We start from the raw sequence: 56,146 nt of genomic DNA on the forward strand, positions 1-56,146 counted from the left end.
GCTTCGCCATAGACGACCTCGACATCACGCTGGCTCGATTCGCGAGGGTTGGTGAGGATGCACGGGTCGTGCATGGCGTGCTGGGACAGGAACGGAATGTCCGCCACCCGCACGCCGTGCAGGCCGAGGGTTTCGTGGAAGCCGATGGCATGCTTCAGCGCGATCAGATGCTCGACCAGCCGCCCGCGGATCTGCGGATGAGTCAGGCCGCGGCAGTCGATGCCGAACGTCTCGGCAATCACCTTGAAGCGCTCCGGCGCCGAGTTGTAGTTGAACGCCACCACATGCTCCACCAGCACCGCGTTGCACAGGCCGTGAGGCAGGTCGAGGAAGCCGCCGAGGCTGTGGGACATGGCATGCACTGCGCCGAGGATCGCATTGGAGAACGCCAGCCCGGCCTGCATGCTGCCGAGCATGATTTTCTCGCGCAGGGCGATGTCCGTCGGGTTGGCGATCATCTGCACCAGGTTGCCATTGATCAGCCGCATGGCTTCCAGCGCGTGGGGGTCGGTCAGCGGGCCGTGGCCGGTGGAAACGAACGCCTCGATCGCATGCACCAGCGCATCGATGCCGGTACAGGCGGACAGGAACGGGTCCATGCTGGCGGTGGTTTCCGGGTCGATCAGCGACACATCCGGCACCACCGCCTTGCTGACGATGGAGAACTTCATGCGCTCTTGCTGGTTGGAAATGATCACGAACTGCGAGACATCCGCCGAGGTGCCGGCGGTGGTGGGGATCAGGATCAACGGCGGGCTGGGCACGCGAATGGTGTCCACGCCTTCGAATTCGAGGATGTTGCGCCCATGGGCGACCACAATACCGATGGCCTTGCCGCAATCCATCGGGCTACCGCCGCCGATGGCCACGATCACGTCGCAATGGTTGTCGCGGTACACCTCGGCGCCGAGCATGACTTCTTCGACACGGGGGTTGGGCGAGACGCTGCTGTACAGGCAGTAATCGATACCGAGGGCCTGCAGGCTGGCTTCCACATCGGCGACCCAGCCGGCGGCGATCACACCGGGGTCGCTGACCACCAGCACTTTGCGCGCACCAAAGGTCTTGGCGTAATTACCGACGTTGTGCCGGCAACCGGCACCAAAGATGATTTCAGGCGAGACGAATTTACGTAGGAGGCTCAGATTTGGGCTCATTGGTAAGCCTGTTTTTATTATTTTTGGGAAGATGCACTCCACACTAACCCATCCGCGCGCGAATGCAATCAGACCAAAGAGTCATTCCCCAAACGACCCCGGCCAGCGCAGGGCTGGCCGGGGGTGAATCAGCGGCTGGCGAAGTACATGGTCACTTCAAAGCCGATACGCAGGTCGGTAAACGCGGGTTTAGTCCACATGGGGCGATCCTCTTGTTGTGCCGGAAGATTCCGGTAATGGCATTAATGCATGGGGGGATGGGGGTGCGAATGCTACTTTCGAACGAGCCTGGAGCATGCCTTGGTAGCGGGTGTACGCCGAGCAAAACTGTGGGAGGGGGCTTGCCCCCGATAGTGGTGGGTCAGTGACATAAATCTTGACTGACCCACTGCAATCGGGGGCAAGCCCCCTCCCACACTGGATTGCATTTCAAGTCGGGGTTAGAAGAAGCCCAGTGGCTTGATGTGGTAGCTCACCAGCAGGTTCTTGGTCTGTTGGTAGTGATCCAACATCAGCTTGTTGCATGGGGGAAGTCTTCTTGTTGTACCTGAAGGGGTGTACGCCGATCAAAATGTGGGAGGGGGCTTGCCCCCGATAGCAGTGGGTCAGTGACATAAATCTTGACTGACCCACTGCTATCGGGGGCAAGCCCCCTCCCACATTGGATTGCATTTCAAGTCGAGGTTAGAAGAAGCCCAACGGGTTGATGTCGTAGCTCACCAGCAGGTTCTTGGTCTGCGGGTAGTGATCCAACATCAGCTTGTTGCATGGGGAAAGTCTTCTTGTTGTGCCTGAAGGGGGGTACGCCGATCAAAACTGTGGGAGGGGGCTTGCCCCCGATAGTGGTGGGTCAGTGACATAAATCTTCACTGACCCACTGCAATCGGGGGCAAGCCCCCTCCCACATTGGATTGCATTTCAAGTCGGGGTTAGAAGAAGCCCAACGGGTTGATGTCGTAGCTCACCAGCAGGTTCTTGGTCTGTTGGTAGTGATCGAGCATCATCTTGTGGTTCTCACGCCCCACACCCGATTTCTTGTAGCCGCCAAACGCGGCGTGCGCTGGGTACAGGTGGTAGCAGTTGGTCCACACGCGACCGGCCTTGATCGCCCGGCCCATGCGGTACGCACGGTTAATGTCGCGGGTCCACAGCCCGGCACCCAGGCCGAATTCGCTGTCGTTGGCAATGGCCAGGGCTTCGGCTTCGTCCTTGAAGGTGGTGATACCCACCACCGGGCCGAAGATTTCTTCCTGGAACACGCGCATTTTGTTATGACCCTTGAGCAGGGTCGGCTGGATGTAGTAACCGCTGGACAGGTCACCCTCCAAACGCTCGGCCGCGCCGCCAGTGAGCAGCTCGGCGCCCTCTTCCTGGGCGATTTTGAGGTAGGACAGGATCTTGTCGTATTGCTGCTCGGACGCCTGGGCGCCGACCATGGTTTCGGTGTCCAGCGGGTTGCCACGCTTGATCTTGGCGATCTTTTTCATCACCACTTTCATGAAGTCGTCGTAGATCGACTCCTGCACCAGCGCACGCGATGGGCAGGTACACACTTCGCCCTGGTTGAAGAACGCCAGTACCAGGCCTTCGGCGGCTTTTTCGATGAACTGTGGCTCGGCGTTCATGATGTCTTCGAAGAAGATGTTCGGCGACTTGCCGCCCAGTTCCACGGTCGACGGAATGATGTTCTCGGCCGCGCAATGCATGATATGCGCACCGATTGGCGTGGAGCCGGTAAAGGCGATCTTGGCGATGCGCTTGCTGGTGGCCAGCGCCTCACCGGCTTCACGGCCAAAGCCCTGCACGATGTTCAGCACGCCCGGTGGCAGCAGGTCATTGATCAGTTCGGCAAATACCATGATCGACAGCGGCGTCTGCTCGGCCGGCTTGAGCACGATGCAGTTACCGGCGGCCAGGGCCGGGGCAAGTTTCCAGGCGGCCATCAGCAGCGGGAAGTTCCACGGGATGATCTGCCCGACCACGCCCAACGGCTCGTGGAAGTGGTAAGCGGCGGTGTGTTCGTTGATTTCAGCGGCGCCGCCTTCCTGCGCGCGGATGCAACCGGCGAAGTAACGGAAGTGGTCGGCGGCCAACGGTACGTCGGCGTTGAGGGTTTCGCGCACGGCTTTGCCGTTGTCCCAGCTTTCGGTGACGGCCAGGACTTCGAGGTTCTGTTCGATACGGTCGGCGATTTTCAGCAGCACCAGGGCGCGATCCTGGACCGAAGTCTTGCCCCAGGCGTCGGCGGCGGCGTGGGCGGCGTCGAGGGCCTTGTCGATGTCGGCCGCGTTGGAACGCGGGAATTCGGCGATGACTTCACCAGTCACTGGCGAAGTGTTGGTGAAGTATTCACCGCTGACTGGCGCGACGAATTCGCCGCCGATGAAGTTACCGTAGCGTGGCTTGAAGCTGACGATGGCGCCAGGGGTGCCAGGTTGTGCGTAGATCATGTTGAAGCCTCTGTCTGGGTCCGGGCCTGTCGGTCAACAGGCGATGACCCGATAGTAAAGAGGCCCCGCTGCCGGGCGAATGCGCCGTTGGCAGGGGGATTCTTGTCATTTGGTCGTAGATTCAGCGTTTGCCGACCAGGTCTTTGGGCAGTTTGAAGGTCCAGAGCATGCCGCCCTGGTTGAAGTCCTTGATGCGCTTGGCCACTTCACCGCCCCACAACGGCACCGCGCCGCCCCAGCCGGAGAGCACCGAGACGTACTGTTCGCCGTCCATTTCCCAGGTCACAGGCGAGCCGAGTACGCCAGAACCGGTCTGGAATTCCCAGACCTTCTCGCCGGTCTTGGCGTTGAAGGCCTGCAGGAAGCCTTCCGGCGTACCGGTGAACACCAGGTTGCCCTTGGTGGTCAGGACCCCGCCCCACAGCGGCGCGAAGTTCTTGTGGCGCCAGACTTCCTTGCCGGAGACCGGGTCGATGGCGCGCAGCACGCCGATATAGTCTTCGTTCAGCGGCTTGATGGTGAAGCCCGCACCGAGGAACGCCGCACCTTTTTTGTAGGTGATGCCTTCGTTCCACATGTCCATGCCCCATTCGTTGGACGGCACGTAGAACAACCCGGTGTCGCGGTTATAGGCCATCGGCATCCAGTTTTTCGCGCCGAGGAACGCCGGCGCAACGAACACCGAGGTACCCTTGGCTTCGCTGCCTGGCGCACCGGGGCGGCTGGCGTCGTTGTAGATCGGCCGGCCATTTTTATCCAGGCCGGTGGCCCAGGTGATTTTGTCGACAAACGGGAAGCCACGGATGAACTTGCCGTTGGTGCGGTCGAGCACGTAGAAGAAGCCGTTACGGTCGGCGGTGGCCGCCGCTTTGATCTCTTTGCCGCCTTCGGTGTAGTTGAAGGAGACCAGTTCGTTCACGCCGTCGTAGTCCCAGCCGTCATGGGGCGTGGTCTGGAAGTGCCACTTGATGGTGCCGTCATCCGGGTTCAATGCCAGACGCGAGGACGAGTAGAGGTTGTCGCCAGGGCGCAGGTGCGAGTTCCACGGTGCCGGGTTGCCGGTGCCGAACAGCAGCAGGTTGGTTTCCGGGTCGTAGTAGCCGCCGAGCCACGGCGCCGCGCCGCCGGTTTTCCACAAGTCGCCAGGCCAGGTCTTGCCCGCCTCGCCACCGGAAATGCCGTTTTCCACGGCCTTACCGTCCTTGTAGACGTAACCCATGTGACCTTCGACAGTCGGACGGGTCCACAGCAGGTCACCGTTTTTCGGGTCGTAGGCTTCGATCTTGCCCACCACGCCGAATTCGCCACCGGCCACACCGGTAATCAGCTTGCCGTTGATCACCAGGGGCGCGGCGCTGATCGAGTAGCCTTCTTTGTGGTCGGCGACTTTTTTGCTCCACACTACTTTGCCGGTGTCTTTGTTCAGGGCCACCAGCTTGGCGTCGAGGGTGCCGAAGAACACCAGGTCGCCGTACAGCGCCACGCCCCGGTTGATCACGTCACAGCACGGGCGGATGTCATCGGGCAGACGCGCATCGTACTGCCAGAGCTTCTTGCCGGTGCGCGCGTCCACCGCGAACACCCGCGAGTAGGACCCGGTGAGGTACATCACCCCGTCCTTGATCATCGGCTGCGCCTGCTGGCCGCGCTGCTTCTCGCCGCCAAAGGAGAACGCCCAGACCGGGCGCAGGTCCTTGACGTTGTCCACGTTCAGGGTATCGAGCGGGCTGTAGCGCTGGCCCTGCACGCCCAGGCCGTTGGTGACGATCTGCCCGGGGTTTTTCGGGTCCTGGAGGATGTCCTGGTCGCTCACGGCGGCCATGGCCTGGCCGGATAACAGAATGGCACCGAGCAACACACTCAAGGCGAAGGGTTGGCGGCGTGCGGGTTGGGTCATGACGGCTACCTCTGCGGTTTTTTGTTATACCCGGGAAATTTTCCCGGTCTGGTACAGATTCTTGGGCGCAGGGGCGGTTGTCACAATTGACCGCAGTATCGAGATTGCTAGTTCCTTAGTAGCGGGTCGGGCCTGTCAGCGGGCGGAATCGACGCGCTGCATCTGCTCGCGCTCGTAACGCGGGTACAGGTGGCTGACGCTGCGGATCAGTTCATAGCGGCTCAGGTTGATCGCGGCGAAGCGCTCGGGAATGGGGCTGCGGATCATCTCGGCCATGTCGGTGCCCTGGGCGGCGCCGTCGCGCAGCAGTTGGTCGAGCCAGGTGAGGTAGTCGCGCATCTGCGCGAACGGCTGCGCATCGTTGGCCACCGGGCCATGGCCGGGCACGACCAGGGTCCAGGGCAATGCCTGCAGGGTGTCGATGTCCGCCAGCCACGCCGCCAGCCCGGGGCTGTTGGGGGTGGTGAGGGCACGTTGGTAGAACACCAGGTCGCCGGCAAACAGCACACCGGTGCTCTGGTCGAGGATGGCCAGGTCGGCGTCAGTGTGACCGGTCAGCGCGAGCAGGCGCAGGTCGTGGCGGCCAAAGCTGAGCACGCCGGGTTCGAGCACTTGCGTGGGCAATTGCACTTCAGTGCCGCGCATCCAGTCGCCGACCATGCGGTAGAGGTTTTCCGCCATGCCATTGCCCTGCTCATGCAGCAGGCGCGTGGTGCCGGCCAGGGCGCCGATGGGCACGTCCTTGAAGGCCTGGTTGCCCAGCGCATGGTCGGGGTGGTGGTGGGTCAGCAGCACCTGGATCACCGGCTTGGCGGTGACGCTGGCGATGGCCTTGCGCAGGGCTTCGCCGTAGCGCCGCGACGGCCCGGTGTCGATCACCACCACGCCAGCCTCGGTGACGATGAACGCGGTATTGACGATATTGCCGCCGTTGTCCTTGGCAAAATTGTCGGTACTGCCTTCCAGCAGCCAGGTGTCGTCGGCGATCAGCCGTGGCTTGAGGGCGTAGTCGAGGTCTGCCACGGCGGGCAGGCTCAGGCTCAGGCACAACAATAGAATCCAGCGCATGCCGCGCTCCTTCTGGTCAGGGAATGGCTGCGTCGAATTCATTGCCGCTGTTGTCACGCAGCACCAGGCGCGTCGGCCCGGGTGCGTCGATGTCAAAGGCCAGGTTGGGGTTTTCGCTGACCGCCGGGAACAGCTCCAGCTCGGCCAGCACCTGACCGTCCCGGCCACGCAGTTGCGCGTGGTTGAGATAGAACTCGGGGATGCCGCTGACCATGCCGTTATCCATCGGGTGCGCCACCTGCACGCGCACCCGGCTGAATTCACCGCGTGGATAACGCCCGCCGAGGACTTCGCCGATATGCTCTTCCCAACCCGGCTGGGTGCGGACCACGCTGGGCGCGGTGCAACCGCCGCCGGCCGCGTCGATCAGGGTCGAGCCGACGTGCCACAGCCCGTCATCGGTGAGCACCGCCGCACGCAGGGGCGTGGCCTGTTCGATGCGGATACGGATCGACAGCCAGGGCAGTACCCCGGCCTTGGGCTGAAAATCGACAATCTTCGGCAACGGGTTGAGCTCGGCCCAGGCGAGGATCTTCACCACATGGCCCTTGAATGCCCGCGCATCGATTTCCAGTGGCACCTGCCGCGCATCTTCGGCGAACGGCGGCGCCAAGAGCTTGACCCGCTCGTCGAACACGAACGGCGCATCGGCCAGCAACTGCTTGTGGTAGAACGCCCACATCACCGACGGCACCGGGTCCGGGCCCGGTTCGACCGCCGCAGCGTGGGCCGCCAACGGCAACCAGCAGGCCAACATGCAGTTCAGTCGCCAGTTCATCGCCTGCTCCTATTGGTACATTTCGGGCACTTCGTACTGCAGGCCGTAATGGCTGTAGATGGTTTGCACTGAGCCGTCGCGGATCAAGCCTTCCAGCGCTTCTTCCACCGCGTAGGCCAACTGGCGATTGCTTTCGTGTACCGCCATGCCGATCTCCCAGCGCTGCCGGCCCATGCTCGGGTAAGCGTTTTGCGCCAGGGCCAGTTGCGGGTCGTGCGCCTCATGCACCTGCCAGTCGATCTCGCCGCGCATCGCCATCACCGCGTCGACTTCACCGGCCTTCATCGCCGCAAACGCCTGGGGTACACCGGGGTAGTGATGGGTCTGGCGGGCGAGCATGCCGTTGAACACCGAGGTCAGGTAGAACGACGGCACGCTGTCGACTTCGACGCCGATCGGGTGTTCCTCGAACACCGCCACGCTGGCGACCTTGTCCAGGCGCCGGCGGTCGTAGGCCACCTGCCATTGTTCGTTCTGGTACGGCCCGAACATCACCACATGGCCGTTTTCCAGTTCGCCCTGATCGTTACGCCTTTGCGCGTAATCGTGGTCGTAGGGTGCGCGCATCATCAGGTCGGCCAGTTGCTGGTTATGCAACTGGCTGCCGCGCCAGATGTAGTCGCGCAGGTCGTCGTCGAGTTTTTCCCCGGCCGGCGCCCAGATCAATTTGAGCTGCACCCCCAGCGCTTTGGCCAGGGCCTGGGCCAGCTCCACGTCAACCCCGCGCGCGGTGGCACCGTCTTCGAAACTGTAGGGGGCAAAGTCTTTGTACACCGCCACTTTCAGCTCACCGGCGGCGATCATCTGGTCATAGCTGCGCACCTGCGCCTGTGCCGTCTGGCAACACAGCAGGGCCAGGCCGAGCACATAAGCGAACAGGCGCATGGCTTACTCCTCGACGTGAACGCTGTCCAGGTAGGTGCGTACCGCCCACAAGGCTTCCTGGCTCAGGTAATCGGCCATTTTCGGCATATACACCCGGCCGTCGCGCACCGCGCCGTGACGCACGCGCTGCACAAACCACTCATCACCGGCCTCGCCCACATCCAGCATGCGCAAGTCGGGGGCGATGCCGCCGGACTTGGCTTCCAGGCCGTGGCAGGCGGCGCAGTTCTGATTGTAGGCGGACGAACCGATTTCCAAGGCCCGGTCGTGTTCAGGCGAGGTGCGATAGGGGTTCACCGCCGCCCAGCCGTCCTCGTCAACCGGCACACCGGCGTCCTTGATCGAGGTCAGGCCTTTGGTTTCCACTGCTTGCGGGACCACGTTGCCGTGGGCCCAGGCTGGACCTGCACCGATCACACCGGCCAACAGCCCGGCGACGAGCAAGGCATTGAGTTTTGTTGTCATTATTTTTGCCCTCAGGATTGCACGCAAAACCTCACTGCAGAGGTTATGGCAACCATCTTAGAAACCCTGGGGCATGGGCCGTATGCTGCTTTGGTGGCCGGCTTATCCTCCCTTGGTAGTAGGGCTTGTGGGGCACGCCTAAAACAGCGGCGCGCCGGGAAGTCTTCCCGGCAACAGCGGGACTTTTTCCGTATCCGCCCAGCACCCTGGCGCTCCACCCTGTGCAGGCCAAAACCTCCACTGGGAACTGCAACCATGATAATAAGATCGCTACCCGCCCGTTCGCCGCTGAGCCTTGCCGTGCAGGCTTTCCTGCTGGTCGGCAGCCTGTCCTTGAGTGCGGCCAGCTTCGCCGCCGCCAACCCTGCCGCGCCGTCCACCGCAAAGGCGACGCGCAACGTCACCTGGGAAGACATCGCCAACGACCACCTGACCACCAAGGACGTGCTGCAATACGGCATGGGCACCAACGCCCAGCGCTGGAGCCCGTTGGCCCAGGTCAACGACAAGAACGTGTTCAAGCTCACCCCGGCCTGGTCCTACTCGTTCGGCGATGAGAAGCAGCGCGGCCAGGAATCCCAGGCCATCGTCAACGATGGCGTGGTCTACGTCACCGGCTCCTACTCCCGCGTGTTCGCCCTCGACGCGAAGACCGGCAAGCGCCTGTGGACCTACAACCATCGCCTACCCGAGAACATCCGCCCGTGCTGTGACGTGGTCAACCGCGGCGCGGCGATCTTCGGCGACAAGATCTACTTCGGCACCCTCGACGCGCGCCTGATCGCCCTCGACAAGAACACCGGTAAAGTGGTGTGGAACAAGAAGTTCGGCGACCACGCCGCCGGTTACACCATGACCGGCGCCCCGGTGCTGATCAAAGACAAGGTCAGCGGCAAGGTGCTGCTGATCCACGGCAGCTCCGGCGATGAGTTCGGCGTGGTCGGCCAGTTGTATGCGCGCGATCCGGACACCGGCGAAGAAGTGTGGATGCGCCCGTTCGTCGAAGGCCACATGGGCCGCCTGAACGGCAAGGACAGCACCCCGACCGGCGACGTGAAAGCCCCGTCGTGGCCGGATGACCCGACCACCGAAACCGGCAAAGTCGAAGCCTGGAGCCACGGCGGCGGTGCGCCTTGGCAGAGCGCGAGCTTCGATGCCGAGACCAACACCATCATCGTCGGCGCCGGCAACCCCGGCCCGTGGAACACCTGGGCGCGCACCTCCAAGGACGGCAACCCGCACGACTTCGACAGCCTCTACACCTCGGGCCAGGTCGGTGTCGACCCGAGCACCGGCGAAGTGAAATGGTTCTACCAGCACACCCCGAACGATGCCTGGGACTTCTCCGGCAACAACGAGCTGGTGCTGTTCGACTACAAGGACAAAGACGGCAAAGTGGTCAAGGCCACCGGCCACGCCGACCGCAACGGTTTCTTCTACGTGGTCGACCGCAACAACGGCAAGCTGCAGAACGCCTTCCCGTTCGTCGACAACATCACCTGGGCCAGCCATATCGACCTGAAAACCGGGCGTCCGGTGGAAAACCCAGGCCAGCGTCCGGCCAAGCCGTTGCCGGGTGAAACCAAGGGCAAGTCGGTGGAAGTCTCGCCGCCGTTCCTCGGTGGCAAGAACTGGAACCCCATGGCCTACAGCCAGGACACCGGCCTGTTCTACATCCCGGGCAACCAGTGGAAAGAGGAATACTGGACCGAAGAGGTCAACTACAAGAAAGGCTCGGCGTACCTGGGCATGGGTTTCCGCATCAAGCGCATGTATGACGACCACGTCGGCACCCTGCGCGCGATGAACCCGACCACCGGCAAGGTGGTGTGGGAGCACAAGGAAGCCCTGCCGCTGTGGGCCGGCGTGCTGGCGACCAAGGGCAACCTGGTGTTCACCGGCACCGGCGACGGTTTCTTCAAGGCCTTCGACGCGAAAACCGGCAAGGAGCTGTGGAAATTCCAGACCGGCAGCGGCATCGTCTCGCCGCCGATCACCTGGGAACAGGATGGCGAACAGTACATCGGCGTCACCGTCGGCTATGGCGGCGCGGTGCCGTTGTGGGGCGGCGACATGGCCGAGCTGACCAAGCCGGTGGCACAGGGTGGGTCGTTCTGGGTGTTCAAGATCCCGAGTTGGGATAACAAGACCGCGCAGAAGTAACCCTTTGCGGGGAGCGTCAAGCCACGCGCCCCCGCTTTCCTTCCTTAGAGGCCTAGCCATGAAATACCTGCCCCTCTTGCTCCTGCTCTCCCTGCCCGTGGCCCACGCCGACGACGGCGACGACGCCCCGCTGGTCATCAACGGTTGCACCATCGCCGAACACAGCCAATGCCCCGGCGCCAACCTCAAGGGCGCTAACCTGAGCAACCAGAACCTCGCCAAAATGAACCTGGCCGGCGCCGACCTGCGCGATGCGGACTTGCGCCACGCCAACCTCGACCTGGCCAACCTGGAAAAAGCCCAACTGCAAGGCGCCAACCTGACCCGCGCCAGCCTGCAACAAAGCAACCTGCGCCTGGCCGATTTCACCGGCGCCACGCTGATGGCGATCCAGGGGTGGGGCTTGTTTGCGCAAGGCGCGCAGTTTGAAAACGCCAACCTGAGCGCGGCCTACCTGCAATTCGCCCGGCTGTCCGGGGCAAAAATGCACAAGGCCAACCTGCGTGCGGCGGATCTGGAAATGACCTGGCTGAGCAAGGCCGACCTGCAAGGGGCGGACCTGAGCGATGCTAATTTGCAAGAGGCCAAGTTCGGTGAGAGCAACCTGGAAAGCGCGATCCTCACGGGCGCGCGGCAGCATTATGCGAATTTCCAGGATGCCAATATGGAAGGCTGCAAAGACTGCCCTACCACCTGGAATCGTTAGACCACCACCATTCAAATGTGGGAGGGGGCTTGCCCCCGATAGCAGTGTGTCAGCCAATACATGCATGACTGATCCACCACTATCGGGGGCAAGCCCCCTCCCACATTTGAATGCTGTGGAACAGAGAGGAATTTGTCAGCCCGCCACGCGCACCACGCCCATGTCGATGCCCAGGTGCACCAGTTCGGCATGGGAACTCACCTGCAACTTGCTCTTGAGCAAGGTCAGGTGGTTGGACACGGTCTTGCTGCTGATATTCAGTTGCTCGGCAATGGTCCGTGTGGGCGTGCCCCTGGCCAACATCAGGAAAATTTCCAGCTCACGCGGCGTCATGCCCTGCAAGCGTTGATCGCTTGGCGTGTAGGCCAGCTCGGTGGCCAGGGCCTGCTCGATATAGGCGTGGCCGTCGAGGATGCGCCGCACCGCTTCGATCAACACCTCGGGCGCCGAGCTTTTGGTCAGGTAGCCCGCCGCGCCAGCCTCCAGGGCTTGGCGCACCAGCGGCAGTTCGTCGTGCATGCTGAAGAACAACACGCGCAAGTGCGGCAGGCGCTGGCGCAGGCGGCGCGTGGTTTCCAGGCCGCTGATGCCGGGCAGGCCGAAGTCCATGATCACCAGGTGCGGCACCGCTTCCTGGACCCGGCTCAGCGCCTCTTCGCCGCTGGCCGCCTCGCGTACTTCAATGGCCGGCAACAGCGCACGCAACAGGCTGGCATAGCCCTGGCGCACCACCGCATGGTCATCCACCAACAGAATATTCATCAGGCCTCCAATGGCATGTTCAACGCCAGCGCCCAACCGGCGCCGGGGTGGCTGAGGATTTTCAGTTCGCCGCCCAGGCAGCGCGCGCGTTCGTACATCGAATACAGACCGACGCCGGGACGCTGCGGCGTTTGCGCACCGCGCCCGTTATCGCGCACCCACAGGCGCAGACGCGAACCGCGATGTTGCAGGCGTACACGCACCTGGCTGGCGTCGGCATGCCGCACGATGTTGGTCAGGGCTTCCTGCAGCAGACGATAGAGATGAGTCTTGCTCGCCCCGGACAACGCCGGCAGGTCCGCACTGACCCGCAGCCGGCAATCGATGCCATGGCTGGCCTGCCACTGCGTCACCAGCATCGCGAACGCCTCGGCCACCGGCAGGTGTTGCAGGGCCACCGGGTACAGGTCGTGGACCAGCGCACGAAAGCCTTGCTGCAGGTGGTCGCAGTGATCTTCCAGTTGCCCCACCGTGCGCGCCAGTAACTGCGGTTGGTCGGTGACCAGACGCAACAGGCAGGCCTGGGCGCGAATACCGGCCAGGTATTGGCCGAGGTCATCGTGCAGGGTCTGGGCCAGGTGGTTGCGCTCCTGCTCTTGCACCGCCATCAGGGTTTGGGTCAGTTGGGTGTTGTCGGTGTGTGCCTGCTCCAAGGCATCGGTCATGCGATTGAAATGCAGCGCCAGTTGCCGCGCTTCCGGCGAACCGGCGCTGCGCAGGCGCACATTGAGCTGGCCGGCGCAGACCTGTTGCAGTGCGCGCAACAGTTCGTCGAGTACGCCCATGCCACGGCGCACCGCCCAGCGGATGGTCAACAGGCTCAGTGCCAGCGCCAGGGCGCACAGGCCCAACAGTTGTTGCAGGGAGTCCCAGACTTCGTCGATCTCATCACGCGGGTCGACCACGATCGACACGCGCCGCCCGTCCGGCAAGTCCATCACCTCGGCGCTGCGCCGTGCCTCGGCGAACAACAGGCGCCCGAGCCAGGCGTCCAGGCCGTCCACCTCCGGGGTTGGCAAGGTCGCGTCGGCGGCCAGCCAATGCACGCGCACATGCCGCAGGCTGGCGGTGAGATGCGGTTGCAGGCTGGCCGGGTCGCGCTCGGCGGTTGCGCTGAGGTAATGCACCACCGCTTCGGCCGATTGCAGCTCACGCTCCACATCCGTCAGGGCCTGATGCAGCAACAGCGCGGTGCAGGCGCAGGTGACCAAGGCGAAGAAACCGCACACCCATAGGTTGATGCGCCACAGTGCCGACATACCTAGTGCGCCACGCTGGCGGGCACGCTCAACGCCGGGCGTGGTGCGTGCAGCTTGTCGACGCCGATCAGGCTCACGATCAGCAGGAACGGCAAAAGCAGCGCCTTGAGGATTTGCATGATCGTTCATCTCCCGGATGGACACGGTGGGGGTAACCCATGCTAAGACCCCACCCCCTGCGCGGGGCTACTACCTTGGTACTGGCTCAGCGGTACTTTCTGCATATTTGCAGCGGCCTCAAGGGTTCCTATGCTGGCGCAACCTGACATGGAGTGCCTTATGCGCCAGCTCGCCCCCTACGCCGTGCTCTACCTGCTGGCGATTGCGTGCGCCGCCGGGGTGGCCACCGCCAGCCAGGCCGCCGAGGCGCCGTTGGCGGTGCAGATCGGCTACCTGGGCTATCGACCTGATCCGGGCCCGCTGCTGTCGAATGTGATTCCCGAGCCCGCCGATGCCGGGCAGCGTGGCGCGGAGCTGGCGATCATCGACAGCAACAGCACCGGCGCCTTTCTCAACCAACGCTACAGCCTGGCCACCGCCACGGTGGACAGCCCCGACGCCCTGCTCGCCGCCGCCCAGGCCCAGCACGCCCAAGGCCTGCGCCTGTTCGTGGTCAACGCCCCGGCCGCCAGCCTGCGCCAACTCAGCGCGGCCTTGCCCGACAGCCTGCTGTTCAACGCCGGCAGCCCCGATGACAGCCTGCGCAGCACCGATTGCCTGGGCAACGTGCTGCATACGCTGCCCAGCCGGGCCATGCTCGCCGATGCCCTGGCGCAATTTCTGGTGGTGCGCAAATGGCAGAAGGCGTTGCTGATCGTCGGCCCCACCGAGGATGACCAGGCCTACGCCGCCGCCCTGCGCCGCGCCGCCAAGCGCTTCGGGGTGAAACTGGTGGCGGAGAAAGCCTGGCGCTTCGATAACGACCAACGCCGCAGCGCCCAGGCGGACATGCCGCTGTTCACCCAGACCGCCGAATACGACGTGGTACTGGTGGCGGACGAGCGCGGTGACTTCGGCGAGTACGTGCCCTACCAGACCTGGTACCCGCGCCCCGTCGCCGGCACCCAGGGCCTGACGCCCACCGGCTGGCACAAGACCGTCGAGACCTACGGCGCCGCGCAATTGCAAAAACGCTTCGAGGCCCTGGCCGGGCGCTGGATGAACGACCGCGATTTCGCCGCCTGGATGGCCGTGCGCAGCGTCGCCAGTGCGGTGAGCAAGCTGCGCCAGGTCGATCCCATGACCATCCGCCAACTGGAAATCAGCGAGCAACTGCCGCTGGACGGCTTCAAGGGCCGCAAGCTCAGCTACCGCCCGTGGAACGGCGAACTGCGCCAACCGATCCCCATCGTGCAACCGCGTGCCCTGGTCAGCACTTCGCCCCAGGACGGTTTCCTGCACCCCTTCAACGAAATGGACAGCCTGGGCTACGACAAGCCCGAGGTGACCTGCCGCTTCCCCTGATCGCTCACACAATAATAAGGAATCCGCCATGCGCCGCACCCTGCTCTCATGCGCCCTGCTGCTTGCCGCCGGGCACGCCGTGGCCAGCACCGCCTGGGTCTCCAACGAGAAAGACAACACACTGAGCCTGATCGACATGCAGACCCTGCAAGTCACCGACACGCTCAAGGTCGGTCAGCGCCCACGCGGCCTGCTGCTGTCCCATGACAGCAAGCTGCTGTACATCTGCGCCAGCGATTCGGACCGCGTGCAGGTGATGGACGTGGCCACGCGCAAGATCATCAAGGAACTGCCCTCCGGCAAAGACCCCGAGCAGTTCGCCCTGCACCCCAACGACCGCTGGCTGTATGTGTCCAACGAAGACGACGCACTGGTCACGGTGATCGACACCGAGACCTCCAAAGTACTTGGCCAGATCAGCGTCGGCGTCGAGCCCGAAGGCATGGCCGTCAGCCCGGACGGCAAGTGGGCGGTGAACACCAGCGAAACCACGAACATGCTGCACTGGATCGACACCAGCACCCAGACCCTGGCCGACAGCACCCTGGTGGATCAGCGCCCGCGCTTCGTCGAGTTCAACCACGATGGCTCGCAACTGTGGGCCTCGGCAGAGATCGGCGGCACCGTGACCATTCTCGATGTGGCCAGCCGCGCGATCCTCAAGACCCTGACCTTCAAGATCAAGGGCGTCCACCCGGACAAGGTGCAGCCGGTGGGGATCAAGCTCAGTTCCGACGGCAAGTACGCCTTTGTCGCCCTGGGCCCGGCCAACCATGTGGCGGTGATCGACGCCAAGACCTTCGAGATCCTCGACTACCTGCTGGTGGGCCGCCGCGTGTGGCAGATGGCATTTACCCCGGACGAAAAACAGTTGCTGGCCACCAATGGCGTCAGCGGCGATGTGTCGGTGATCGATGTGGACAGCCTCAAGGTGCTCAAGTCGGTGAAGGTCGGGCGTTATCCGTGGGGCGTGGTGGTCACGCCATGAACGCCCTGGAGGTGCGCGACCTGAGCTTCGCCTATGGCGCGCGCCAGGCCTTGCACGAGGTGAGTTTCAGCCTGGCACCGGGGTGCTTTGCCGCGTTGCTGGGGCCAAACGGTGCCGGCAAGTCGACCTTGATCGCCCTGCTCACGCGCTTGTACGACCTGCAAAGCGGCGACATCCGCGTGGGCGGCCATTCCCTGCGCGACGCACCGCGCGCAGCCCTCACGCAACTGGGGGTGGTATTCCAGCAAAGCACCCTGGACCTGGACTTGAGCGTCGAACAGAACCTGCGTTATCACGCCGCGCTGCACGGCTTGTCACGGCGCCAGACCGACGTGCGCGTCGCCGCCGAGCTGGCGCGCCAGGCCCTCACCGAACGGCGCCGCGAAAAAGTCCGCGAGCTCAACGGCGGGCACCGACGCCGCGTGGAAATCGCCCGGGCGTTGCTGCATGAACCGCGCTTGCTGCTGTTGGACGAAGCCAGCGTCGGCCTCGACCCCGCCAGCCGCCTGGCGCTGAACCAGCACGTGCGCAGCCTGTGTCTTGAACAAGGCATTACGGTGCTGTGGACCACCCATCTGCTCGATGAAGTGCAACCCGACGATGCGTTGATGATCCTGCACCAGGGCCGCTTGGTGGCCAGCGGGCAAGTCGATGCGCTGATCCTGGAACAGGGCGGCGACCTCGGCAGCGTGTTCGCGCGCCTGACCCGCGCCACTTCGACGGGAGCCCCGGCATGAATGCTTACTGGCAATGCTTGCGCGGCATCGTGCTGCGCGAGTGGCTGCGCTTTGTGTTGCAGCGCACGCGGTTTCTCAGCGCCCTGGTGCGCCCGCTGTTGTGGCTACTGGTGTTCGCCGCCGGGTTCCGCGCCGCACTGGGTATCTCGGTGATCGAGCCCTACGACACCTACATTCCCTACGAGGTCTACATCATCCCGGGGCTGGCCTGCATGATCCTGCTGTTCAACGGCATGCAGGGTTCGCTGTCGATGGTCTACGACCGCGAGATGGGCAGCATGCGCGTGCTGCTGACCAGCCCGCTGCCGCGCACGTTTTTGCTGTGCAGCAAGTTGCTCGCCACCGCGCTGATTTCGCTGTTGCAGGTGTACGGGTTCCTGGCGATCGCCTGGGTCTACGGCGTGCAACCGCCAGCCATGGGGCTGTTGATCGCCCTGCCGGCGTTGCTGCTGGTGGCCTTGATGTTGAGCGCCCTGGGCCTGCTGCTGTCGAACGCGATTCGCCAACTGGAGAACTTTGCCGGGGTGATGAATTTCGTGATCTTCCCGCTGTTTTTCATGTCGTCGGCGCTGTACCCGTTGTGGAAGATGCGCGACTCCAGCGAGTGGCTGTATTGGCTGTGCGCAATCAACCCCTTCACCCACGCCGTGGAACTGGTGCGCTTTGCCCTGTATGAACGCTTCGCCGGCCTGGCCCTCGCGGTTTGCCTGGGTTTGACCGCGCTGTTCGCACTGTTGGCGGTGCTCACCTTCAACCCACAGCATGCGGCGTTGCGCAAAAAAGGCTGAAGGCGGCAAAAACTACTACTTTAGTACTGGTTTTCATGTCTATCGTCGCATTCCCAAGGGCTCGGGACTCACGTGTAATGGGCGCATAACGATAAGGATCGCCCTGCCATGCTGCCTGCCCGACTGCCCTTGTTGGCACTCCTGTGCCTGTTTGCCGCCAACGTACAGGCCGATACGCCACTGTTTTCCGCCGACGGCTATCGCATCAGCCTGTACCGCAGCCCCACGCCCGATCACGTGCAGGGCGCGACGATCATCGACACCCCTGCCCTGCAAGCCCTGCTGACCCAGACCCCGGCCCCGGTGCTGATCGACGTGTACCGCCGCCAATGGCTGCAAGGCCGCTTCATCGAAGACCAGCCCCACGCCAACCTACCCGGCAGCCGTTGGCTGGCCAACACCGGCGACGGCGATCTCACACCGGAGTGGCAAAGTTATTTCGTGCGCCATGTGTACGCCTACAGCGGCGGCAACCTCGCGCGACCGTTGGTCTTCTACTGCCGCTCCGATTGCTGGCTGAGTTGGAACGCGGTAAAACGTGCCGCCAACCTGGGCTATACCTCTGTGTATTGGTATCGCGACGGTCTGGATGCCTGGGAAGCGGCGAAACTGCCGGTGTCGGTCGCCCAACCCGAGCCATTTGAATAACCACAATAAGAAAGGTGAACGGCCATGTACAAAATCCTGATTGCCGATGATCACCCACTGTTTCGCGAAGCGATGCATAACGTCATCAGCGACGGTTTCCCCGGCAGCGAAGTGATGGAGACCGCCGACCTGGACAGCGCCCTGGCGTTGACCCAGGAACACGACGACCTCGACCTGATCCTGCTCGACCTGAACATGCCCGGCATGCACGGCCTCAATGGCCTGATCAACCTGCGCAACGAATCGCCGACCATTCCGGTGGTGATCGTGTCCGCCGAGCAGGATAAACAGATCGTGCTGCAGGCCATCACTTATGGCGCCGTCGGTTTTATCACCAAGTCGTCGCCGCGCCTGCAAATGACCGAGGCGATCCAGCAGATTCTCAACGGCAATGTGTACCTGCCGCCGGACATCATCCGCACCCAGAAACCCGGCACCCACCGGCGCCTGAACGAAAACCCGGGCTTCGCCCCGGAATTGCTGCAGGCGTTGACCCGCAAGCAGTTGCTGGTGTTGGAGCGGATGACCAAGGGCGAGTCGAACAAGCAGATTGCCTACACTCTGGAGATCGCTGAAACCACGGTGAAGGCCCATGTGTCGGCGATTTTGCGTAAGTTGAATGTGCATAATCGGGTGCAGGCGATTCTCAGTGCCGGGGATATTGATTTTGGTTCTTACCTGCGCCGCTGATCTTCCAGAAACAACATAGAACCCTTGTGGGAGGGGGCTTGCCCCCGATAGCGGTGGATCAGTTATAGGTGCAGTGACTGACAGTCAGCTATCGGGGGCAAGCCCCCTCCCACATTGGATCTCCATTTGATCTCTGGATCGCTGTTTGAGGAGCGTTCGGTGGTCACTTGCCTAAGAGGTGGCTCATCGCGGTCTTGAGCTTCATCGGCCGCACCGGCTTGTGCATCAAGGTGTGTCCCAGCTCGCGGATCTGCAGTTTCAGCTCGTTGCTGTAGTTGGCAGTGATCATCATGGCCGGGATCGGGCTGGCGCGCCGGGCGTTGATGCGGGCTACGGCGTCGACGCCGTTCTGCTCATCGTCGAGGTGGTAATCGGCGATCAGCAGGTCGGCCTCGGCGTGGTAGTTGTCGACCTGCCGCGCCAGGTCTTGTTCCGACAACGCGGTGACCACCCGGCAGCCCCACCCTTCCAGCAAGGTGCGCATTCCCGCGCAGATCGCCGCGTCGTTATCGAGCACCCACACGCGTGCGCCTTGCAGGCGTTCCAGCATCGGTTCGCTCATGCACGGCTGCGGCAGCGATTTGGGCGCGGTGGCGCTCAAGGGCACGTCCACCGCGAACATCGAGCCCTTGCCCGGCCACGATTTGACGGTGATGCGATGGCCGAGGATGCCGGCGATTTTTTCCACGATGGCCAGGCCCAGGCCCAGCCCGCGATCCTGGTCGCGCCGCTGCACATCGCCGCGTTTGAACTCCTGGAAAATTTCCTCCAGGCGATCTTCGGCAATGCCCATGCCGCTGTCCCAGACCTGGATCGACAAGCGTTGATGCTGGCGTCGACAGCCCAGCACCACGCGCCCCGAATAGGTGTAGCGAATGGCATTGCTCAGCAGGTTGCGCAGAATCCGCGCAAGCAACTGGATATCGCTGCGCACCAGCGCCGAGCAGCCGATGAAGTGCAACTCCAGGCCTTCGCTGCGCGCCAGTTGGGTGAACTCGACGGCCAGGTTGTCGAGCAGTTCGCTGAGGGCGAACGGGGCGATATCGGCTTTGATCACCCCGGCATCCAGCTTGGAAATATCGACCAGGGTGCCCAACAGGTTTTCCACGTCTTCCAGCGAGTTGCTCACGTTGCGTACCAGGGTTTCATTGGCCTGGGGTTCGCGGCGTTCGAGCAAGGCGCCAGTGAACAGCCGCGCGGCGTTCAGCGGTTGCAGCAGGTCATGGCTGACGGCAGCGAGGAATTTGGTTTTCGACAGGTTGGCCTGCTCGGCTTCGAGTTTGGCTTCGCGCAGGCGCGATTCCACGCGGCGGCGTTCGTCGATTTCGCGCAGCAACTGGTCGTTCAGCGAAGTCAGCTCCGAGGTGCGCTGAGCGACGCGCAGTTCCAGGTTTTGATAGGCCTGGTGCAAGGCCTCGGCGGTGCGCCGGCGCTCGGTGATGTCGCGGATCAGCACAAAGATCCCCACCACTTCGCCACTGGCCAGGCGGTTGGGCACGTAGGAGCGCAGCATGTAGCGCTCCTGGTTGTTGATGTTGGTTTCGGCGAATTCGAAGGTCACGCTCTCCCCCGCCAGCGCCTGCGCGACGTAGGCATCCAGGCGCTGACAGTGTTCTTCGCTGTGGACTTCGCGCAGGCTCTGGCCGAGCATCATGCCCCGCGGCCAGCAGTACCATTCTTCATAGACCTTGTTGGTGAATTCATACACCAGGTCGGCATTGAGGTAGCCGATCAGGGCCGGCACATGGTCGGTGATCAGGCGAATCCAGCGCTCGCTCTCCTGGGCCTTTTGCGCCGCAGCCTGTTCACGGCGCAGGGTCTCGGCGCGCAGCCGGGCGTTGATCAGCAAGTGGTTGCTGGCGCGCAGTTCGGCCATCGCCTGGTTCAGCGCGTCGGTGCGCTCGCGCACTTGTTCGGCCAGCACCACCGAGTGCTGGAACGTGGTGTAGGGGTCGTTGCCCTGGGTCACCCCGGACTCGATACGCTCGATCAGCGCCGCGTTGATCCGTGTCAGTTTGTGATTGTCCAGGCGCAGCCGCGCCAGCTCGGCCAACAGTTCATTGCGATCCAGGGGCGCGTCCTCGGGCAATGGCGACGCCGGTGAAGGTCTGGTTGATGTGCATGCCATTGAACTGTTCTCCGTAGGTGTTGAACCCCATCACCCGCTGGTCGCGCAAGTAGCTCCCGATCTGCTCGAGGGTGCCGCTGTCTTCCAGCTCCAGGCGGCGCAGGAAGCAGTCGCAGCCAATGGTCAACAGCAGCTCGCCGAGGCGCGATTGCAGGCCGTCGAACAGAGTTTGCAGGTTCGGCAGGATCGGTCCGGGTTTCATCACCGTGAGGACGATGCCGTTTTCCACGGCGCAGTAGAAACTCAGGCTCAGGTCGTCGTGCACCTGCTGAATCGCCCTGACGTAATACTGGTCGTGGATACGCACCGCCAGCGGGTGCGCGGCGAAGACGCGGTGGTCGAGGTCGGCCACGGCCACGCCGATATGCCGCGCATACTCCTCGGCGGCGGGTTCGGCGTTGAGCTCGAATACCCGCCGCGACGGGCTGTCGGCGCCGGTCACCACGAGTTTTTCCGCGCGCGGCAGAATGTGGTGGGTGGTGAACACTTCGAAGTCCAGCCAGGTATTGACCAGCACCACCACGGCCGCGCCGCTGTGGAACACGCCGTTGAAATACACGTGAGTGTGCGTGAGGTAATTGTCGTCGCCGGCCGACCCGCCGAAATGCGGGATATCGCCGAGCGCCGCGCTGAGGGCCGCGAGCACCATTTCTTCACGGCTGGACAGGCCGTCGAGCAAGGTCAGGGCGAAGGTATTGCCCTTGATCGGCGCCAGGGTGTTGCTGCGACAGCCGCCCACCAGGCGTTCGACCATGTGCTGGGCGTCGATCAGGCTGAAGTGTTCGACCTGGTCGATCAGTTCGGTGGCAATCGAAAAATGCGCGTGATTGAAGCCCATCGCCGTCACGCAATTGCGCCCGTAGCCTTGGGGTGTGATCTCGCCGGCGCTGGTACAACCGACGAGTCGCACATTGCCGAAACAACGTTGCAGGGCTTGGCCGAGCGCCTGCAGGTCGTAGGAGGCCGAGCAGAAAAACAGCACGAAGCCCAGGTACGGATGCAGCAGTTGCTCGGCCAATTCTTCGGCGGCCTGCTCGGCATCGGTGGCCAGGGACATGGCACTGACTACGCCTTCATGGTTGTGCATCGTCGACTCTCCGCTCTGAGGCATGAGTGTACGAAGGCTGGGGGGGCGGAACCTATGCTACTTGGGTACTGGGTGGGGGGATGCGATGGGATTAGACGCTCAGGGTGCAGGTGATCAAATGTGGGAGGGGGCTTGCCCCCGATGGCGGTGGATCAGTCACTGATGATGTGGCTGAAACACCGCTATCGGGGGCAGCCCCCTCCCACATTTTGACCGCATATTCCAAATGACTACCAGGTGAGTACGGCACCGACGGCGAAGGTGTCGGTGTCTTCATTTTGGGCGCTGGTGTCATGCCCCTTGATCTGGAACTGGTTGTATTCGGCGACCAGCTTCAGGTTGTCGTTCACGTCATGAAACAGCGCAATGCCGCGGGTTTCATAATCCGCGCCGCTGCCTACCACGCCGTTGCCGTCGTCCTTGGTCTTGCCATACGACAGCGCCAGGCGGTTCTTGCCCAGCTTGTAGGAGCCCTGCATCAGGTAGCCGTTGCTGTCGACATTGCGCAGGGTCGCTTCGCCGGCATTGTTGGTGAAAAACGGGTTGATGCCCTTGGCCTGGAAGCCCGAGCCGGTCAGGGACAGGCCGCCCATTTTCGCCTGCACGCCGTAGCCCACGCCTTTGGAGGTGACGCTGTCGACGTTGGAATCGGTGTTGTCCGAGGTCTGGTAGCTGCCGTTGAGCCAGCTGTAGATCTTCGCCCCGCCCAGGTCGAACTGGTAGGTGATCTCGCTCTCGGTGCGCGGGTTTTCCTGGTAGGCCTTGCCTTGGGGGCTGCTGTCGTTGGTGTCGACCGGGTCGAGGATGCCGACGGCAATACGCAGGCCGTCCATCACCGGGGTGCGGTAGGTGATCTGCGAAGTCGGGAACGGGTACGGGTAGCCGCTGCCGATATTGCCGAACGAAACCCCGCCGCCATCGACCAGGCCGAGGCTGTCGCTGACCTGGCCGTAGCCCGCCAGCAATTCATCGAGCAGGATATTGGAACGGGCGAACAGGCCGAAGTCCTTGCCGATCAGCACTTCGCCCCACTCCGGGTTGGCCACCGTGCCGTAGAACTGGCGCACATCGATGGCGGTGTCGGTGCCGTTGGTTTCGCTGTCGTTGATGGTCACCCAGAACGAGGCACGGGCGCCGAGCTTGAGGTCGTCGACCTGCTTGCTCATGTTGAAGCCCAGGTAGTTGGGCAAAAAGCCCATCTTCACCCGGGCCTGGCGGCGGTCGTATTGGTCACCGGCGCGGTCTACGTTGCTATTGACGTAGAAGGCGTTGATGTAGCCATCGGTGGAGAAGGTGGTTTCGTCTTTGTCGTACAGCATGATTTCGGCGTTGGCGAACGGGCTCAGGCCCAGGCCGACGAGAAAGGCAGGCAACAGACGCAGGGGGAGATTCTTATTGTTATGCATGGTGCGCTCCGCAACGGGGACGTGATGTCGGAGGCGATTATCGAAAGCTGCCAGGCCACGGCCTACGCTGCCTTGGCGCTGGTTTGCGGGTGCTTTGGGTGGGCCACGGGTGCCCGGCAAGTTCGGTGTAAGACGGGCCCGGTTACAGGCCCGGCACTTAGGGTGTAAGACCGGGCGTGAACCAGTTGCCGAGGACGTTGCGCCGAATCAGCGCGGCGTGCGCGCCAAACGGAACGCACACCTGCGGGGCCAGCTTGATTCAGTTGATGACGAACTGGGAGACGATCTGCTTGAGGTCCATCGCCAGCTTCGACAGTTCGTGGCTGGCAATGGACGTTTGCCCGGCGGCCGACGAACTCTGGATCGACAGGTCGCGAATGCTGATCAGGTTCTGGTCGACGGAGCGCGCCACATGCGCCTGTTCTTCGGAGGCCGTCGCGATCAACAGGTTGCGGTCGTTGATGTCGGCAATCGCTTCGGTGATCTGGATGATGGCCTCGCCCGCTTCGTGGGCGATTTTCAGGGAGTCCACCGCTTCGCTGCGGTTCATGGACATCGACGACACCGCCTCGTTGGAACAGACCTGGATCTTCGCGATCATCTGCTCGATTTCCTGGGTCGAGGTCTGGGTCCGGTGGGCCAGCGCCCGCACTTCATCGGCCACGACCGCAAACCCTCGGCCTTGCTCGCCGGCCCGTGCCGCTTCGATGGCGGCGTTCAGCGCCAGCAGGTTGGTCTGTTCGGCAATCGAGCGGATCACTTCCACCACCCGTGCGATGTCCTGGGCCTGCTTGGCCAGGCCTTCGACTTCCATACCGGTCTGCTGCACGGTGGCGCTGAGTTTTTCAATCGACGCGATGGTCTGGGTGACACGCTCCTGGCCGATTTTGGCCGAGCGCTGGGAGTCCTGGGTCGACTGGGAGGCCGAAACGGCATTGCGCGCGACTTCTTCCACCGCCGCCGTCATCTCATTGACCGCCGTGGCGGCCTGGTCGGTTTCCATGCTCTGGCGCTCGATACCGGCGCTGGACTCACGGGTGATCGAACTCATCTCTTCGGCAGCCGAGGCCAACTGCCCGGACGCTTCGGAGATGTGCTGCAACGTGGTTTTGAGGTTCATCTGCATCGCGGCGGTGGATTGTTGCAGCGCCGTCAGCTCATCCTTGCCGTTGACGGCGATGGCCACGCGCAGATCACCGTCGGCGATCTTGGAGGTCGACACCAGCAACTCACGCACCGGGGTAATGATACTGCGGGTGAACAGGCTGGCGACCACCACGGTCAGCATCACTGAAATACCCATCAGCGCCCAAGTAAACAGGCGAGTCGCGTTGTATTCGCTGGAGGCTGCGCTCACCGCGTCCTGAGACCCACGCTCATTCAATACGATCAGGTCATTGATCAAGTCCTGCACCTTAAGCGCAATTGGGCTTAGATCATCACGCAGATAAACCGCGATCTGCTCGAGAGGCGTCGTGCTGGAAAACGCCAGAAACGCGTCAACCTTCTGGCTGTACGCCCGAATGCCGCTCAGGACTTCGTCATATTTAGCCTGTTCTTCGGGACTCGACACCAAAGGCGCATAGCTCTCGGAAATCTTGGTCAGATTCAATCGGAGGCTTTGAATTTTATCCCGTGCGCCTTGATCCTGACGGGCCCAGTCCATGGCAAAACTGCGCAGTTCCAGGCGCAGCTTATAAAGAGCGGAGTCGATTCTCCCGGCCAGGCGAATACTCGGAAGCCAGTTCGTCTCGATGGCGACGGTTGAAGAATAGACAGAGTCGACTTTTACCAGCGTCATCCCCCCTTGTATTAACAGCAGAATGCAAACCACTCCGAAACAAAGGGTGGTACGTAGATTCAATTTCAGGGATCTCATGGCCATCTCGATTCACCTTTTGCCTGGACTTGTTAGTTAGGTGGCTTATAGCTACTAATTTGTTTAATAAAGCGTGAAAAATTCGTGAGTGTTCAAGAAAATTTTTATGAGACAAACAAAATAATTCGGACATTTAAATTACTTAGCTAAACAACAAAATTCATCCAGCCTTAAACCCCAGCGCGTTGGAGATCAATCGGGCTGGGCAGCGACATTTAGAGTGCGGAGCTGGATTAAAGTCGTAGAGCGCACGGCATATTGACTGCTGACAATCCATGACTTGTCCGATCATATAAATGAGGAGCGTAGCAGACACAGTAGAGCGCTCAGACAAAACGTATATTGACAGGCGTCAATATAAAAAAGACGCGGACGGCAATGCAGACTATTGGCGCCGCGAACCTTGTCTCAAACCATCAAGCCATCCGGCGGCAGCGGCAACGCGGTCTTATAGCGCACTTGTTTAAGAGCGAAGCTGGAGCGGATATTGGCAACGCCTGGCACTTTGGTCAGAAAGTCCATCATGAAACGTTCCAGCGACTGGATCGTCGGCACCAACACACGGATCAGGTAGTCCGGGTCGCCGGCCATCAAGTAGCATTCCATCACCTCGGGCCGATCGGAAATCGCCCCTTCGAATTGTTGCAGGGCCAGTTCGTTCTGTTTTTCCAGGCTGACGTGGATAAACACGTTGACGTGCAGCCCCAGCAGGTCGGCATCGAGCAAGGTTACCTGGTCGCGAATCAGGCCCAGTTCTTCCATCGCCTTGACCCGGTTGAAGCACGGTGTGGGCGACAGGTTGACCGAGCGGGCGAGGTCGGCGTTGGTGATGCGCGCATTCTCCTGCAGGGCGTTGAGAATGCCGATATCGGTACGGTCCAGTTTGCGCATGAGACAAAATCACCTGTTTATTGTGTTTATGCAGTTTTTTTATCCGCAAATGAGCCCAAGCGCAATGAAACACAGATAAATATTCTTCTACGCCCCGCCTATGATTGTTGTAGGACAAGATTTCTCCTACCCGGAGGAAGACGGTCAGCTAGCGCGCCCACTACAAGAAATTCACAAGATCGAGCGTAGAAAGCCATGAACCAGCCGTATGCACCGTTGCGCCTGCACGTTCCCGAACCCTCGGGCCGCCCAGGCTGCAAGACTGACTTTACCTACCTGCGTCTGACGGACGCGGGCCTGGTGCGCAAACCCCCTATCAACGTAGAACCCGCCGACACCGCCGACCTGGCCAAGGGCCTGATTCGCGTGCTCGACGACCAGGGCCAGGCCCTCGGTCCCTGGGCTGAAGGCGTGCCTGTCGAGATCCTGCGTCGCGGCATGCGTGCCATGCTCAAGACGCGGATCTTCGATAACCGCATGGTGGTCGCCCAGCGTCAGAAAAAAATGTCGTTCTATATGCAGAGCCTCGGCGAAGAAGCCATCGGCAGCGCCCAGGCCCTGGCCTTGAACATCGACGACATGTGCTTCCCCACCTACCGCCAGCAAAGCATCCTGATGGCACGCGACGTGCCGCTGGTGGACCTGATCTGCCAACTGCTGTCCAACGAGCGCGATCCGCTCAAGGGCCGACAGTTGCCGATCATGTATTCGGTGAAAGACGCCGGTTTCTTCACCATTTCCGGCAACCTTGCTACCCAATTCGTACAAGGTGTGGGCTGGGGCATGGCCTCGGCGATCAAGGGCGATACCAAGATCGCCTCGGCCTGGATCGGCGACGGCGCCACTGCCGAATCGGACTTCCACACCGCCCTCACCTTCGCCCACGTCTATCGCGCGCCGGTGATTCTCAACGTGGTCAACAACCAGTGGGCAATCTCCACCTTCCAGGCCATCGCTGGCGGTGAAGCCACCACCTTCGCCGGACGCGGCGTCGGTTGCGGCATCGCCTCGCTGCGCGTGGACGGCAACGACTTCATCGCGGTGTACGCCGCTTCCGCCTGGGCCGCCGAACGCGCGCGGCGCAACCTTGGCCCGACCCTGATCGAATGGGTCACCTACCGCGCCGGACCGCACTCCACTTCGGATGATCCCTCCAAATACCGTCCCGCCGATGACTGGAGCCACTTCCCGTTGGGCGACCCGATTGCGCGCCTCAAGCAGCACCTGATCAAGACTGGTCAGTGGTCCGAAGAGGAACACGCGGCGGTCAGTGCCGAACTGGAAGCCGAAGTGGTCAAGGCGCAGAAAGAAGCCGAACAGTACGGCACCCTCGCCGGCGGCCAGATTCCAAGCGCCGCGACCATGTTCGAAGACGTCTATAAAGAGATGCCGGAGCACTTGAAGCGCCAGCGTCAAGAGTCGGGGGTCTGACATGAACGATCACAACAACAGCATCGAATTGGAAACCGCCATGACCACCACCACCATGACCATGATCCAGGCCCTGCGCTCGGCCATGGACGTGATGCTTGAGCGTGACGACAACGTGGTGGTGTTCGGCCAGGACGTCGGCTATTTCGGCGGCGTATTCCGTTGCACCGAGGGTCTGCAGAACAAGTTCGGCAGCTCGCGGGTGTTTGACGCGCCGATCTCCGAAAGCGGCATCGTCGGCGTGGCGGTGGGCATGGGCGCCTACGGCCTGCGCCCGGTGGCGGAAATCCAGTTCGCCGACTACGTCTACCCGGCCAGCGACCAGATCATCTCCGAAGCGGCGCGCCTGCGGTATCGCTCGGCCGGCCAGTTCACCGCGCCGTTGACCCTGCGCATGCCTTGCGGCGGCGGCATCTACGGCGGCCAGACCCACAGCCAGAGTATCGAAGCGGTGTTCACCCAGGTCTGCGGCCTGCGCACGGTGATGCCGTCCAACCCCTATGACGCCAAGGGCCTGTTGATCGCCTCCATCGAAAACGATGACCCGGTGATCTTCCTTGAGCCCAAGCGCCTGTACAACGGCCCGTTCGACGGGCACCACGACCGCCCCGTAACGCCGTGGTCGAAACACCCGCAGGCACAAGTGCCGGACGGTTACTACACCGTGCCGCTGGATGTGGCCGCAATCGTGCGTCCGGGGTCGGCCGTCACCGTGCTGACCTATGGCACCACCGTGTACGTGTCGCAAGTCGCCGCCGAAGAAACCGGCATCGACGCCGAGGTCATCGACCTGCGCAGCCTGTGGCCGCTGGACCTGGAAACCATCGTCAAGTCGGTGAAAAAGACCGGCCGTTGCGTGGTGGTGCATGAAGCCACCCGCACCTGCGGCTTTGGCGCCGAACTAGTGGCGCTGGTGCAGGAACATTGCTTCCACCACCTGGAAGCGCCGATCGAACGCGTCACCGGTTGGGACACCCCCTACCCGCACGCGCAGGAATGGGCGTATTTCCCAGGGCCGTCCCGTGTGGGCGCGGCGTTGAAACGGGTCATGGAGGTCTGAATGGGCACGCACGTTATCAAGATGCCGGACATTGGCGAAGGCATCGCAGAAGTTGAACTGTCGGTCTGGCATGTGAAGGTTGGCGACATGGTCGTCGAAGACCAGGTGCTGGCGGATGTGATGACCGACAAGGCGATGGTGGATATTCCCTCGCCGGTCCACGGCAAGGTGATTGCCCTCGGCGGCGAGCCAGGTGAAGTCATGGCCGTCGGCAGTGTGCTGATCAGCATCGAAGTCGAAGGCGCGGGCAATACCAAGGACGTGCCGGTGGCGGCTGAACCGGCCAAGGCGGCGCCTGCGCCGATGCCTGCCAGCAAGCCGGCCCCGATGCTGGAAAGCCAGCCGGCGCTCAAACCGTCCGTCGCGCCCCAGGCTCCCGTGGCCCGCGATGCCAACGAACGCCCGCTGGCCTCCCCCGCCGTGCGCCAGCATGCGCTGGATGCGGGGATCCAACTGCGCCTGGTGCAGGGCTCCGGTCCGGCGGGCCGGATTCTGCACGAAGATTTGGACGCTTACTTGCTCCAGCGTCCGGCGAAAAAAACTACGGCCGCCAACCCCTACGCCGAACGCAACGACGAAGAACAGATCCCGGTGATCGGCATGCGCCGCAAGATCGCCCAGCGCATGCAGGACGCCACCCGGCGCGCCGCGCATTTCAGCTATGTGGAAGAGATCGACGTCACCGCCCTCGACGAACTGCGCGTACACCTCAATGAAAAACACGGTGCGACACGCGGCAAGCTGACGCTGCTACCGTTCATCGTGCGCGCCATGGTCGTGGCGTTGCGCGATTTCCCACAGATCAATGCGCGTTACGACGACGAAGCCCAGGTCATCACCCGCCTCGGCGCGGTGCATGTGGGCGTCGCCACCCAGAGCGATGTGGGCCTGATGGTGCCGGTGGTGCGCCACGCCGAAGCCCGCAGCCTGTGGGGCAATGCCGAGGAAATCACGCGCCTGGCCAGCGCCGCGCGCAATGGCAAGGCCAGCCGCGACGAACTGTCGGGGTCGACCATTACCCTGACCAGCCTCGGCGCCTTGGGCGGCATCGTCAGCACCCCGGTGCTGAACCTGCCGGAAGTGGCCATCGTCGGCGTCAACCGCATCGTCGAGCGGCCGATGGTGATCAAGGGCCAGATCGTGATCCGCAAGATGATGAACCTCTCCAGCTCGTTCGATCACCGCGTGGTCGACGGCATGGACGCGGCGCAATTCATCCAGGCCATTCGCGGCCTGCTCGAACAACCCGCCAGCCTGTTCCTGGAGTAAGGACATGACTCAGACATTGCACACCACCCTGCTGATCATCGGCGGCGGCCCTGGCGGTTATGTGGCCGCGATCCGCGCCGGTCAACTGGGTATCCCGACCGTCCTGGTGGAAGGCCAGGCACTGGGCGGCACCTGCCTGAATATCGGCTGCATCCCGTCCAAGGCCTTGATCCATGTGGCCGAACAGTTCCAGCAAAGCGTCCACCACAGCCAGGGTTCGCCCCTGGGGATAGAAGTGGATGTGCCGACCCTGGACATCCGCAAAAGCGTGGAATGGAAAGACGCCATCGTCGACCGCCTGACGACCGGGGTTGCCGCGCTGCTGAAGAAACACAAGGTGCAGGTCATCCACGGGTGGGCCAAGGTGGTGGACGGCAAGACCGTCGACGTCGGCGACCAGCGCATCCAGTGCGAACACCTGCTGCTGGCGACCGGTTCGAAAAGCGTCAACCTGCCGATGCTGCCGATTGGCGGGCCGATCATTTCGTCCACTGAAGCCCTGGCGCCGACCCGCGTGCCCAAGCGCCTGATTGTGGTGGGTGGCGGTTATATCGGCCTGGAACTGGGAATTGCCTATCGCAAGCTCGGCGCCCAGGTCAGCGTGGTCGAGGCGCAGGAACGCATCCTGCCGGCCTATGACGCCGAACTGACCCAGCCGGTGGCTGATTCCCTCAAGCAATTGGGCGTGAAGCTGTACCTCAAGCACAGCGTCACCGGCTTTGAGCACAACCGCCTGCAAGTGCGCGACCCGAAGGGCGACACCGTGTCGTTGGAGACCGATCAGGTGCTGGTCGCCGTGGGTCGCACCCCCAACACCCAGGGCTGGAACCTCGAAGCGCTGAACCTGGACATGCACGGCGCGGCGGTCAAGATCGACCACCGCTGCCAGACCAGCATGCGCAATGTGTGGGCCATCGGCGACCTGAGCGGCGAGCCGATGCTCGCCCACCGGGCCATGGCCCAGGGCGAAATGGTCGCCGAACTGATCAGCGGTCAACACCGCGAATTCAACCCGGCGGCGATCCCGGCCGTGTGCTTTACCGACCCGGAGTTGGTGGTGGTCGGCCAGACGCCCGACGAGGCCAAGGCGGCGGGCCTGGACTGCATCGTGTCGAGCTTCCCATTTGCGGCCAATGGCCGGGCCATGACCCTGGAGTCGAAAACCGGCTTCGTGCGGGTGGTGGCGCGGCGTGACAATCATCTGATTGTCGGCTGGCAGGCGGTTGGCGTCGGTGTGTCCGAGCTGTCCACCGCCTTTGGGCTGAGCCTGGAAATGGGCGCACGCCTGGAAGACGTGGCGGGCACCATCCACGCCCACCCGACCCTCGGCGAAGCCGTCCAGGAAGCCGCCCTACGAGCCCTGGGCCACGCCCTCCACCTGTAAAAAACGCCCCGCGGGCTTTTGTGGGAGGGGGCAAGCTCCCTTCCCACAAAAGCCCGCTCCCACATGAAGCAAGAATGCAGTATTGTTGCGCCCATTCAGAAAAAAACCGACTTGACCAGAGATAGAGGGTGTCATGGGTAACGAAAGCATCAATTGGGACAAGCTGGGTTTTGACTACATCAAGACCGACAAGCGGTTTATCCAGACCTGGAAAAACGGCGAGTGGCAAGCGGGCACCCTGACCGAAGACAACGTGCTGCACATCAGCGAGGGCTCTACCGCCCTGCACTACGGCCAGCAATGCTTTGAAGGCCTCAAGGCCTACCGCTGCAAGGACGGCTCGATCAACCTGTTCCGCCCGGACCAGAACGCCGCACGCATGCAGCGCAGCTGTGGCCGCCTGCTGATGCCGCAAGTGCCGACCGAAGCCTTCATCGACGCCTGCAAGCAAGTGGTTCGCGCCAACGAGCGGTTCATCCCGCCGTATGGCAGCGGCGGCGCGCTGTACCTGCGCCCGTTCGTGATCGGCACCGGTGACAACATCGGCGTACGCACCGCGCCGGAGTTTATCTTCTCGGTGTTCGCAATCCCGGTCGGCGCCTACTTCAAGGGCGGCCTGGTGCCGCACAACTTCCAGATCTCCGGCTACGACCGCGCCGCACCACACGGCACCGGCGCCGCCAAGGTCGGTGGCAACTATGCCGCCAGTCTGCTGCCAGGTTCGGAAGCGAAAAAAGCCGGCTTCGCCGACAGCATCTACCTGGACCCGGCCACGCACTCGAAGATCGAGGAAGTCGGTTCGGCCAACTTCTTCGGGATCACCCGTGACAACAAGTTCATCACACCGAAGTCGCCTTCGGTGCTGCCAGGCATCACCCGCCTGTCGCTGATCGAACTGGCCAAGACCCGCCTGGGCCTGGAAGTGATCGAGGGCGAAGTGTTCATCGACCAACTGGATATCTTCCAGGAAGCCGGCGCCTGCGGGACTGCCGCCGTGATCTCGCCGATCGGCGGCATCGAGTACAAGGGCAAACTGCACGTGTTCTACAGCGAGACCGAAGTCGGCCCGATCACCCAGAAGCTCTACAAAGAGCTGACCGGCGTGCAATCCGGCGACGTCGAAGCGCCAGAAGGCTGGATCGTCAAGGTCTAACCCAACCACACTGCAAACCCCTGTAGGAGGGGGCTTGCCCCCGATAGCGGTGGCTCAGTCAATATTGCCGGTGACTGACACTCCGCCATCGGGGGCAAGCCCCCTCCCACATTTGATCTGCGATCATTCTCAGGATTGAGTCGGGATATTTTCCACCATCTTCTTCCCCATACTGATCCTCGGCTCCACCCCATACCCCAACGCCTCGTAGAACCCCACCACCGTGTCATTGCCGCCGGTGATCTGCAGGTTGATCTTCATACACCCCAAGGCACTCAACGCCTGCTCCGCATGCCGCACCAATGACGCACCCAGCCCTTGCCGGCGATAGTCAGCGCGCACCGCCACCGAATACAACCAACCACGATGCCCGTCGTACCCCGCCAGAACAGTACCGATCACGACATTCTTATCCGTCGCCACGAAGAACAGCCCGTCATTGACCGCCAGCTTCTTATCAATCGCCAGGGTCGGCAGGTTATGGGCGGTGTCATACCCAAAAGCCTCCTGCCACAACGCAACCACCTGCGCCCGGTGCAGACGGTCGCGATAGGCGCCGATGGGGTGACGCGACGACAGTGCCTTTTCCATCACCAGCGTGCGTTCATGGCCATGGTAGACATCACGCACGGTGTGAAAACCCAACTTGGTGTAGAACGGCTCGGCCGTCAGCGAGGACGGCACACTCAACACCGTCACTCCGGCCTCGCGGGCGCGCAATTCGATTTCAATCATCAGCAGCCGACCAATGCCCTGCCCTTGCAGCGCCGGGTTGACGAACACCGAGCGCACTGCATTGCCGTCAAGGGCAGCGGTGGCAACGATTACCTCGTCCTGAACCGCCACCAGCACCACCCGGTGCCTAAGCAGTTCCAGCACCGCAGCGGGCGAAAAGTTGCCCGCAACCCGGACGATCACCTCGGCCGGGTAATCGCGCGCATTGCTGCTGTGCAAGGCGGCGAGGATGACCTGGCTGATCCCATCTGCGTCGGCGGCCTGGGCAATACGAACGGCGATAGACATGCACTCTCCTTCCTGACTCGGATACCACAACCACCCCCATATTAATGTGGGAGCTGGCTTGCCTGCGATAGCGGTCCGTCAGCCAGCACAGCCGATTCGGCTGCCCTACCCAACTTTTCAGCTTTCCCGGCTGAGCCCCTCCTTGGTTTCAGCCGGGATTCCCCCGCCACAACGCACAAAATAGCCCCACTGCTCAACCCATGGATTCGTGCCCCCATGCAAACCACCAACACCGTCTTGATGATTCGCCCGGCGCGCTTTGCCTTCAACCCGGACACCGCGATCAACAACCGCTTCCAACGCCAGCCCCTCGATCCGCTCAGCGCACAGCAAAAAGCGCTGGAAGAGTTCGACGGCTATGTCGATACCCTGCGCCGGCATGGCGTCGAAGTCCTGGTCGTGCAGGACACCCCGGCGCCGCATACCCCCGACTCGATTTTCCCCAACAACTGGTGGAGCAGCCATGCCGACGGCAGCCTGGTGCTGTACCCGATGGAAGGCCAGAACCGACGATTGGAGCGCAACAAGGGCGTGCTGCAAGTCCTGGAACAACGCTTTGCAATCAAAGACACCATTGACCTCAGCCATCTCGAACACCAGAACATCTTCCTCGAAGGCACCGGCAGCATGGTGCTCGACCGCCAGCACCGGATCAGCTACGCCTGCCACTCCGGGCGCACGCACCACGACGCCCTGCGCCAGTTCGCCGAACGCCTCGACTACCAACTCTGCGTGTTCCACGCCGTCGACCGCCACCACGCGCCGATCTACCACAGCAACGTGATGATGAGCGTCGGCCGCAACCTCTCGGTGGTGTGCCTGCAAGCCTTGCCGGACGCCGACGAGCGCCAGGCCCTGGAACGCTCCCTGCGCGACACCGGCAAGGACATCCTCGCCCTCGACTTCGACCAGTTGGAAGCCTTCGCCGGCAACATGCTCGAAGTCCACGACCGCGACGGCCAACCGCTGCTGGTGATGTCCGCCAGCGCCTGGAACGCCCTGCAACCCGCCCAGCGCGAGCATGTGGAACGCCACACGCGGCCAGTGGTGGTGAACATCGACCACATCGAACGCATCGGCGGCGGCAGTGCCCGCTGCATGCTCGCGGAAGTGCATCTGCCCGCCCGCGCCACCGTCCAATAAATACAGGAGCCACTCCATGACCCGCTATATCGACGTCAACGACCTCAGCTACCTGGTCTCGCAAAAAGGCCTGCAAACCTGCATCACCGAGATGGCCGACTACATCCGCGCCGACTACCTGCGCTGGCAGGATTTCGAGAAATGCGCACGCCTGGCCAACCACTCGCCGGAGGGCGTGATCGAACTGATGCCGGTGTCCGACGCGTCGCTGTACGCCTTCAAATACGTCAACGGCCACCCGAAAAACACCCAGGCCGGCATGCTCACCGTGATGGCCTTCGGTGCCTTGGGCGATGTGGATACCGGCAAACCGGTGCTGCTGGCGGAAATGACCCTGACCACCGCGATTCGCACCGCCGCCACCTCGGCCCTGGTCGCACGCTACCTGGCCCGGGACAACAGCCGCAGCATGGCGTTGATCGGCAACGGCTCGCAAAGCGAATTCCAGGCGCTGGCGTTCCACACCCTGCTGGGCATCAATGAAATCCGCCTGTTCGACATCGACGCCAAGGCCACTGCCAAGCTGGCGGCAAACCTCAAGGCGTTCCCGGCAATCAAAGTGCTCCTGGCCGGCAGTGTGGCCGAGGCGGTGAAAGGCGCGGACATTGTCACCACCGTCACCGCCGACAAGGCCTACGCGACCATTCTCACCGACGAGATGATCGAACCCGGCATGCACCTCAACGCCGTGGGCGGCGATTGCCCAGGCAAGACCGAACTGGACCGACGCATCGTCGAGCGCGCCCGGGTGATCGTCGAATACGAACCGCAAAGCCGCATCGAAGGTGAAATCCAGCACATGCCGGCCGATTCGCCGGTCACCGAACTGTGGCAAGTGATCAACGGCCAGGCGCCCGGCCGCGAGAATGCGCGCCAGGTCACCCTGTTCGACTCCGTGGGTTTTGCCATCGAAGACTACTCGGCCCTGCGCTACGTGCTGGACGTGGCCAAGGCGCTGGACGTCGGCAGCGAACTGGAACTGGTACCCGACCTCGCCAACCCGAAAGACCTGTTCGCACGCCTGGCCCAACCGCCACGCGTACAGCACAAAAAGCGCGCCTGAAACCGCTCTGGCCTGCCGCTTTGCGCCAAGGGCAGGCCAGAATCTCGAGGGTGAAAAGCCGATTCAGCGGGTGCGACAGCCGATTCCGCTGCATTGCCTGTTTTAACAGCGCAATTCGCGCTTTGAGCACGGGGTAAACGACACAAAAAACGCACCACCTTGAAGCATTCTGAGCGCGACCGAAGAGTCAGTAAATGAATGCACGCTGCACCCCTTTGACTGCCCTGACATCAATTACAAAATATAGGGACTCAACATGACGCCACTCCGCTCACTATTCGCTGCGTTGCTGTTGCCGCTGTGCGCCACCGCCGCCCACGCCCAAGACTGGAAAGAAATCCGCTTCGGCGTATTCCCCGAGTACCCACCCTTCGAATCCGTGGCCGCCGATGGCAGCCTGCAAGGCTTCGATATCGAGTTGGGCAACGCGATCTGCGCCAAACTCGAAGTCAAATGCACCTGGGTGCATAACGAATTCGACGGCATGATCCCCGCCCTGCGTGCGCGCAAGTTCGACGCGATCATGTCGTCCATGGCCATCACCCCGGCTCGCGAGAAAGTCATCGACTTCAGCGACCGGCTGTTCCTCAGCCCCACCTCGGTCATCACCCGTAAAAGCGCCGACTTCGGCGAAACCCCGGACTCCCTGAAAGGCAAGCAAGTCGGCGTGCTGCAAGGCTCGCTGCAGGAAGCCTATGCGCGTGCGCACCTGGCCAAGCTGGGCGCCCAGATCAAGGCCTACCAGTCCCAGGAGCAGAACTACGCCGACCTGCAAAACGGCCGCCTCGACGCCACCCTGACCGACAAACTCGAAGCCCAGCTCAACTTCCTGTCCAAGCCCGAAGGCGCCGACTTCAAGACCGGCCCGGCCTTCAAGGACCCGACGCTGCCCCTGGACATCGCCATGGGCCTGCGCAAGAACGACCAGGAACTGCGCGCGCTGATCAACAAGGGCATCGCTGCCGTACAGGCCGATGGCACCTACGCCAATATCCAGAAAAAATACTTCGGCGATCAAGACATCTACAACGAGTAAGCCAACACCGCCCTTGTGTGAAAAGGCTTGTGTGGGAGGGGGCTTGCCCCCGATAGCGGTGGGTCAGTCAGTACATGCGTCGACTGGCAGGCCCTCATCGGGGGCAAGCACCCTCCCACACAAGCCGTCTCACACTGGGGTATGTCTGCGCCCTTTAGAGATCTCCCCCATGAACGAATTCCTCAACCTGCAGGGCTACGGCCCCATGCTCGCCCAGGGCGCCTGGATGACGGTCAAGCTGGCGTTCCTGGCGCTGGGCCTGAGCCTTGGCCTGGGCCTGATCGCCGCCGGCGCCAAGCTCTCCAGCGCCAAATGGCTGCGGCTGCCGGCCACGCTCTACACCACGCTGATTCGCAGCGTGCCGGACCTGGTGCTGATCCTGCTGATTTTCTACAGCCTGCAACTGTGGCTGAACGACCTGACCGAAACCTTCGGCTGGAACTACTTTGAAATCGACCCGTTTACCGCCGGGGTGATCACCCTGGGGTTTATCTACGGCGCCTATTTCACCGAAAACTTTCGCGGCGCGATCCTCAGCGTGCCGGTCGGCCAACTGGAAGCCGCGACCGCTTACGGCTTGAGCCGCTGGCAGCGTTTTCGCCTGGTGCTGTTCCCGCAGTTGATGCGCTTCGCCCTGCCGGGGCTGGGCAATAACTGGCTGGTGTTGCTCAAGTCGACGGCGCTGGTGTCGATCATCGGCCTGTCGGACCTGGTCAAAGCCGCGCAAAACGCTGGCAAGACCACCAACGAACCCTTGTACTTCCTGATCCTCGCGGGCCTGGTGTACCTGGTGATCACCACCCTCTCCAACCGCATCTTCAAGCGCCTCGAACGGCGCTACAACCTCGGCATCAAGGGGATGGCGCGATGATCGAACTGTTCCAGCAATACGGCCTGGCCTACCTGTTCAGCGATGGCGCGGGCTTGTCCGGGGTGGCGATGACCCTGTGGTTGTTCATCATCTCGGTGCTGTTCGGGTTTTTCCTGTCGATCCCCCTGGCGCTTGCGCGCGTCTCGGAGCACTTTTGGCTGCGCTGGCCGGTGGAGGTGTACACCTACCTGTTTCGCGGCACGCCGCTGTATATCCAACTGTTGATTTGCTACACCGGGCTATACAGCCTGGAGGTGGTGCAGGACAACGCCTTGCTCAACCAGTTCTTTCGCAACGCGCTGAACTGCACGCTGCTGGCGTTCGTGCTCAACACCTGCGCCTACACCGTGGAAATCTTCGCCGGGGCGATCCGCAACATTCCCCATGGCGAAATCGAAGCGGCCCGCGCCTATGGCCTGCACGGCTGGCGACTGAACCTGTTTGTGCTGGTGCCCGCCGCGCTGCGCCGTGCGCTGCCGGCCTACAGCAATGAAATGATCCTGATGCTGCACGCCACGTCGCTGGCGTTTACCGCCACCGTCGCCGACATCCTCAAAGTGGCCCGCGATGCGAATGCCGAGACGTTCCTGACGTTCCAGGCCTTCGGTATCGCCGCGCTGCTCTACATGCTGCTGTCCTTTGCACTGGTGGGCCTGTTTCGACTGGCCGAACGTCGCTGGATGCGTTTTCTTGTTCCTACCCGAGGCTAACCCATGAATCAGTCCGCGCAGGCCCTGGCCACTTATCCGGTTGATGCACCACTCGCTGCCAAGACCGCTACCGATACCGCCGCGATCAAACTCCAGGTCGAAGGCATCCACAAACGCTACGGCGAACACGAAGTGCTCAAAGGCGTGTCCCTCAACGCACGCAATGGCGACGTGATCAGCCTGATCGGCGCCAGCGGCTCGGGCAAAAGCACGATGCTGCGCTGCATCAACTTTCTCGAACAGCCGGACGCCGGCGTCATCACCCTGGACGGCATCAGCATCGAAATGCGCCAGGGCCGCGCCGGCACCCACGCGCCGCACCAGGCACAACTGCAGAACCTGCGCACACGCCTGGCGATGGTGTTCCAGCATTTCAACCTGTGGAGCCACATGACCGTGCTGGAAAACATCACCATGGCCCCGCGCCGGGTGTTGGGCGTAAGCGCGGCCGAAGCGGAAAAACGCGCGCGAATGTACCTGGACAAGGTGGGCTTGCCGGGCCGAGTGGCGGATCAATACCCAGCGTTTCTGTCCGGCGGCCAACAGCAGCGCGTCGCCATCGCCCGAGCCCTGGCGATGGAACCGGAAATCATTCTGTTCGACGAACCGACCTCCGCCTTGGACCCTGAGCTTGTAGGAGAAGTCCTCAAAGTCATACAGACGTTGGCTGAGGAAGGTCGTACCATGTTGATGGTCACCCACGAAATGGGCTTTGCCCGCCAGGTGTCCAGCCAAGTGCTGTTCCTGCACCAGGGCCGGGTCGAAGAGCAAGGCGGCGCCGAGATCCTCGACCATCCCAACAGTGAACGCTTGCAGCAATTTCTTTCCAACCGTTTGAAGTGAAACCCATGGATACCAAGGCCAACGGACCCCATTCCGCCCCTGCGCTGGATCGCATCGATGAGGCGATCATCGATGTGCTGCGGCATCAGGGGCGCATCACCTACGAAAAGCTCTCGTCGCTGGTGCATCTGACCCCCAGGCCCTGCCTGGAGCGGGTGCGCAAACTCGAACGACGCGGGGTGATCCGTGGGTACGGGGCGATCATCGACGTGCAGATGGTCTCACCGGGGCTGTCGCTGCTGGTGCTGGTGGCCTTGTCCAACCAGAGCGGGCGCTCGGCGCAAAAGGCCTTCGAAGCCTGCGTCAAAGCCTGCCCGCAGGTGTTCGAATGCCAGTTGATCAGCGGGCCGTTCGACTACAGCCTGCGCATGCGTTGCCGGGACATGGAGCATTACCGGGTGCTGACGGAAACCTGGTTGAACAACGACGAGTTGCACATCGACAAACTGGTAGCCCACCCCGAGCTCGCGGTAGTCAAAAACACCGCCACCGAACTGGCCTGACCGCCCCCCAAACACCGAAGATCAAATGTGGACCAGATAGGGCTCATTCTGCTCTTGGGCACAGCCATATAGCCGGCCTGATCCTGAAAGCCGAGCGCGGTCAAGAGTGTGGGAGGGGGCTTGCCCCCGATTGCGGTGGATCAGTCAACTAATTGGTAGCTGACAGATTGCTATCGGGGGCAAGCCCCCTCCCACATTTTCTCAACCGTGCCCGCTTAATATTTTCTTACCCTGCTTTGCCCCTACAAGCGTGCAGCCCGAACACCCGTTCGTCAGCTCGCCGTAGCAAGCAGCAAATCCTGCACCGAACGCCCCTGCCCACGGTGGCGATCATGCGCATGCAACGACGCCGCAATCTCATCCGCCCGGATCGGCAGCACCGACAGCAAGGTATCGCTCAACCCATGGCTGGCCTGGCTGAAGCCCTGGATGTAGATGCCAGCCTTGCAACGCTCGTCGGTGACGATGCGGTAGTCGCGGCTGACTTCGAAGTCGCTCATATAAGCCTCCAGCGGCGCCAGCAGTTCGCGGTGCGTCTGGCGCTCGTAGCCGGTGGCCAGGATCACCGCGTCGTAATGGCTGACGCTGGTTTCGCCCGTGGCGTTGTTGCGCAGCGCCAACTCGATGCCCAACGGACTGGCGCTGACGTGCTCGACCACGGTCAGGGTGCGGAAGGCCTGGCGCGCAGTGCCGGAGACTTTCTGACGATAGAAGATGCCGTAGATGCGCTCGATCAAGTCCAGGTCGACCACCGAATAGTTGGTGTTCTGGTACTCGGCTACCAGGCGCTCACGCTCGGCGCTGACCTGCTGGAACACCAGGTCGGTAAAGGCCGGCGAAAACACTTCGTTGACGAACGGGCTGTCATCCGCTGGCTTCAGCGCCGAACCGCGGAGGATCATGTCGACCTGTACCGACGGGAAGCTGTCGTTCAAATCGATGAACGCTTCGGCCGCACTCTGGCCGCCGCCGATCACCGCGATGCGCATCGCCTTGCCCTGCACGCAGGGTTGTTGGGCCATGCGCGCCAGGTATTGGGAATGGTGGAAGACGCGGGGGTCATCCTTGAGCGCCTTGAACACCTCGGGCACACGCGGCGTGCCGCCGGCGCTGACCACCACCGAACGGGTGGTGCGCACATGCTGTTCACCCAGCGCATCGCGGGAAATCACACGCAGTGCGTCAACCTGCTGCTGGTGCAGGATCGGCTCGATGGCCAGCACTTCCTCGCCGTAGCGGCTCTGGGCCTGGAACTGCCCCGCGACCCAGCGCAGGTAGTCGTTGAACTCCATACGGCACGGATAGAAGGTGCCGAGGTTGATGAAATCGACCAGGCGATTGTGGGCTTTCAGGTAGTTGACGAAGGAATACGGGCTGGTGGGGTTGCGCAGGGTCACCAAGTCCTTGAGGAACGAAATCTGCAGTTCGCTCTGGGTCACCAGGGTATTGCCGTGCCAACGGTAATCGGCCTGTTTATCGAGAAACAGCACGTCCAGTTTGCCCTGGGCCTTTTCGCGCTCCTGCAGGGCGATGGCCAGCGCCAGGTTCGAAGGGCCGAAACCGATACCGATCAGGTCGTGAACCGCGGGCGAAGCAATTGCCTGTGTCATTCCAGTGTCCTCTGGATAAGCCCCTTGGCGGTGGGGCGGGAATACCTTCACGACCTGCACAACAGGCCACGTGTTGATAGGAAACGAGGACAGTGAATTAAAATTTAACCGATCGACGCTCAGGGCGCGTTCCACGCGCGCATCCTGTACGCCGCCCCGGACCTGAATGTGCAACGGCGCCTGTCACGCCAGCATTGCCTTGTACAAAGCGTTAGGCGGCGGCTGGGAGACCGACATCCGATAAACGAAAGTCGCATTTCGTACACGTACCGTTTTGTCCTCCTACATTTTTCCCCCCACGGTCCTTGGTAAAAAAGTCGTCCCGAATCAGAAGCCACAACAGTGGCTTCTTTTTCTCACACGACTGGCCAGGATCGCTGATGACCCCCCTTCCAGCTGCAAGCGCAATTACCTACCGTTGCCTGGTGCTGGTTGCAGCCCTGGCGCCCGCCAGCGCTCACGCTGAAGCGCCGCGTTCACCGTTCGGCATCGAATGGTTCCTGGACTGCCCACAACCGGCGCTCGAACATCTGGACCCAGAGGTCATCGAACGCACCCAATGCGGCATCGTCACTGCGCCCCTGGACCATGCGGCGCCTGAGCGCGGTCGCATCAGCTTCGACATCACCCGCGTCGGCGCCAAACTGCCGCTGTCACGCCAGGGGGCATTATTCGCCAACCCAGGGGGCCCCGGGCTCGACGCCGGCGGCGCCTTCGCCGTACACCTGGCCACCGTCTGGAAGCATTACGCCCGGCAACCCGACTGGGGCGACACCTACCGCCAGTTGGCCGATACCTATGATGTGATCGAAGTCACCCCGCGGGGCCTGGGCCGGCTGCCAGGGTCACGTCTGGAATGCCGCTCCGAGGGACGGATCGTGCCGCAAGGGGATGTCAGCGAAGACCGCAGCGCGGCCAACCTCGCCGCTGCGCGCCAGAATGCCCGGTTGATCGCCCAAGCGTGCGCCAGCCACCCGCTGACGCCGTACATCACCACCGAGCAGACCGCCCGCGACCTGGAATTTGTGCGCAAACAATTGGGCGAGTTGCAGTTCAACTACCTGGGCAACGCCTACGGCACCTGGCTCGGCGCCTGGTACGGCGGCCTGTTTCCGGCGAACGTGGGGCGCATGGTGCTCGATTCGAACATCAACTGGACCTCAACCTTCGAGCACGCCAGCCTGATCGTTGCCGGCGAAAAGGAGAAGATTTTCGAGCGCTTCGTGGCCCAGCCCGCCGCCCTCGACCCTGGCGTGTATCAACTGGGCGATACGCCAGCCGCCGTGCGCCGGGTGTTCATGGAACTGCTGCCCAGCGTGCGCACGGCCCTGCGCTCCAGCAACCGCTTCTACAGCGACCCCACCGGCCTGATGAGCGCCCACCTGCTCAGTCGCTGGCTGCGGGAAACCCCCGACAGCGACGACCTGGCGCTCGAGGCGCGTGCCCGTGCGCATCGCTTCAGCCCCGACCCGGTCATCGAAGAGCGTGCCAAATCGATGTTCAGCCTGCTGCTGCAACGCGTGCGCGAACCCTTGCAGGCCAACGTGCCGAAGCCTGGGCCGTTGCGCATGTCGGCCGCCGACTCGGTCAAAACCGCGATCCTGTGCAACGACTCGACCTACTCCAGCGAAGACCTCTGGCAGCAAAAAGAAACCGAATCGCTCACCAAGTACCCGGTCGCCGGCAGCGCCCTTGAGGCGCGCCAATGCACCACCTGGCCGCGAAACCACAGCAAGGGCTTGCCTCACAAGGAACTCGCCCGGCTCGACAGCCTGCTGATGGTCCAGGCCGAATTCGACGACCACACCCCGTCCACCGGCGCCGCCTGGGCCTTTGAGCGCACGTTCCCGGCGAGCCGCGTACAACTGAAGAACGCCTATGCCCACGGGGTTTCGTTCAGCGGCGTGAGTGCCTGTGTGAACCAGTGGGTAGGCGATTATCTGGTGCATGGGAACAAACCGCCGCGTTCGACGGTGTGTACGGATGCCACTGTGCAATGAATCTCCGTTTACGACCTTTCCATACCAGAAACGACACCCTGCGTTGACGCTACGGCCCAATCGTTATTAAGTGCTATTTATCCGCATTAATACGATAAATAGACCCCATGCTCACTCGCCCGCTACGACGCAAACGCCAGAAGCTGTCCGACGTGATTGTCGAGTCGGTCAAGCGCTCCATCGTCACCGACGCCTTGAAACCCGGCGATCGCCTGCCCACCGAGCGCGAGCTGATGGAAAGTTTCCAGTGCTCCAAGGGCTCGGCCCGCGAAGCGCTCAAGGCCCTGGAAGTCGAAGGCCTGGTCAGCACGCGCACCGGCCCCAGCGGCGGCGCCTACCTGAACCAGGCCGGCACCGAACCGGCCAGCCGCGCGCTGCGCAATTACCTGCACTTCCAGCATCTGGATGGCGAGCAGGTGTACCAATTGCGCAAGGTCATCGAAGTGGAACTGGCAGTGTCGGTGCTCGGACGCCTGAGCGAGGACGACTACCTGGCCCTGCAGGCCAACGTGGATTTTTGCAGTGCGCCGGAAGACAGCGAGGCCGGCCAGCGCGAACAACGCCTGGCGGAACTGGAGTTCCACAACCTGCTGGCCAAGGCCTGCCCCAACCCGTTGCTGAGCTTTATGGCGCAGTTTCTCAACGACCTGCTGCGCGACCTGGTGGTGCTGAAAAAAGCCTACAAGCCCAAGCGCAAGCAGTTCGACGCGGCCAACCTCGACTATCACAAGCAACTGTTGAACGCCTTTCGCGCAGGCGATGAAAACGCGGTGCGCAGCCTGATGCATGAACACATGTGCGACGCCGAACACCATATGACCGCGCTCGAAGGCCAGGTCAGCCCGCACTTTCTACTGGAGTTCGATCACTCTTAAGAACACCCCAGATCCAATGTGGGAGGGAGCTTGCTCCCGATGAGGCCGGCACAGTCACCGTTATATCGACTGACACACCGCTATCGGGAGCAAGTCGAATCGGCGCACCGCCCTTCCCACAGTTGACTGCATTCCAACCCGCACACTGTTACCCCAATAAAAAAGCGCCTGCCCACAGGCCCTGCTCCACCGTATCGCCATTGCCACTCCTGCCAATAACTAAACCAGGGAGTCACCCCATGCAGCGTCGTACGTTATTGAAAGCCAGCCTCACCGCCGCCGCCGCCCTCAGCCTGCCGCTGAGCGTGCGTTCGGCATTCGCCGCCGAGCCCTTTACCCTGTACGGCCTCAAGTCCATGTCTGGCGCCTTTGCCAGCTATGGCAAGTTTGCCGACATGGGTTCGCGCCTGGCGGTGGAGCAGCACCCCGAGATTCTCGGGCGCCCGCTGAACTACAAGGTCATCGACACCGAAGGCAACGCGGGCAAGGCAGTACGCAAGGTGCAGGAAGCGATTGCGCAGGACGGCGCGCGGTTCTTCCAGGGCTGCACCTTGTCGTCATCGGCGCTGGCGGTGGCCAAGGAAGTCGACAAGGCCGGCGGCGTGTTCATGACCCCGGTGGGCGCCGATGAAGTCACCGGCAAAGACTGCAACCGCGCGACCTTCCGCTGGTCGGTGCCCACCTACGGCGCGATCCGCGAAACCCTGGTGCCGCTGATCAAGCGGCTGCCGGACGCCAAGCGCTGGTACACCATCACCCCACAATACGTGTTCGGCGAAGCCTTGCTCGAAGGCGCCAAAAACGTGCTCAAGGAACACGGCCTGGAACACGTCGGCAACAGCTACCACTCGCTGCAGGAGCAAGAATTCTCCGGCTACCTGACCAACGCCATCGCCACCAAACCCGACGTGCTGGTGCTGCTCAACTTCGGCAGCCAGTCGTCCAACACCCTGCGCCAGGCGGTCAACTTCGGGATCAAGGAGCGCATGAAAGTGCTGCTGGTGTGGTCCGCCGGCCTCGACCAGTTCCAGGAACTGGGCAGCGACATACTCGAAGGCGTGTACCTCGGCGCGCAGTACTGGCACCAGGTCGACAGCCCGCTCAACCGCGAACTGGTCAAGCTGACCCAGGCCAAGTACGGCATCAATCCCACCTACCCGCTGGCTGCCGACTACATCAGCACCAAGGTCATGCTCGATACCATCATCGCCACCGGCAGCTTCGATGGGCCGACCGTGGCCAAGGCCATGCAAGGCCTGAGTTTCGACGGCCCCACCGGCAAGGAGTCGATCCGTGCCGGCGACCATCAGGTGATCAAGGATTACTACCTGCTGATCGGCAAAGCCGCCGCCGACATGGCCGACAAGGACGACCTGGCCAAGGTGCTCAGCGCCGGCCAGTCATTCCCGCCGGTCGAGGCCACGGGCTGCACGCTCGGCTGACCCCCTGACTATTTGCACCGCAGGTGCCGCGCGAGCGGCGTCCTGCCGAGGGTTCCTGCATGCTCAATCTTTACCTGTTCCAGATACTCAATGGCCTTGGCCTGGGGATGATCTACTTCCTGATCGCGGTCGGGCTGACGATCATTTTCGGCCTGCTCAACTTCGTCAACTTCGCCCACGGCGCGTTCTTTCTGCTCGGCGCCTACATCTGCTACACCGCCGTGAGCCTCACCGGCAGCTTCTGGCTGGCGCTGCTGCTCGCACCGCTGGCGGTGGCTGCGCTGGCGTGGGTGATCGAGCGCTTGCTGATCCAGCGGATTTATCACTTGCCGCACATGTTCCAGATCCTGGTGACGCTGGGGATCGCGCTGATCATCCAGGAAGCCAGCGTGATGATCTGGGGCCCGGTGGGCAAAAGCGTCGCCGTGCCGGAACTGCTGCGCGGGGTGCTGGTGCTGGGCGATTTCGTCTACCCCTACTACCGCCTGTTCCTCATCGTGTTTTCCGGGCTGGTGGGCCTGGGCCTGTGGCTGCTGCTGGAACGCACACGCTTCGGTGCGCTGGTGCGCGCCGGCAGTGAGAGCACCGAAACCGTGTCGCTGCTGGGCACGAATATCTTCCGCCTGTTCTCCATGACCTTTGCCTTAGGCGTCGGCCTGGCCGGCATGGCCGGTGTGCTGTTCGCGCCGTTGCGCGGTGCCCAGCCCTTTGTCGGCCCGGAAATTCTCGGGATCGCCTTTGTGGTTGTCGTCATCGGCGGCATGGGCTCGTTCAGCGGCGCGCTGGTCGGCGGTTTGCTGGTGGGCGTGGTGCAAAGCCTGATGACCACACTCTGGCCCCAGGGTGCGAGCCTGATGATCTACGGCGCGATGGCCGTGGTGATTCTGGTCCGCCCCTACGGCCTGTTCGGGAGAGCCTGACATGAGCGAGAAAAATCCCCTGCCGTTTGCCAAGACCCAATCCAAAGCGATGTTGCTGTGGGTGCTGGCAGTGCTGATCGGCCTGCCGCTGATCCTGCCCTCGGCAACCCTGGCCAGCGAGATCCTGATCTTTGCCATGGCCGCCCTGGCCTGCAACCTGTTGCTCGGCTACACCGGGCTGCTGTCGTTCGGCCAAGGCATCTTCTTCGGTGCCGGCGCCTATTGCGCGGCGCTGCTGATGATTCACCTGCAACTGGGCCTGTTCAGCGCACTGCTCGGCGCTGCCGTGGCCGGCGGCTTTCTGGCGCTGCTGGTCGGCGCCCTGGCGATCCGCCGCACCGGCATCTACTTCGTCATGCTGACGCTCGCGTTCAGCCAGATGGCGTACTTCGTCGCCTACACCTTGAGCGATTGGACCGGCGGCGACAACGGCCTGCTCAGCGTGCCGCGCCCGGAGATCCGCATCGGCGACAGCGTGTTGCTGTCGTTGGCCGACGCCCGCGCGTTCTACGGTTTTGTCGCGGTGCTGTTCCTGCTGATCTTCATCGGCGCACGCCGCGTCATTGCCTCGCCGTTCGGCAGCACGCTGATGGCGATCCGCGAAAACGAAACCCGTGCCTCGGCCATCGGCTATGACACGCGCCACTTCAAGATCCTGGTGTTCGTGCTGTCCGGCGCGGTCACCGGGATTGCCGGCGCGCTGTACGCCATGTTGCTGCACTTTGTGCCGCTGTCGAATATCGACCTGGCGATGTCCGAGAACATCCTGATCATGACCATCGTCGGCGGCACCGGCTCGCTGTTCGGTTCGTTGCTGGGCGCCGGTTCCATCGTGCTGCTGGGGGATTTCCTCTCCGACCTGTGGCCGCGCTGGCTGATGCTGCTGGGGGTGATCCTGATCCTGGTGGTGATCTTCATGCGTGGCGGATTGTGGGGCGGCCTGGCGTCGCTGTTCGAGAACGTGCGCGGCCGCCGCAAAGCTGCCGTCGTCGCCAAGGAGCAAGGGCTATGAGCATCCTGCTGGAAACCAAAGACCTGGAACTGGCCTACGGTGCGTTCCATGCGATCAACGGCGTCAACCTCAAGGTCGAAGCCGGCACCATCCACACCATCATCGGCCCCAACGGCGCGGGCAAGACCAGCCTGTTCCACTGCCTGACCGGCGAGCGCCAGGCCACTGGCGGGGCGATCCATTTCGACGGCAAGAACCTGATGCGCAAACCGGCCCACGCCCGCGTCGGCCTCGGTATGGCGCGTTCGTTCCAGCTCACCAGCCTGTTCCAGAACCTCAGCGTGCGCGAAAACCTGCGCCTGGCCGCCCAAGGGCGCGACGGTGTACGCGCCTTGAATTTCTGGCGCCGGGTCGAGAGCAAACGCGAACACCTGGAGATCGCCGACCAGGTGCTCGAACGCCTGCAACTCACGGCCCGCGCCGCGACCCTGGCCGGCGAGTTGTCCCACGGCCAGCAACGGGTGCTGGAGGTGGGCATGTCGATCTGTTCCAAACCCAAACTGCTGATGCTCGACGAGCCCACCTCGGGCATGGGCATCGATGACATCCCGATCATGACCCAACTGATCAGCGACCTGGGCCGCGACCACACGGTGCTGTTGATCGAACACAACATGAGCATCGTCATGTCCATCAGCCAACGCATCACCGTGATGAGCCACGGCCAGATCCTGGTGGAAGGCACGCCGGAATTCGTGCGCGCCGATGAACGCGTGCGCACGGCTTATCTTGGGGAGGCTGCCTGATGCTGATCGTCGAAAATATCCATTCCTACTACGACAAGAGCCACGTGCTCGAAGGCGTGTCGTTGACCGTCAACCCCGGCGAACTGGTGACCCTGCTCGGCCGCAACGGCGCCGGCAAGACCACCACGTTGCGCAGCATCCTCGGCATCATCTGCCCGCGCCAGGGCCAGATCCATTTCAACGGCCAGCCGCTGGTGGGCCAGAAGATCTTTGAAATCGCACGCCAGGGCCTGGCGCTGGTGCCGGAGAACCGTGGGATTTTCCGCCTGCTCACTGTCGAGGAAAACCTGCGCATCGCCGCGCGCAAGACCAGCCGCTGGCAGCTCGAAGACGTCTACGGCATGTTCCCGCGCCTCAAGGAGCGGCGCAAAAACGCCGGCCACGCGCTCTCCGGCGGCGAGCAACAGATGCTCGCCATCGCCCGCGCCCTGCTCAACGATCCCAAGCTGCTGATCCTCGACGAACCCACCGAAGGCCTGGCCCCGGTGATCGTCGACGAGTTGGTGAAGATCCTGCGCAAGGTCAAGGACGACGGCCTGCCGGTGCTGCTGGTGGAACAGAACCTGATGGTCTGCGACAAGCTCGCCGACCGCCATTACGTGCTCGAACAGGGCCGCGTGGTGTACGAGGGCAGCGCCGCCGCCTTCCGCGCCGACCCGACGATCAAGAACCGCTACCTGGCCCTGAGTGCCTGACCGGAGTTCGAAGATGAATAGCTTTGCACAACCGCTCCAGAGCAACGCCCCGCTGATCAACCGCGACCGCCTGTGGCAATCGCTGATGGACCTGGCCCGCCTCGGCGCCACCGTCAAAGGCGGCGTGTGCCGCCTCGCTCTCACCGACCTCGACCGCCAGGCCCGCGACCTGTTCGTGCAATGGTGCGAGGCGGCCGGGTGCAGCGTCAGTGTCGATGCCATCGGCAATATTTTTGCCCGGCGCCCAGGGCGCAATCCCGCCCTGCCGCCGGTGATGACCGGCAGCCACATCGACACCCAGCCCACCGGCGGCAAGTTCGACGGTTGCTTTGGGGTGATGGCCGGCCTGGAAGTGATCCGCACCCTCAATGACTTGAAAATCGAGACCGACGCGCCGATCGAAGTGGTGGTGTGGACCAACGAAGAAGGCTCGCGCTTTCCGCCGTGCATGATGGGCTCCGGGGTGTTTGCCGGGAAGTTCGACTTGCAGGACACCCTGGACAAACAGGACGACCAGGGCCTGTCGGTGGGGACCGAATTGCAGCGCATCGGCTACGCCGGTTCGCGTGCGGTGCTCGGCCATCCGGTCGGTGCGTATTTCGAAGCGCATATCGAACAAGGCCCGGTGCTGGAAGACCAGGCCACCACCATCGGCGTGGTGATGGGCTGCCTGGGTCAGAAGTGGTTCGACCTGACCCTCACCGGCGTCGAAGCCCACGCCGGCCCGACGCCGATGCACCTGCGCAAGGATGCCCTGGTGGGCGCGGCCGAGGTGGTCAGCGCGGTCAACCGCATCGCGCATCAGCAGCAACCCCACGCCTGCGGCACGGTCGGTTGCCTGAGCCTGCACCCCGGCTCGCGCAATGTGATTCCCGGGCAGGTCCATATGACCATCGACCTGCGCCATCTGCATGCCGACAAGCTGCTGGCCATGGTCGATGAAGTGCGCGGCGTGATCGAAGCCAGCGCCACGCGCCACGGCCTGACGTTCGAGTTGACCGCCACCGCCGACTTCCCGCCGCTGGACTTCCACCCGGCCTGCGTCAACGCCGTGCGCGACGCCGCCGACGCCTTGGGCCTGAGCCATATGGACATCGTCAGCGGCGCCGGGCACGACGCGATTTTCGTCGCCGAACTGGGCCCGGCCGGGATGATCTTTGTGCCGTGCGAAGGCGGCATCAGCCACAACGAAATCGAAAACGCCGCACCGGATGACCTGGCGGCAGGTTGCGCAGTGTTGCTGCGCGCCATGGTCAATGCGGCACAGGAGATCGACCATGAGTGAGATCGGCCAACTGACGGCAGTGCAACTGCTGCAGCATTTTCGTGACCAGACCTTGTCGCCGGTGGAGGTCACCGAAGACGCGCTGCTGCGCATCGAGCGCTACAACCCGCAGGTCAACGCCTACTGCCATGTCGACCCCGAGGGCGCACTCAATGCCGCACGGGCCTCAGAAGCGCGCTGGTTGAAGGGCGAACCCTGCGGCGCGCTGGATGGCGTGCCAGCGTCGATCAAAGACCTGACCCTGACCCTCGGCATGCCCACGCGCAAGGGTTCGCGCACCTCTTCGGCCGACGGGCCATGGGCGGTGGATGCGCCCTTCCCGGCCCTGATGCGCAAGGCCGGCGCGGTGCTGCTGGGCAAGACCACCACCCCGGAATTCGGCTGGAAAGGCGTCACCGACAACCCGCTGTACGGCATCACCCGCAACCCGTGGGACACGCGCATGACCACGGGCGGCTCATCCGGCGGCGCGGGTGCGGCGGCGGCGTTGAATCTGGGGGTGTTGCACCAGGGCAGCGATGCCGGCGGTTCGATCCGGATTCCCTGTGCGTTTACCGGCACCTTCGGCATCAAGCCGACCTTCGGCTATGTGCCGCAGTGGCCGGCCAGCTCGATGACGATCCTGTCGCACCTGGGGCCGATGACCCGCACCGTGGAAGACAGCGTGTTGATGCTGCAAACCGTCGCACAAGCGGATGCGCGGGACGGCTTGATCGGCGCGCCGCGGACCACGCCCTGGTTGTCGGAGGCCGCGGACTTGAAGGGCCTGCGCATTGCCTACAGCCCCACCTTCGGCTACGTCGACGTCGACCCGCAAGTGGCCAAGGTAGTCGCCGACGCGGTGGCGGGCCTGGTGCAGTTGGGCGCCCATGTCGAACAGATCGACCCGGGTTTCAGCGACCCGCTGGAGGTGTTCAGCACCTTGTGGGCAGCCGGCGCCGCCCGCCTGACCGGCCCGATGAGCGACGCGCAAAAACACCTGCTCGACCCCGGCCTGCTAAGCATCGCACAGCGCGGCGAGCGCTTGAGCCTGGACGATTTCAGTGCGGCCCTCGAAGCTCGGGCAGCGCTGGTGGCGCGGATGGCGGCGTTCCATGAGCACTACGATGTGCTGGTGTCGCCGATGATGCCGATCACCGCGTTCGAGGTCGGGCACAACGTACCGCCAGGTTCCGGGATGCAGGAATGGATGGAGTGGACGCCGTTTACCTACCCCTTCAACCTGACCCAGCAGCCGGCCGCGTCGGTACCGTGCGGGCTGGCGGCGAATGGCTTGCCGGTGGGGTTACACGTGGTGGCGGCGCGGTTTGCCGATGAGACGGTATTGCGGGTTTGCCAGGCATATGCCAAGGCATTCCCGACCGAGCATCTGCCAGCCCCGATCACCGGAACACCGTAGATCCAACTGTGGGAGGGGGCTTGCCCCCGATAGCAGTGGGTCGGCCAGCTCATCTGTAACTGACCCACCGCCATCGGGATGCAAGCCCCCTCCCACAGTTCTTGATCGCATTCCACTACAATAGCCCCCCATTCATCCCCGGGGGCTTCATGGACATCGAACTGGCACGCACTTTCCTCGAAATCACCCGCTGCGGCAGCCTGGCCGCAGCGGCCGAGAAACTGCACGTCACCCAGACCGCCATCACCGCCCGCGTGAAGAACCTCGAAAGCCAACTGGGCAGCACGCTGTTTGTACGCAACCGCGCCGGTGCGCGCTTGACCGCCGACGGCGAGGCCTTTGTGGTGTACGCCAACCAGTTGTTGCAAACCTGGGAAGCCGCGCGCCGCGACCTGCCATTGCCCGAGGGCTATCGCAATGTGCTGCATATCGGCGGCGAGGTCAGCCTGTGCAACCCGTTGATGCTCGGCTGGGCGAAGGCCTTGCGCGAACATATCCCGGGGCATGCGCTGCGCACGGAAATCCGTGAAGGCGAATACCTGCTGCGCCAATTGGAACTGGGTGTGATCGACGCTGCGCTGGTGTTCCAGCCGCAGTACTGGCCGGGGCTGCAAGTGGAGCAGGTGCTGGAAGAAAAACTGATCCTGGTACAACTGGCGAGCAAGCCGACCCCATACGTATACATCGATTGGGGCCCGGGGTTTCGCCAGCAGCATGACGCCGCCCTGCCCGACAAGGCCCGCGCCGCGCTGAGTTTCAACCTCGGGCCGTTGGCGCTGCAGTACATTCTGGAGCACGGCGGTGCCGGGTATTTCCGTACCCGAGTGGTGCAAAGCTACCTCGACAGCGGCGTGATGCAACGCGTGCCCAAAGCGCCGGAGTTCAGCTTCCCGACGTTCCTGGTGTACTCGCGGGCGCGGGATTCGGCGGTGCTGCAGCAGGCGCTGGAATTGCTGCGTGGCGTGGTCAAGGCGGAAGGTGACTGGTCGCAACGCTGGGACCCGCTGATTTGAATGTTTGCGCCTGAGGCCGTGCTATCACGGGTTCGCGTACCGCGCCAGGAACTCGTACATCACCCGTCGCCCGCGAAGCTCACCCTCCGACAAAAAACGAGCGCGCGGCCATATTGTCGCAAGGTGATATGGCCATACGTCCCATGCGATGAAAACTGCCGAACTGCGGGTTTGGTCCCCAAAGTTGCAGGCGTTTACGAACCTCTGCGTGTTCACTGAAGTAACTTTCCAACTCGTCGAGTTTTGTATATTCGGCAAATAGCATCAGTCCCAGAACGACAGACATTCCAACAAACTAGACAATGGTATAGGCGAGAAAAAACCCATGATTAAGCCCCCTTTGGTTGGAATATCAAATCACCATCGATCTCTATGATTTGTAAGCGATCCATAAACCCCACCTACCCAAAGATAGGGCAGCGATCTACCTTGGCATTTCCGGCGAGCAGTTCCATGGCAGCAAGGCTTCATAGTCTTCAACCGACGAGGCATGGAGTAACCGCTCCAGTACGTGGCGCAGCCACGTGTAGGGCTCTCGGCCGTTGACCTTGGCGGTCTCGACCAGGCTGTAAATTTGAGCGGTGGCGCCATTGGAGGTATAGGCCTTACGCCCAATGACAAACGGCTTGATCGCTCTTTCGGCGGTGTTGTTATCGATGGATAACCAGATTTGATATAGCGCTCCAACCGGCCCCAATTGCTCGACAGATAATGCCCGGTCTTGCCCTTGGGCAGCACTTTTTGCGCTTCAACGAACTTGCGTCGCACATGCACCATGCACGCCATCCGTTACACGCCCGGTTGCAACGCCAAGGCGTTATAGCCTGCGTAATTATCGGTCATTACATAGCCGCGATAACTTTCCAACAGGCGCAATGGTACTTCCTGCGCACGGCTGTCCAAATGTCGTGGAATCCGCAGCGTCGCTATAACATCAGCGTTCTACTGCTGCTACCGCTTACTGCCTGACACTCGTGTAGGCAGATTGGAGGCGGATTGAAACAAGGATAATTAGCCAGGAACAACCGGGACGTGAGTTAGCAGTGGTGCGTTTTGGTCCTGCTGCGCCGACGATAGAGCGTCCGGAAGGGGGCGCACTCTCGATTAAGTAAGTACGGGGCTTCTGACTACCGGCCTCGCAAAAACCGCAGTGGGCAAGCCTGAATACACGCCAATGGCCGCCAACCGGCATGCACTGTCCATCAGACAACAGCAATTCATCACCATTATGCCTTTCGGTACAGCGGCATTCGCCTTAAAACAAAATAAAATACATATAAAACAATTAGATAGCTACATGGCACAAAGCCTGCAATAAGACCATGGCAGCCCTGCCGACCGAGAGTACGGACGTGGTGGCAAAACTTTCGAACCGCGTCACCACAACGTCTATTAATACTTCGGACAAGGAAGCTACACATGTCATTACATTGGTTAAGCCACGCCGCCTTCGGCAGTGCGTTACTGGCAGGCACTACACTTGTTCAGGCTGGGGAAAGTCCTTGGCTGGTGCGTGGGGGTATTAGCAATATCGTGCCGACGTCGAACTCGGGCGACATTCGGCCCGGCACCATCGATATCGACAGTGATGCAGGCCTGACATTCAACGTAGCCTATTTTTTCACCCCGAACTGGGCCGTCGACGTACTCGGCGGCCTGCCATTCAAGCATGACATCAAACTCAACAGCAGCAAGGTTGGCAGCACCAAGCAACTGCCTCCGATCGTCACACTGCAGTACCACTTCGCACCCGATGCGCAGATTCGGCCCTTCGTCGGCATTGGCCTGAACTACACGTACTTCTACGACGAGAAGCTGGATAACGGAGCCAAGCTCGAACTTTCCGACTCCTGGGGCGTGGCCTTTCAGGCCGGCCTGGACGTGGCCCTGGACGCGAATTGGAGCGTGGGCGGCGATGTGCGCTACGCCAAGATCGACAGCGACGTGAAGATCAATGGCGTCAAGGTTGGCAGTGTCGATGTTGACCCCACCGTGTACAGCCTCAACCTGGGTTACCGCTTCTGACTGCCAACCCCATCGCGTAGCCGGCCCAAGCAAGCGGCGCAACACCTTTGTGATTATTCAAGGACCTAAACATGAGCGACCTCCAAACCGTCAACCCAAACCTCGATTCGTATGTACAAGAAATACCGAGCACACCCGCTCAGCGCATCAGCAGTGATGCGCAAGCCATTGCCGTGGCCAAGGAACTAGCCATCAGTTTTGCCGTAGAGGCAGCCCAGCGCGACCGCGACCGGCGTCTGCCGATTGCCGAGCTGACTGCTTTTTCGCAAAGCGGCCTTTGGGGCATTACGGTGCCCAAGGCATACGGCGGTGCCGAGGTGAGTTACCGTACGCTGGCCGAGGTGCTGAAGATCATTGCCGCAGTCGACCCGTCGCTGGCGCAGTTGCCGCAAAACCATCTGGTGGTGATCGATCACCTGCGCCTGGACGGCAGCGAAGCGCAGAAGAAGGAGTTCTTCGAGCTAATCCTCAACGGTGTGCGCTTCGGTAATGCCTTCTCCGAGCGCAACAGCCGTACCGTGGCGGATTTCGAAACCCTGATCACTCCAGACGGCGAGGACTTTCGCGTCAACGGCGAGAAGTTTTATTCCAGCGGAGCCCTACTCGCCCACTGGGTGCCGACCGTGGTGGTGAATGCCGAGAAGCTACCGCATCTTGCACTGATCAAGCGCGACGCAGTCGGCCTCAAGGTGGTCAATGACTGGAGCAGTTTTGGCCAGCGCACCACTGCCAGCGGCACGGTACTGCTGGAAAACGTCAAGGTCGCGGCCGAGCATGTGGTGCCAATCTTCAACGCCTTCACCAACCCCACTGCCGCCGGTCCGACGTCACAGTTCCTGCAGGCGGCCATCGACGCGGGTATCGCGCGCGGCATCATCGCCGACACCATTCGCCTAGTGCGCACCTACGCCCGAGCCTGGATCGACTCAGGCCAGGAGCACGCGCATCAGGACCCCTACACCATCCAGCAGATTGGCGAATTGCAGATTCGCCTGCGCGCAGCCGAAGCGGTGCTCGACCTGGCCGCCGACAAAATCCAGCTGGCTGTTGACAACCCCAACGAAGAGACTGTGGCCGAAGCATCAATTGCCGTAGCCGAGGCCAAGGTGCTGACCACGGAAGTGGCGTTGCTGGCCAGCAACAAGCTATTCGAACTGGTGGGCACCCGCGCCACGCTGGAGGAATACAACCTCGACCGCCACTGGCGCAATGCCCGCACCCATACCCTTCACGATCCGGTACGCTGGAAGTTTCACGCCATCGGAAACTACTATCTGAACAACATCAAACCCACTCGGCATCCTTGGTTGTAGACCCTGCGTGCCACTAAGTACCGATT

General features: G+C 62.4%; 52 protein-coding genes and 2 pseudogenes (2 of these 54 only partly in view). 34 read left to right on the forward strand and 20 right to left on the reverse strand.

Translation table 11 applies throughout. From position 1 onward, the window contains the following. A protein-coding gene (locus J2Y83_RS17250; protein ID WP_253396966.1) for an ATP-binding response regulator crosses the window boundary here: on the reverse strand, nucleotides 1-10 show its start. The gene continues 1,361 nt to the left of window position 1, outside the view; 10 of the gene's 1,371 nt are visible here — the first part of the coding sequence; it begins with the start codon at nucleotides 8-10; its stop codon lies beyond the left edge, outside the window. Then, nucleotides 1-1,157: the 5' portion of an alcohol dehydrogenase-like regulatory protein ErcA gene (ercA, locus tag J2Y83_RS17255; RefSeq protein ID WP_253396968.1), read on the reverse strand. Its footprint begins 7 nt before the window's first position; 1,157 of the gene's 1,164 nt are visible here — the first part of the coding sequence; it begins with the start codon at nucleotides 1,155-1,157; its stop codon lies off the left edge, out of view. Before ercA ends, J2Y83_RS17250 begins: the two co-directional genes overlap by 17 nt. A 128-nt stretch (nucleotides 1,158-1,285) precedes the next feature. Then, a complete protein-coding gene (pqqA, locus tag J2Y83_RS17260) occupies nucleotides 1,286-1,357 on the reverse strand; it encodes a pyrroloquinoline quinone precursor peptide PqqA (protein ID WP_010209364.1) in 72 nt (23 codons plus the stop codon). Nucleotides 1,358-2,086: 729 nt separating this feature from the next. Next, the gene (gene exaC / locus J2Y83_RS17265; RefSeq protein ID WP_253396970.1) at nucleotides 2,087-3,607 is read right to left on the reverse strand and encodes an acetaldehyde dehydrogenase ExaC; all 1,521 of its coding nucleotides are present in this window, start codon (nucleotides 3,605-3,607) and stop codon (nucleotides 2,087-2,089) included. 121 nt (nucleotides 3,608-3,728) lie between these two features. Continuing rightward, nucleotides 3,729-5,504, reverse strand: a complete 1,776-nt coding sequence (locus J2Y83_RS17270; RefSeq protein ID WP_253396971.1) for a PQQ-dependent methanol/ethanol family dehydrogenase — start codon at nucleotides 5,502-5,504, stop codon at nucleotides 3,729-3,731. A 135-nt stretch (nucleotides 5,505-5,639) separates the two neighbouring features. Continuing rightward, nucleotides 5,640-6,572 (reverse strand): quinoprotein relay system zinc metallohydrolase 1, encoded by a 933-nt coding sequence (locus tag J2Y83_RS17275; protein ID WP_253396972.1) that lies wholly within the window; start codon nucleotides 6,570-6,572, stop codon nucleotides 5,640-5,642. A 16-nt stretch (nucleotides 6,573-6,588) separates the two neighbouring features. After that, nucleotides 6,589-7,350 (reverse strand): quinoprotein dehydrogenase-associated SoxYZ-like carrier, encoded by a 762-nt coding sequence (locus J2Y83_RS17280; protein ID WP_253396973.1) that lies wholly within the window; start codon nucleotides 7,348-7,350, stop codon nucleotides 6,589-6,591. Nucleotides 7,351-7,359: 9 nt separating this feature from the next. Continuing rightward, on the reverse strand, nucleotides 7,360-8,235 hold the full coding sequence (locus J2Y83_RS17285) for a substrate-binding periplasmic protein (RefSeq protein ID WP_253396976.1): 876 nt from the start codon (nucleotides 8,233-8,235) through the stop codon (nucleotides 7,360-7,362). 3 nt (nucleotides 8,236-8,238) lie between these two features. After that, nucleotides 8,239-8,700, reverse strand: a complete 462-nt coding sequence (gene pedF / locus J2Y83_RS17290) for a cytochrome c-550 PedF (protein WP_253396981.1) — start codon at nucleotides 8,698-8,700, stop codon at nucleotides 8,239-8,241. A gap of 255 nt (nucleotides 8,701-8,955) precedes the next feature. On the opposite strand from pedF, the gene exaA reads away from it, so the two are divergent. Both exaA and J2Y83_RS17300 read left to right on the forward strand, forming a co-directional pair. After that, nucleotides 8,956-10,863, forward strand: a complete 1,908-nt coding sequence (exaA, locus tag J2Y83_RS17295; protein ID WP_253396987.1) for a quinoprotein ethanol dehydrogenase — start codon at nucleotides 8,956-8,958, stop codon at nucleotides 10,861-10,863. A 58-nt stretch (nucleotides 10,864-10,921) separates the two neighbouring features. Then, nucleotides 10,922-11,569, forward strand: coding sequence for a pentapeptide repeat-containing protein (locus J2Y83_RS17300; protein ID WP_253396991.1), 648 nt, complete (start codon nucleotides 10,922-10,924; stop codon nucleotides 11,567-11,569). A 135-nt stretch (nucleotides 11,570-11,704) separates the two neighbouring features. Here the strand turns inward: J2Y83_RS17300 and J2Y83_RS17305 are convergent, their stop codons facing one another. After that, nucleotides 11,705-12,331 (reverse strand): response regulator, encoded by a 627-nt coding sequence (locus tag J2Y83_RS17305; protein WP_253396994.1) that lies wholly within the window; start codon nucleotides 12,329-12,331, stop codon nucleotides 11,705-11,707. After that, nucleotides 12,331-13,590 carry a HAMP domain-containing sensor histidine kinase gene (locus tag J2Y83_RS17310; protein ID WP_253396997.1) on the reverse strand — a complete coding sequence of 420 codons (1,260 nt, stop codon included), beginning with the start codon at nucleotides 13,588-13,590 and terminating at the stop codon, nucleotides 12,331-12,333. The genes J2Y83_RS17305 and J2Y83_RS17310 overlap by 1 nt, the downstream gene beginning before the upstream one ends. Before the next feature lie 279 nt (nucleotides 13,591-13,869). Between J2Y83_RS17310 and J2Y83_RS17315 the strand changes: the two genes are divergently transcribed. The 6 genes from J2Y83_RS17315 to J2Y83_RS17340 all read left to right on the forward strand — a co-directional run bounded on the left by J2Y83_RS17315 (nucleotide 13,870) and on the right by J2Y83_RS17340 (nucleotide 18,905). Then, nucleotides 13,870-15,054 carry an ABC transporter substrate-binding protein gene (locus tag J2Y83_RS17315; RefSeq protein WP_253397001.1) on the forward strand — a complete coding sequence of 395 codons (1,185 nt, stop codon included), beginning with the start codon at nucleotides 13,870-13,872 and terminating at the stop codon, nucleotides 15,052-15,054. Between the two features lie 28 nt (nucleotides 15,055-15,082). Then, complete coding sequence (locus tag J2Y83_RS17320) at nucleotides 15,083-16,042, forward strand: YVTN family beta-propeller repeat protein (RefSeq protein WP_253397002.1); 960 nt, start codon at nucleotides 15,083-15,085, stop codon at nucleotides 16,040-16,042. After that, entirely contained in the window at nucleotides 16,039-16,779 is a 741-nt protein-coding gene (locus J2Y83_RS17325) for an ABC transporter ATP-binding protein (protein ID WP_253397007.1), read from the forward strand. Before J2Y83_RS17320 ends, J2Y83_RS17325 begins: the two co-directional genes overlap by 4 nt. Next, nucleotides 16,776-17,567, forward strand: a complete 792-nt coding sequence (locus tag J2Y83_RS17330) for an ABC transporter permease (protein WP_253397008.1) — start codon at nucleotides 16,776-16,778, stop codon at nucleotides 17,565-17,567. Before J2Y83_RS17325 ends, J2Y83_RS17330 begins: the two co-directional genes overlap by 4 nt. Nucleotides 17,568-17,675: 108 nt before the next feature. Further along, entirely contained in the window at nucleotides 17,676-18,215 is a 540-nt protein-coding gene (locus J2Y83_RS17335; RefSeq protein WP_253397009.1) for a PQQ-dependent catabolism-associated CXXCW motif protein, read from the forward strand. A 24-nt stretch (nucleotides 18,216-18,239) separates the two neighbouring features. Further along, complete coding sequence (locus J2Y83_RS17340) at nucleotides 18,240-18,905, forward strand: response regulator transcription factor (RefSeq protein ID WP_253397010.1); 666 nt, start codon at nucleotides 18,240-18,242, stop codon at nucleotides 18,903-18,905. A 163-nt stretch (nucleotides 18,906-19,068) separates the two neighbouring features. On the opposite strand, the gene J2Y83_RS17345 is transcribed toward J2Y83_RS17340, so the two are convergent. From J2Y83_RS17345 to J2Y83_RS17365, 5 genes are all read right to left on the reverse strand, one after another. Further along, nucleotides 19,069-21,033, reverse strand: a complete 1,965-nt coding sequence (locus J2Y83_RS17345) for a PAS domain-containing hybrid sensor histidine kinase/response regulator (RefSeq protein WP_373423766.1) — start codon at nucleotides 21,031-21,033, stop codon at nucleotides 19,069-19,071. Next, on the reverse strand, nucleotides 20,963-22,120 hold the full coding sequence (nosP, locus tag J2Y83_RS17350; protein ID WP_253397014.1) for a nitric oxide-sensing protein NosP: 1,158 nt from the start codon (nucleotides 22,118-22,120) through the stop codon (nucleotides 20,963-20,965). Before nosP ends, J2Y83_RS17345 begins: the two co-directional genes overlap by 71 nt. A 230-nt stretch (nucleotides 22,121-22,350) precedes the next feature. Continuing rightward, nucleotides 22,351-23,526, reverse strand: a complete 1,176-nt coding sequence (locus J2Y83_RS17355; protein ID WP_253397019.1) for a porin — start codon at nucleotides 23,524-23,526, stop codon at nucleotides 22,351-22,353. Nucleotides 23,527-23,785: 259 nt separating this feature from the next. After that, a complete protein-coding gene (locus J2Y83_RS17360; protein WP_253397021.1) occupies nucleotides 23,786-25,327 on the reverse strand; it encodes a methyl-accepting chemotaxis protein in 1,542 nt (513 codons plus the stop codon). A 486-nt stretch (nucleotides 25,328-25,813) separates the two neighbouring features. Continuing rightward, nucleotides 25,814-26,296, reverse strand: a complete 483-nt coding sequence (locus tag J2Y83_RS17365) for an Lrp/AsnC family transcriptional regulator (protein ID WP_017847498.1) — start codon at nucleotides 26,294-26,296, stop codon at nucleotides 25,814-25,816. 195 nt (nucleotides 26,297-26,491) lie between these two features. Between J2Y83_RS17365 and J2Y83_RS17370 the strand changes: the two genes are divergently transcribed. From J2Y83_RS17370 to J2Y83_RS17390, 5 genes are all read left to right on the forward strand, one after another. Continuing rightward, entirely contained in the window at nucleotides 26,492-27,727 is a 1,236-nt protein-coding gene (locus J2Y83_RS17370; protein WP_247402995.1) for a 3-methyl-2-oxobutanoate dehydrogenase (2-methylpropanoyl-transferring) subunit alpha, read from the forward strand. A gap of 1 nt (nucleotide 27,728) precedes the next feature. Next, complete coding sequence (locus J2Y83_RS17375) at nucleotides 27,729-28,787, forward strand: alpha-ketoacid dehydrogenase subunit beta (RefSeq protein ID WP_253397024.1); 1,059 nt, start codon at nucleotides 27,729-27,731, stop codon at nucleotides 28,785-28,787. Then, nucleotides 28,788-30,056, forward strand: a complete 1,269-nt coding sequence (locus J2Y83_RS17380) for a dihydrolipoamide acetyltransferase family protein (RefSeq protein WP_253397025.1) — start codon at nucleotides 28,788-28,790, stop codon at nucleotides 30,054-30,056. It begins immediately after the preceding gene. Between the two features lie 4 nt (nucleotides 30,057-30,060). Then, on the forward strand, nucleotides 30,061-31,440 hold the full coding sequence (gene lpdA, locus J2Y83_RS17385; protein ID WP_253397027.1) for a dihydrolipoyl dehydrogenase: 1,380 nt from the start codon (nucleotides 30,061-30,063) through the stop codon (nucleotides 31,438-31,440). 133 nt (nucleotides 31,441-31,573) lie between these two features. Next, nucleotides 31,574-32,593, forward strand: coding sequence for a branched-chain amino acid aminotransferase (locus tag J2Y83_RS17390; RefSeq protein WP_253397033.1), 1,020 nt, complete (start codon nucleotides 31,574-31,576; stop codon nucleotides 32,591-32,593). Nucleotides 32,594-32,722: 129 nt separating this feature from the next. On the opposite strand, the gene J2Y83_RS17395 is transcribed toward J2Y83_RS17390, so the two are convergent. Beyond that, nucleotides 32,723-33,616, reverse strand: coding sequence for a GNAT family acetyltransferase (locus J2Y83_RS17395; RefSeq protein WP_253397037.1), 894 nt, complete (start codon nucleotides 33,614-33,616; stop codon nucleotides 32,723-32,725). A gap of 216 nt (nucleotides 33,617-33,832) precedes the next feature. On the opposite strand from J2Y83_RS17395, the gene ctlX reads away from it, so the two are divergent. The 7 genes from ctlX (at nucleotide 33,833) to J2Y83_RS17430 (ending at nucleotide 39,785) form a co-directional block, all read left to right on the forward strand. Then, nucleotides 33,833-34,759 carry a citrulline utilization hydrolase CtlX gene (gene ctlX, locus J2Y83_RS17400; RefSeq protein WP_253397039.1) on the forward strand — a complete coding sequence of 309 codons (927 nt, stop codon included), beginning with the start codon at nucleotides 33,833-33,835 and terminating at the stop codon, nucleotides 34,757-34,759. Between the two features lie 16 nt (nucleotides 34,760-34,775). Beyond that, on the forward strand, nucleotides 34,776-35,822 hold the full coding sequence (locus J2Y83_RS17405; protein ID WP_253397043.1) for an ornithine cyclodeaminase: 1,047 nt from the start codon (nucleotides 34,776-34,778) through the stop codon (nucleotides 35,820-35,822). Nucleotides 35,823-36,078: 256 nt separating this feature from the next. Then, nucleotides 36,079-36,858 (forward strand): ABC transporter substrate-binding protein, encoded by a 780-nt coding sequence (locus J2Y83_RS17410; protein WP_253397049.1) that lies wholly within the window; start codon nucleotides 36,079-36,081, stop codon nucleotides 36,856-36,858. A gap of 169 nt (nucleotides 36,859-37,027) precedes the next feature. Beyond that, nucleotides 37,028-37,729 (forward strand): ABC transporter permease, encoded by a 702-nt coding sequence (locus tag J2Y83_RS17415; protein WP_247401946.1) that lies wholly within the window; start codon nucleotides 37,028-37,030, stop codon nucleotides 37,727-37,729. After that, nucleotides 37,726-38,439 carry an ABC transporter permease gene (locus J2Y83_RS17420; RefSeq protein WP_247401948.1) on the forward strand — a complete coding sequence of 238 codons (714 nt, stop codon included), beginning with the start codon at nucleotides 37,726-37,728 and terminating at the stop codon, nucleotides 38,437-38,439. The genes J2Y83_RS17415 and J2Y83_RS17420 overlap by 4 nt, the downstream gene beginning before the upstream one ends. Nucleotides 38,440-38,442: 3 nt before the next feature. Continuing rightward, entirely contained in the window at nucleotides 38,443-39,282 is an 840-nt protein-coding gene (locus tag J2Y83_RS17425; RefSeq protein ID WP_247401951.1) for an ABC transporter ATP-binding protein, read from the forward strand. Nucleotides 39,283-39,287: 5 nt separating this feature from the next. Next, on the forward strand, nucleotides 39,288-39,785 hold the full coding sequence (locus J2Y83_RS17430) for an Lrp/AsnC family transcriptional regulator (RefSeq protein ID WP_253397057.1): 498 nt from the start codon (nucleotides 39,288-39,290) through the stop codon (nucleotides 39,783-39,785). 272 nt (nucleotides 39,786-40,057) lie between these two features. Here J2Y83_RS17430 and J2Y83_RS17435 read toward each other — a convergent pair whose 3' ends face one another. Then, a complete protein-coding gene (locus tag J2Y83_RS17435) occupies nucleotides 40,058-41,395 on the reverse strand; it encodes a lysine N(6)-hydroxylase/L-ornithine N(5)-oxygenase family protein (RefSeq protein ID WP_253397064.1) in 1,338 nt (445 codons plus the stop codon). A 138-nt stretch (nucleotides 41,396-41,533) separates the two neighbouring features. Here J2Y83_RS17435 and J2Y83_RS29905 point away from each other — a divergent pair. The 11 genes and pseudogenes from J2Y83_RS29905 to J2Y83_RS17485 all read left to right on the forward strand — a co-directional run. Continuing rightward, nucleotides 41,534-41,639, forward strand: a pseudogene (locus J2Y83_RS29905) (hypothetical protein); the annotation flags it as partial. 136 nt (nucleotides 41,640-41,775) lie between these two features. Beyond that, the gene (locus J2Y83_RS17440) at nucleotides 41,776-43,395 is read left to right on the forward strand and encodes an alpha/beta fold hydrolase (protein ID WP_253397070.1); all 1,620 of its coding nucleotides are present in this window, start codon (nucleotides 41,776-41,778) and stop codon (nucleotides 43,393-43,395) included. Between the two features lie 107 nt (nucleotides 43,396-43,502). Then, a complete protein-coding gene (locus tag J2Y83_RS17445; protein WP_253397073.1) occupies nucleotides 43,503-44,270 on the forward strand; it encodes a FadR/GntR family transcriptional regulator in 768 nt (255 codons plus the stop codon). Between the two features lie 239 nt (nucleotides 44,271-44,509). Then, complete coding sequence (locus J2Y83_RS17450; protein WP_253397075.1) at nucleotides 44,510-45,712, forward strand: ABC transporter substrate-binding protein; 1,203 nt, start codon at nucleotides 44,510-44,512, stop codon at nucleotides 45,710-45,712. Nucleotides 45,713-45,771: 59 nt separating this feature from the next. After that, nucleotides 45,772-46,632, forward strand: coding sequence for a branched-chain amino acid ABC transporter permease (locus tag J2Y83_RS17455; protein ID WP_253397077.1), 861 nt, complete (start codon nucleotides 45,772-45,774; stop codon nucleotides 46,630-46,632). Nucleotide 46,633: 1 nt separating this feature from the next. Next, nucleotides 46,634-47,644 (forward strand): branched-chain amino acid ABC transporter permease, encoded by a 1,011-nt coding sequence (locus J2Y83_RS17460; RefSeq protein WP_253397079.1) that lies wholly within the window; start codon nucleotides 46,634-46,636, stop codon nucleotides 47,642-47,644. Next, a complete protein-coding gene (locus tag J2Y83_RS17465; protein WP_253397081.1) occupies nucleotides 47,641-48,390 on the forward strand; it encodes an ABC transporter ATP-binding protein in 750 nt (249 codons plus the stop codon). The genes J2Y83_RS17460 and J2Y83_RS17465 overlap by 4 nt, the downstream gene beginning before the upstream one ends. Then, nucleotides 48,390-49,085 (forward strand): ABC transporter ATP-binding protein, encoded by a 696-nt coding sequence (locus tag J2Y83_RS17470; RefSeq protein WP_253397083.1) that lies wholly within the window; start codon nucleotides 48,390-48,392, stop codon nucleotides 49,083-49,085. Before J2Y83_RS17465 ends, J2Y83_RS17470 begins: the two co-directional genes overlap by 1 nt. Nucleotides 49,086-49,098: 13 nt before the next feature. Continuing rightward, nucleotides 49,099-50,370, forward strand: coding sequence for a Zn-dependent hydrolase (locus tag J2Y83_RS17475; RefSeq protein WP_253397085.1), 1,272 nt, complete (start codon nucleotides 49,099-49,101; stop codon nucleotides 50,368-50,370). Next, nucleotides 50,363-51,769: an amidase gene (locus J2Y83_RS17480; protein ID WP_253397087.1), complete on the forward strand. Its 1,407-nt coding sequence runs from the start codon at nucleotides 50,363-50,365 to the stop codon at nucleotides 51,767-51,769. Before J2Y83_RS17475 ends, J2Y83_RS17480 begins: the two co-directional genes overlap by 8 nt. Nucleotides 51,770-51,918: 149 nt before the next feature. After that, nucleotides 51,919-52,782, forward strand: coding sequence for a LysR family transcriptional regulator (locus tag J2Y83_RS17485; RefSeq protein WP_253397089.1), 864 nt, complete (start codon nucleotides 51,919-51,921; stop codon nucleotides 52,780-52,782). A gap of 79 nt (nucleotides 52,783-52,861) precedes the next feature. On the opposite strand, the gene J2Y83_RS17490 is transcribed toward J2Y83_RS17485, so the two are convergent. Further along, nucleotides 52,862-53,068, reverse strand: coding sequence for a hypothetical protein (locus J2Y83_RS17490; RefSeq protein WP_253397091.1), 207 nt, complete (start codon nucleotides 53,066-53,068; stop codon nucleotides 52,862-52,864). A 138-nt stretch (nucleotides 53,069-53,206) separates the two neighbouring features. After that, nucleotides 53,207-53,679: pseudogene (locus J2Y83_RS17495) on the reverse strand (IS66 family transposase); the annotation flags it as partial. A 253-nt stretch (nucleotides 53,680-53,932) separates the two neighbouring features. On the opposite strand from J2Y83_RS17495, the gene J2Y83_RS17500 reads away from it, so the two are divergent. The 3 genes from J2Y83_RS17500 to J2Y83_RS17510 all read left to right on the forward strand — a co-directional run bounded on the left by J2Y83_RS17500 (nucleotide 53,933) and on the right by J2Y83_RS17510 (nucleotide 56,120). Continuing rightward, nucleotides 53,933-54,100 carry a hypothetical protein gene (locus J2Y83_RS17500; RefSeq protein WP_253397093.1) on the forward strand — a complete coding sequence of 56 codons (168 nt, stop codon included), beginning with the start codon at nucleotides 53,933-53,935 and terminating at the stop codon, nucleotides 54,098-54,100. A gap of 101 nt (nucleotides 54,101-54,201) precedes the next feature. Continuing rightward, nucleotides 54,202-54,807 carry an OmpW/AlkL family protein gene (locus J2Y83_RS17505; protein ID WP_253397096.1) on the forward strand — a complete coding sequence of 202 codons (606 nt, stop codon included), beginning with the start codon at nucleotides 54,202-54,204 and terminating at the stop codon, nucleotides 54,805-54,807. A gap of 71 nt (nucleotides 54,808-54,878) precedes the next feature. Beyond that, complete coding sequence (locus J2Y83_RS17510) at nucleotides 54,879-56,120, forward strand: SfnB family sulfur acquisition oxidoreductase (protein ID WP_253397098.1); 1,242 nt, start codon at nucleotides 54,879-54,881, stop codon at nucleotides 56,118-56,120. The last annotated feature ends 26 nt before the right edge of the window (nucleotides 56,121-56,146 follow it).

Source organism: Pseudomonas marginalis (assembly GCF_024169655.1).
GTDB lineage: Bacteria > Pseudomonadota > Gammaproteobacteria > Pseudomonadales > Pseudomonadaceae > Aquipseudomonas > Aquipseudomonas paraveronii.

Excerpts from the sequence above, each read along its gene's own strand:
- exaC (WP_253396970.1), bottom strand. The coding sequence starts at position 3,607 with ATGATCTACGCACAACCTGGCACCCCTGGCGCCATCGTCAGCTTCAAG.
- J2Y83_RS17270 (WP_253396971.1), bottom strand. The coding sequence starts at position 5,504 with ATGACCCAACCCGCACGCCGCCAACCCTTCGCCTTGAGTGTGTTGCTC.
- J2Y83_RS17275 (WP_253396972.1), bottom strand. The coding sequence starts at position 6,572 with ATGCGCTGGATTCTATTGTTGTGCCTGAGCCTGAGCCTGCCCGCCGTG.
- J2Y83_RS17280 (WP_253396973.1), bottom strand. The coding sequence starts at position 7,350 with ATGAACTGGCGACTGAACTGCATGTTGGCCTGCTGGTTGCCGTTGGCG.
- J2Y83_RS17285 (WP_253396976.1), bottom strand. The coding sequence starts at position 8,235 with ATGCGCCTGTTCGCTTATGTGCTCGGCCTGGCCCTGCTGTGTTGCCAG.
- pedF (WP_253396981.1), bottom strand. The coding sequence starts at position 8,700 with ATGACAACAAAACTCAATGCCTTGCTCGTCGCCGGGCTGTTGGCCGGT.
- exaA (WP_253396987.1), top strand. The coding sequence starts at position 8,956 with ATGATAATAAGATCGCTACCCGCCCGTTCGCCGCTGAGCCTTGCCGTG.
- J2Y83_RS17300 (WP_253396991.1), top strand. The coding sequence starts at position 10,922 with ATGAAATACCTGCCCCTCTTGCTCCTGCTCTCCCTGCCCGTGGCCCAC.
- J2Y83_RS17305 (WP_253396994.1), bottom strand. The coding sequence starts at position 12,331 with ATGAATATTCTGTTGGTGGATGACCATGCGGTGGTGCGCCAGGGCTAT.
- J2Y83_RS17310 (WP_253396997.1), bottom strand. The coding sequence starts at position 13,590 with ATGTCGGCACTGTGGCGCATCAACCTATGGGTGTGCGGTTTCTTCGCC.
- J2Y83_RS17315 (WP_253397001.1), top strand. The coding sequence starts at position 13,870 with ATGCGCCAGCTCGCCCCCTACGCCGTGCTCTACCTGCTGGCGATTGCG.
- J2Y83_RS17320 (WP_253397002.1), top strand. The coding sequence starts at position 15,083 with ATGCGCCGCACCCTGCTCTCATGCGCCCTGCTGCTTGCCGCCGGGCAC.
- J2Y83_RS17325 (WP_253397007.1), top strand. The coding sequence starts at position 16,039 with ATGAACGCCCTGGAGGTGCGCGACCTGAGCTTCGCCTATGGCGCGCGC.
- J2Y83_RS17330 (WP_253397008.1), top strand. The coding sequence starts at position 16,776 with ATGAATGCTTACTGGCAATGCTTGCGCGGCATCGTGCTGCGCGAGTGG.
- J2Y83_RS17335 (WP_253397009.1), top strand. The coding sequence starts at position 17,676 with ATGCTGCCTGCCCGACTGCCCTTGTTGGCACTCCTGTGCCTGTTTGCC.
- J2Y83_RS17340 (WP_253397010.1), top strand. The coding sequence starts at position 18,240 with ATGTACAAAATCCTGATTGCCGATGATCACCCACTGTTTCGCGAAGCG.
- J2Y83_RS17345 (WP_373423766.1), bottom strand. The coding sequence starts at position 21,033 with ATGGCATGCACATCAACCAGACCTTCACCGGCGTCGCCATTGCCCGAG.
- nosP (WP_253397014.1), bottom strand. The coding sequence starts at position 22,120 with ATGCACAACCATGAAGGCGTAGTCAGTGCCATGTCCCTGGCCACCGAT.
- J2Y83_RS17355 (WP_253397019.1), bottom strand. The coding sequence starts at position 23,526 with ATGCATAACAATAAGAATCTCCCCCTGCGTCTGTTGCCTGCCTTTCTC.
- J2Y83_RS17360 (WP_253397021.1), bottom strand. The coding sequence starts at position 25,327 with ATGACGCTGGTAAAAGTCGACTCTGTCTATTCTTCAACCGTCGCCATC.
- J2Y83_RS17365 (WP_017847498.1), bottom strand. The coding sequence starts at position 26,296 with ATGCGCAAACTGGACCGTACCGATATCGGCATTCTCAACGCCCTGCAG.
- J2Y83_RS17370 (WP_247402995.1), top strand. The coding sequence starts at position 26,492 with ATGAACCAGCCGTATGCACCGTTGCGCCTGCACGTTCCCGAACCCTCG.
- J2Y83_RS17375 (WP_253397024.1), top strand. The coding sequence starts at position 27,729 with ATGAACGATCACAACAACAGCATCGAATTGGAAACCGCCATGACCACC.
- J2Y83_RS17380 (WP_253397025.1), top strand. The coding sequence starts at position 28,788 with ATGGGCACGCACGTTATCAAGATGCCGGACATTGGCGAAGGCATCGCA.
- lpdA (WP_253397027.1), top strand. The coding sequence starts at position 30,061 with ATGACTCAGACATTGCACACCACCCTGCTGATCATCGGCGGCGGCCCT.
- J2Y83_RS17390 (WP_253397033.1), top strand. The coding sequence starts at position 31,574 with ATGGGTAACGAAAGCATCAATTGGGACAAGCTGGGTTTTGACTACATC.
- J2Y83_RS17395 (WP_253397037.1), bottom strand. The coding sequence starts at position 33,616 with ATGTCTATCGCCGTTCGTATTGCCCAGGCCGCCGACGCAGATGGGATC.
- ctlX (WP_253397039.1), top strand. The coding sequence starts at position 33,833 with ATGCAAACCACCAACACCGTCTTGATGATTCGCCCGGCGCGCTTTGCC.
- J2Y83_RS17405 (WP_253397043.1), top strand. The coding sequence starts at position 34,776 with ATGACCCGCTATATCGACGTCAACGACCTCAGCTACCTGGTCTCGCAA.
- J2Y83_RS17410 (WP_253397049.1), top strand. The coding sequence starts at position 36,079 with ATGACGCCACTCCGCTCACTATTCGCTGCGTTGCTGTTGCCGCTGTGC.
- J2Y83_RS17415 (WP_247401946.1), top strand. The coding sequence starts at position 37,028 with ATGAACGAATTCCTCAACCTGCAGGGCTACGGCCCCATGCTCGCCCAG.
- J2Y83_RS17420 (WP_247401948.1), top strand. The coding sequence starts at position 37,726 with ATGATCGAACTGTTCCAGCAATACGGCCTGGCCTACCTGTTCAGCGAT.
- J2Y83_RS17425 (WP_247401951.1), top strand. The coding sequence starts at position 38,443 with ATGAATCAGTCCGCGCAGGCCCTGGCCACTTATCCGGTTGATGCACCA.
- J2Y83_RS17430 (WP_253397057.1), top strand. The coding sequence starts at position 39,288 with ATGGATACCAAGGCCAACGGACCCCATTCCGCCCCTGCGCTGGATCGC.
- J2Y83_RS17435 (WP_253397064.1), bottom strand. The coding sequence starts at position 41,395 with ATGACACAGGCAATTGCTTCGCCCGCGGTTCACGACCTGATCGGTATC.
- J2Y83_RS17440 (WP_253397070.1), top strand. The coding sequence starts at position 41,776 with ATGACCCCCCTTCCAGCTGCAAGCGCAATTACCTACCGTTGCCTGGTG.
- J2Y83_RS17445 (WP_253397073.1), top strand. The coding sequence starts at position 43,503 with ATGCTCACTCGCCCGCTACGACGCAAACGCCAGAAGCTGTCCGACGTG.
- J2Y83_RS17450 (WP_253397075.1), top strand. The coding sequence starts at position 44,510 with ATGCAGCGTCGTACGTTATTGAAAGCCAGCCTCACCGCCGCCGCCGCC.
- J2Y83_RS17455 (WP_253397077.1), top strand. The coding sequence starts at position 45,772 with ATGCTCAATCTTTACCTGTTCCAGATACTCAATGGCCTTGGCCTGGGG.
- J2Y83_RS17460 (WP_253397079.1), top strand. The coding sequence starts at position 46,634 with ATGAGCGAGAAAAATCCCCTGCCGTTTGCCAAGACCCAATCCAAAGCG.
- J2Y83_RS17465 (WP_253397081.1), top strand. The coding sequence starts at position 47,641 with ATGAGCATCCTGCTGGAAACCAAAGACCTGGAACTGGCCTACGGTGCG.
- J2Y83_RS17470 (WP_253397083.1), top strand. The coding sequence starts at position 48,390 with ATGCTGATCGTCGAAAATATCCATTCCTACTACGACAAGAGCCACGTG.
- J2Y83_RS17475 (WP_253397085.1), top strand. The coding sequence starts at position 49,099 with ATGAATAGCTTTGCACAACCGCTCCAGAGCAACGCCCCGCTGATCAAC.
- J2Y83_RS17480 (WP_253397087.1), top strand. The coding sequence starts at position 50,363 with ATGAGTGAGATCGGCCAACTGACGGCAGTGCAACTGCTGCAGCATTTT.
- J2Y83_RS17485 (WP_253397089.1), top strand. The coding sequence starts at position 51,919 with ATGGACATCGAACTGGCACGCACTTTCCTCGAAATCACCCGCTGCGGC.
- J2Y83_RS17490 (WP_253397091.1), bottom strand. The coding sequence starts at position 53,068 with ATGTCTGTCGTTCTGGGACTGATGCTATTTGCCGAATATACAAAACTC.
- J2Y83_RS17505 (WP_253397096.1), top strand. The coding sequence starts at position 54,202 with ATGTCATTACATTGGTTAAGCCACGCCGCCTTCGGCAGTGCGTTACTG.
- J2Y83_RS17510 (WP_253397098.1), top strand. The coding sequence starts at position 54,879 with ATGAGCGACCTCCAAACCGTCAACCCAAACCTCGATTCGTATGTACAA.